This window comes from Cysteiniphilum sp. JM-1 (assembly GCF_008711525.1).
In the GTDB taxonomy this organism is placed as follows: Bacteria; Pseudomonadota; Gammaproteobacteria; order Francisellales; family Francisellaceae; genus Caedibacter.
The window spans coordinates 1-54,570 of sequence record NZ_VXKS01000004.1; the positions used below are offsets into that span (position 1 = coordinate 1).

Annotated in this window: 73 protein-coding genes and 3 tRNA genes (1 of these 76 only partly in view); 35 read left to right on the forward strand and 41 right to left on the reverse strand. The window is 39.8% G+C overall.

What is annotated here, in order from left to right; genetic code table 11:
* Positions 1-273, forward strand: a 273-nt coding sequence (locus F3D68_RS02190; protein WP_151192891.1) for an integrase core domain-containing protein, incomplete at its 5' end; no start/stop codon positions are given.
* Between the two features lies 1 nt (position 274).
* Positions 275-631 carry a helix-turn-helix domain-containing protein gene (locus F3D68_RS02195; protein ID WP_224728209.1) on the forward strand — a complete coding sequence of 119 codons (357 nt, stop codon included), beginning with the start codon at positions 275-277 and terminating at the stop codon, positions 629-631.
* On the opposite strand, the gene rlmKL is transcribed toward F3D68_RS02195, so the two are convergent.
* Together rlmKL and F3D68_RS02205 are read right to left on the reverse strand one after the other, a co-directional pair.
* Complete coding sequence (gene rlmKL, locus F3D68_RS02200) at positions 611-2,836, reverse strand: bifunctional 23S rRNA (guanine(2069)-N(7))-methyltransferase RlmK/23S rRNA (guanine(2445)-N(2))-methyltransferase RlmL (protein ID WP_151192892.1); 2,226 nt, start codon at positions 2,834-2,836, stop codon at positions 611-613. The genes F3D68_RS02195 and rlmKL overlap by 21 nt on opposite strands.
* Positions 2,837-2,925: 89 nt before the next feature.
* Positions 2,926-3,357: a nuclear transport factor 2 family protein gene (locus tag F3D68_RS02205; protein ID WP_151192893.1), complete on the reverse strand. Its 432-nt coding sequence runs from the start codon at positions 3,355-3,357 to the stop codon at positions 2,926-2,928.
* A gap of 216 nt (positions 3,358-3,573) precedes the next feature.
* Here F3D68_RS02205 and F3D68_RS02210 point away from each other — a divergent pair, with 216 nt between their 5' ends.
* Together F3D68_RS02210 and F3D68_RS02215 are read left to right on the forward strand one after the other, a co-directional pair.
* On the forward strand, positions 3,574-5,115 hold the full coding sequence (locus F3D68_RS02210; RefSeq protein ID WP_151192894.1) for an APC family permease: 1,542 nt from the start codon (positions 3,574-3,576) through the stop codon (positions 5,113-5,115).
* 73 nt (positions 5,116-5,188) lie between these two features.
* Positions 5,189-5,494 (forward strand): hypothetical protein, encoded by a 306-nt coding sequence (locus tag F3D68_RS02215; RefSeq protein ID WP_151192895.1) that lies wholly within the window; start codon positions 5,189-5,191, stop codon positions 5,492-5,494.
* A gap of 9 nt (positions 5,495-5,503) precedes the next feature.
* Here the strand turns inward: F3D68_RS02215 and F3D68_RS02220 are convergent, their stop codons facing one another.
* The gene (locus F3D68_RS02220; RefSeq protein ID WP_151192896.1) at positions 5,504-6,751 is read right to left on the reverse strand and encodes an MFS transporter; all 1,248 of its coding nucleotides are present in this window, start codon (positions 6,749-6,751) and stop codon (positions 5,504-5,506) included.
* A gap of 158 nt (positions 6,752-6,909) precedes the next feature.
* On the opposite strand from F3D68_RS02220, the gene F3D68_RS02225 reads away from it, so the two are divergent.
* Complete coding sequence (locus tag F3D68_RS02225) at positions 6,910-7,635, forward strand: outer membrane beta-barrel protein (RefSeq protein ID WP_191092669.1); 726 nt, start codon at positions 6,910-6,912, stop codon at positions 7,633-7,635.
* A 122-nt stretch (positions 7,636-7,757) separates the two neighbouring features.
* A complete protein-coding gene (locus tag F3D68_RS02230) occupies positions 7,758-8,933 on the forward strand; it encodes an MFS transporter (protein ID WP_151192898.1) in 1,176 nt (391 codons plus the stop codon).
* On the opposite strand, the gene F3D68_RS02235 is transcribed toward F3D68_RS02230, so the two are convergent.
* From F3D68_RS02235 to F3D68_RS02380, 30 genes are all read right to left on the reverse strand, one after another.
* Positions 8,934-9,009: transfer RNA gene (locus tag F3D68_RS02235), tRNA-Lys, on the reverse strand.
* Positions 9,010-9,124: 115 nt separating this feature from the next.
* A complete protein-coding gene (locus F3D68_RS02240) occupies positions 9,125-9,448 on the reverse strand; it encodes a putative quinol monooxygenase (RefSeq protein WP_151192899.1) in 324 nt (107 codons plus the stop codon).
* A gap of 71 nt (positions 9,449-9,519) precedes the next feature.
* Positions 9,520-9,963, reverse strand: coding sequence for a 50S ribosomal protein L17 (gene rplQ / locus F3D68_RS02245; RefSeq protein WP_117001389.1), 444 nt, complete (start codon positions 9,961-9,963; stop codon positions 9,520-9,522).
* 29 nt (positions 9,964-9,992) lie between these two features.
* Complete coding sequence (locus F3D68_RS02250; RefSeq protein WP_151192900.1) at positions 9,993-10,967, reverse strand: DNA-directed RNA polymerase subunit alpha; 975 nt, start codon at positions 10,965-10,967, stop codon at positions 9,993-9,995.
* A gap of 21 nt (positions 10,968-10,988) precedes the next feature.
* A complete protein-coding gene (rpsD, locus tag F3D68_RS02255) occupies positions 10,989-11,609 on the reverse strand; it encodes a 30S ribosomal protein S4 (RefSeq protein ID WP_117001391.1) in 621 nt (206 codons plus the stop codon).
* 18 nt (positions 11,610-11,627) lie between these two features.
* Positions 11,628-12,014 carry a 30S ribosomal protein S11 gene (rpsK, locus tag F3D68_RS02260; protein WP_117001392.1) on the reverse strand — a complete coding sequence of 129 codons (387 nt, stop codon included), beginning with the start codon at positions 12,012-12,014 and terminating at the stop codon, positions 11,628-11,630.
* 30 nt (positions 12,015-12,044) lie between these two features.
* The gene (rpsM, locus tag F3D68_RS02265) at positions 12,045-12,401 is read right to left on the reverse strand and encodes a 30S ribosomal protein S13 (protein ID WP_117001393.1); all 357 of its coding nucleotides are present in this window, start codon (positions 12,399-12,401) and stop codon (positions 12,045-12,047) included.
* A 109-nt stretch (positions 12,402-12,510) separates the two neighbouring features.
* Positions 12,511-12,624 (reverse strand): 50S ribosomal protein L36, encoded by a 114-nt coding sequence (rpmJ, locus tag F3D68_RS02270; RefSeq protein WP_003017816.1) that lies wholly within the window; start codon positions 12,622-12,624, stop codon positions 12,511-12,513.
* A gap of 24 nt (positions 12,625-12,648) precedes the next feature.
* Positions 12,649-13,980: a preprotein translocase subunit SecY gene (gene secY / locus F3D68_RS02275; protein WP_117001394.1), complete on the reverse strand. Its 1,332-nt coding sequence runs from the start codon at positions 13,978-13,980 to the stop codon at positions 12,649-12,651.
* Between the two features lie 7 nt (positions 13,981-13,987).
* Entirely contained in the window at positions 13,988-14,419 is a 432-nt protein-coding gene (gene rplO / locus F3D68_RS02280) for a 50S ribosomal protein L15 (protein WP_117001395.1), read from the reverse strand.
* 5 nt (positions 14,420-14,424) lie between these two features.
* Positions 14,425-14,610: a 50S ribosomal protein L30 gene (gene rpmD / locus F3D68_RS02285; RefSeq protein ID WP_151192901.1), complete on the reverse strand. Its 186-nt coding sequence runs from the start codon at positions 14,608-14,610 to the stop codon at positions 14,425-14,427.
* A gap of 5 nt (positions 14,611-14,615) precedes the next feature.
* Entirely contained in the window at positions 14,616-15,116 is a 501-nt protein-coding gene (gene rpsE / locus F3D68_RS02290) for a 30S ribosomal protein S5 (protein ID WP_151192902.1), read from the reverse strand.
* Between the two features lie 16 nt (positions 15,117-15,132).
* Positions 15,133-15,486: a 50S ribosomal protein L18 gene (gene rplR, locus F3D68_RS02295; protein WP_117001398.1), complete on the reverse strand. Its 354-nt coding sequence runs from the start codon at positions 15,484-15,486 to the stop codon at positions 15,133-15,135.
* Positions 15,487-15,499: 13 nt separating this feature from the next.
* On the reverse strand, positions 15,500-16,036 hold the full coding sequence (gene rplF, locus F3D68_RS02300) for a 50S ribosomal protein L6 (protein ID WP_117001399.1): 537 nt from the start codon (positions 16,034-16,036) through the stop codon (positions 15,500-15,502).
* 15 nt (positions 16,037-16,051) lie between these two features.
* Positions 16,052-16,444 (reverse strand): 30S ribosomal protein S8, encoded by a 393-nt coding sequence (rpsH, locus tag F3D68_RS02305; RefSeq protein ID WP_117001400.1) that lies wholly within the window; start codon positions 16,442-16,444, stop codon positions 16,052-16,054.
* Between the two features lie 17 nt (positions 16,445-16,461).
* Positions 16,462-16,767 carry a 30S ribosomal protein S14 gene (gene rpsN, locus F3D68_RS02310; protein WP_117001401.1) on the reverse strand — a complete coding sequence of 102 codons (306 nt, stop codon included), beginning with the start codon at positions 16,765-16,767 and terminating at the stop codon, positions 16,462-16,464.
* A 14-nt stretch (positions 16,768-16,781) separates the two neighbouring features.
* Positions 16,782-17,321 carry a 50S ribosomal protein L5 gene (gene rplE / locus F3D68_RS02315; RefSeq protein WP_117001402.1) on the reverse strand — a complete coding sequence of 180 codons (540 nt, stop codon included), beginning with the start codon at positions 17,319-17,321 and terminating at the stop codon, positions 16,782-16,784.
* A 10-nt stretch (positions 17,322-17,331) separates the two neighbouring features.
* Positions 17,332-17,655, reverse strand: coding sequence for a 50S ribosomal protein L24 (rplX, locus tag F3D68_RS02320; RefSeq protein ID WP_117001403.1), 324 nt, complete (start codon positions 17,653-17,655; stop codon positions 17,332-17,334).
* A gap of 18 nt (positions 17,656-17,673) precedes the next feature.
* A complete protein-coding gene (rplN, locus tag F3D68_RS02325) occupies positions 17,674-18,042 on the reverse strand; it encodes a 50S ribosomal protein L14 (RefSeq protein WP_117001404.1) in 369 nt (122 codons plus the stop codon).
* A gap of 142 nt (positions 18,043-18,184) precedes the next feature.
* The gene (gene rpsQ, locus F3D68_RS02330; RefSeq protein WP_117001405.1) at positions 18,185-18,436 is read right to left on the reverse strand and encodes a 30S ribosomal protein S17; all 252 of its coding nucleotides are present in this window, start codon (positions 18,434-18,436) and stop codon (positions 18,185-18,187) included.
* Positions 18,437-18,438: 2 nt separating this feature from the next.
* Positions 18,439-18,648 (reverse strand): 50S ribosomal protein L29, encoded by a 210-nt coding sequence (gene rpmC, locus F3D68_RS02335; protein ID WP_151192903.1) that lies wholly within the window; start codon positions 18,646-18,648, stop codon positions 18,439-18,441.
* Positions 18,648-19,061 (reverse strand): 50S ribosomal protein L16, encoded by a 414-nt coding sequence (rplP, locus tag F3D68_RS02340; protein ID WP_117001407.1) that lies wholly within the window; start codon positions 19,059-19,061, stop codon positions 18,648-18,650. The genes rpmC and rplP overlap by 1 nt, the downstream gene beginning before the upstream one ends.
* On the reverse strand, positions 19,061-19,762 hold the full coding sequence (gene rpsC, locus F3D68_RS02345) for a 30S ribosomal protein S3 (RefSeq protein ID WP_117001408.1): 702 nt from the start codon (positions 19,760-19,762) through the stop codon (positions 19,061-19,063). Before rpsC ends, rplP begins: the two co-directional genes overlap by 1 nt.
* A 10-nt stretch (positions 19,763-19,772) precedes the next feature.
* A complete protein-coding gene (gene rplV, locus F3D68_RS02350) occupies positions 19,773-20,108 on the reverse strand; it encodes a 50S ribosomal protein L22 (protein ID WP_117001409.1) in 336 nt (111 codons plus the stop codon).
* Positions 20,109-20,120: 12 nt separating this feature from the next.
* Positions 20,121-20,399 (reverse strand): 30S ribosomal protein S19, encoded by a 279-nt coding sequence (gene rpsS, locus F3D68_RS02355; protein WP_117001410.1) that lies wholly within the window; start codon positions 20,397-20,399, stop codon positions 20,121-20,123.
* 16 nt (positions 20,400-20,415) lie between these two features.
* Positions 20,416-21,240 (reverse strand): 50S ribosomal protein L2, encoded by an 825-nt coding sequence (gene rplB / locus F3D68_RS02360; RefSeq protein ID WP_117001411.1) that lies wholly within the window; start codon positions 21,238-21,240, stop codon positions 20,416-20,418.
* Positions 21,241-21,257: 17 nt separating this feature from the next.
* Positions 21,258-21,554: a 50S ribosomal protein L23 gene (gene rplW, locus F3D68_RS02365; protein WP_151192904.1), complete on the reverse strand. Its 297-nt coding sequence runs from the start codon at positions 21,552-21,554 to the stop codon at positions 21,258-21,260.
* Positions 21,551-22,162: a 50S ribosomal protein L4 gene (gene rplD, locus F3D68_RS02370; protein ID WP_224728215.1), complete on the reverse strand. Its 612-nt coding sequence runs from the start codon at positions 22,160-22,162 to the stop codon at positions 21,551-21,553. The genes rplW and rplD overlap by 4 nt, the downstream gene beginning before the upstream one ends.
* Before the next feature lie 26 nt (positions 22,163-22,188).
* Positions 22,189-22,833 carry a 50S ribosomal protein L3 gene (rplC, locus tag F3D68_RS02375; RefSeq protein WP_151192905.1) on the reverse strand — a complete coding sequence of 215 codons (645 nt, stop codon included), beginning with the start codon at positions 22,831-22,833 and terminating at the stop codon, positions 22,189-22,191.
* Positions 22,834-23,853: 1,020 nt separating this feature from the next.
* Complete coding sequence (locus F3D68_RS02380; protein WP_151192906.1) at positions 23,854-24,777, reverse strand: hypothetical protein; 924 nt, start codon at positions 24,775-24,777, stop codon at positions 23,854-23,856.
* Positions 24,778-25,067: 290 nt separating this feature from the next.
* Here F3D68_RS02380 and F3D68_RS02385 point away from each other — a divergent pair, with 290 nt between their 5' ends.
* The 3 genes from F3D68_RS02385 to zapE all read left to right on the forward strand — a co-directional run bounded on the left by F3D68_RS02385 (position 25,068) and on the right by zapE (position 29,018).
* On the forward strand, positions 25,068-26,384 hold the full coding sequence (locus F3D68_RS02385; protein WP_151192907.1) for an MFS transporter: 1,317 nt from the start codon (positions 25,068-25,070) through the stop codon (positions 26,382-26,384).
* 81 nt (positions 26,385-26,465) lie between these two features.
* Positions 26,466-27,959: a glycosyltransferase family 39 protein gene (locus F3D68_RS02390; protein ID WP_191092670.1), complete on the forward strand. Its 1,494-nt coding sequence runs from the start codon at positions 26,466-26,468 to the stop codon at positions 27,957-27,959.
* Between the two features lie 9 nt (positions 27,960-27,968).
* Positions 27,969-29,018, forward strand: a complete 1,050-nt coding sequence (gene zapE / locus F3D68_RS02395) for a cell division protein ZapE (protein WP_151192909.1) — start codon at positions 27,969-27,971, stop codon at positions 29,016-29,018.
* Between the two features lie 4 nt (positions 29,019-29,022).
* Here zapE and F3D68_RS02400 read toward each other — a convergent pair whose 3' ends face one another.
* The 3 genes from F3D68_RS02400 to F3D68_RS02410 all read right to left on the reverse strand — a co-directional run bounded on the left by F3D68_RS02400 (position 29,023) and on the right by F3D68_RS02410 (position 30,191).
* The gene (locus F3D68_RS02400; RefSeq protein ID WP_151192910.1) at positions 29,023-29,271 is read right to left on the reverse strand and encodes a YdcH family protein; all 249 of its coding nucleotides are present in this window, start codon (positions 29,269-29,271) and stop codon (positions 29,023-29,025) included.
* 129 nt (positions 29,272-29,400) lie between these two features.
* Positions 29,401-29,901: a GNAT family N-acetyltransferase gene (locus F3D68_RS02405; protein ID WP_151192911.1), complete on the reverse strand. Its 501-nt coding sequence runs from the start codon at positions 29,899-29,901 to the stop codon at positions 29,401-29,403.
* On the reverse strand, positions 29,901-30,191 hold the full coding sequence (locus F3D68_RS02410) for a DUF1778 domain-containing protein (RefSeq protein ID WP_151192912.1): 291 nt from the start codon (positions 30,189-30,191) through the stop codon (positions 29,901-29,903). The genes F3D68_RS02405 and F3D68_RS02410 overlap by 1 nt, the downstream gene beginning before the upstream one ends.
* A gap of 400 nt (positions 30,192-30,591) precedes the next feature.
* Here F3D68_RS02410 and F3D68_RS02415 point away from each other — a divergent pair, with 400 nt between their 5' ends.
* The 5 genes from F3D68_RS02415 to F3D68_RS02435 all read left to right on the forward strand — a co-directional run bounded on the left by F3D68_RS02415 (position 30,592) and on the right by F3D68_RS02435 (position 35,643).
* Positions 30,592-31,812: a trans-sulfuration enzyme family protein gene (locus F3D68_RS02415; RefSeq protein WP_151192913.1), complete on the forward strand. Its 1,221-nt coding sequence runs from the start codon at positions 30,592-30,594 to the stop codon at positions 31,810-31,812.
* 2 nt (positions 31,813-31,814) lie between these two features.
* Positions 31,815-32,618, forward strand: coding sequence for a hypothetical protein (locus F3D68_RS02420; RefSeq protein WP_151192914.1), 804 nt, complete (start codon positions 31,815-31,817; stop codon positions 32,616-32,618).
* A 1-nt stretch (position 32,619) separates the two neighbouring features.
* Positions 32,620-33,786: a trans-sulfuration enzyme family protein gene (locus F3D68_RS02425; RefSeq protein WP_151192915.1), complete on the forward strand. Its 1,167-nt coding sequence runs from the start codon at positions 32,620-32,622 to the stop codon at positions 33,784-33,786.
* A complete protein-coding gene (locus tag F3D68_RS02430) occupies positions 33,776-34,702 on the forward strand; it encodes a methylenetetrahydrofolate reductase (RefSeq protein ID WP_151192916.1) in 927 nt (308 codons plus the stop codon). The genes F3D68_RS02425 and F3D68_RS02430 overlap by 11 nt, the downstream gene beginning before the upstream one ends.
* Before the next feature lie 77 nt (positions 34,703-34,779).
* Entirely contained in the window at positions 34,780-35,643 is an 864-nt protein-coding gene (locus F3D68_RS02435) for a LysR family transcriptional regulator (protein ID WP_151192917.1), read from the forward strand.
* Position 35,644: 1 nt separating this feature from the next.
* Here the strand turns inward: F3D68_RS02435 and F3D68_RS02440 are convergent, their stop codons facing one another.
* Complete coding sequence (locus tag F3D68_RS02440) at positions 35,645-36,427, reverse strand: hypothetical protein (RefSeq protein ID WP_151192918.1); 783 nt, start codon at positions 36,425-36,427, stop codon at positions 35,645-35,647.
* Positions 36,428-36,596: 169 nt separating this feature from the next.
* On the opposite strand from F3D68_RS02440, the gene grxB reads away from it, so the two are divergent.
* The 7 genes from grxB (at position 36,597) to rpmG (ending at position 41,434) form a co-directional block, all read left to right on the forward strand.
* Entirely contained in the window at positions 36,597-37,253 is a 657-nt protein-coding gene (gene grxB / locus F3D68_RS02445) for a glutaredoxin 2 (protein ID WP_151192919.1), read from the forward strand.
* A 16-nt stretch (positions 37,254-37,269) separates the two neighbouring features.
* The gene (locus F3D68_RS02450; RefSeq protein ID WP_151192920.1) at positions 37,270-38,448 is read left to right on the forward strand and encodes a mandelate racemase/muconate lactonizing enzyme family protein; all 1,179 of its coding nucleotides are present in this window, start codon (positions 37,270-37,272) and stop codon (positions 38,446-38,448) included.
* A gap of 148 nt (positions 38,449-38,596) precedes the next feature.
* Positions 38,597-38,689, forward strand: a tRNA-Ser gene (locus F3D68_RS02455).
* A gap of 279 nt (positions 38,690-38,968) precedes the next feature.
* The gene (locus F3D68_RS02460; RefSeq protein ID WP_151192921.1) at positions 38,969-40,045 is read left to right on the forward strand and encodes an aminotransferase class I/II-fold pyridoxal phosphate-dependent enzyme; all 1,077 of its coding nucleotides are present in this window, start codon (positions 38,969-38,971) and stop codon (positions 40,043-40,045) included.
* Positions 40,033-40,818 carry an amidohydrolase gene (locus tag F3D68_RS02465; protein WP_151192922.1) on the forward strand — a complete coding sequence of 262 codons (786 nt, stop codon included), beginning with the start codon at positions 40,033-40,035 and terminating at the stop codon, positions 40,816-40,818. The genes F3D68_RS02460 and F3D68_RS02465 overlap by 13 nt, the downstream gene beginning before the upstream one ends.
* A gap of 194 nt (positions 40,819-41,012) precedes the next feature.
* A complete protein-coding gene (rpmB, locus tag F3D68_RS02470) occupies positions 41,013-41,249 on the forward strand; it encodes a 50S ribosomal protein L28 (protein ID WP_117001429.1) in 237 nt (78 codons plus the stop codon).
* A gap of 29 nt (positions 41,250-41,278) precedes the next feature.
* Complete coding sequence (gene rpmG, locus F3D68_RS02475) at positions 41,279-41,434, forward strand: 50S ribosomal protein L33 (RefSeq protein ID WP_117001430.1); 156 nt, start codon at positions 41,279-41,281, stop codon at positions 41,432-41,434.
* Between the two features lie 359 nt (positions 41,435-41,793).
* Here the strand turns inward: rpmG and F3D68_RS02480 are convergent.
* Positions 41,794-41,881 (reverse strand) — tRNA-Ser (locus F3D68_RS02480).
* A gap of 260 nt (positions 41,882-42,141) precedes the next feature.
* Here F3D68_RS02480 and rplM point away from each other — a divergent pair.
* The 9 genes from rplM to panD all read left to right on the forward strand — a co-directional run bounded on the left by rplM (position 42,142) and on the right by panD (position 47,638).
* Positions 42,142-42,570 carry a 50S ribosomal protein L13 gene (gene rplM, locus F3D68_RS02485; RefSeq protein WP_151192923.1) on the forward strand — a complete coding sequence of 143 codons (429 nt, stop codon included), beginning with the start codon at positions 42,142-42,144 and terminating at the stop codon, positions 42,568-42,570.
* 15 nt (positions 42,571-42,585) lie between these two features.
* On the forward strand, positions 42,586-42,978 hold the full coding sequence (gene rpsI, locus F3D68_RS02490) for a 30S ribosomal protein S9 (protein ID WP_117001432.1): 393 nt from the start codon (positions 42,586-42,588) through the stop codon (positions 42,976-42,978).
* A 163-nt stretch (positions 42,979-43,141) separates the two neighbouring features.
* Positions 43,142-43,750 (forward strand): glutathione S-transferase N-terminal domain-containing protein, encoded by a 609-nt coding sequence (locus F3D68_RS02495; RefSeq protein ID WP_117001433.1) that lies wholly within the window; start codon positions 43,142-43,144, stop codon positions 43,748-43,750.
* A gap of 11 nt (positions 43,751-43,761) precedes the next feature.
* Positions 43,762-44,166 carry a ClpXP protease specificity-enhancing factor SspB gene (locus F3D68_RS02500; protein ID WP_117001434.1) on the forward strand — a complete coding sequence of 135 codons (405 nt, stop codon included), beginning with the start codon at positions 43,762-43,764 and terminating at the stop codon, positions 44,164-44,166.
* A 2-nt stretch (positions 44,167-44,168) separates the two neighbouring features.
* Positions 44,169-44,552, forward strand: coding sequence for a hypothetical protein (locus tag F3D68_RS02505; RefSeq protein WP_117001435.1), 384 nt, complete (start codon positions 44,169-44,171; stop codon positions 44,550-44,552).
* 155 nt (positions 44,553-44,707) lie between these two features.
* The gene (locus F3D68_RS02510) at positions 44,708-45,463 is read left to right on the forward strand and encodes a Rossmann-like and DUF2520 domain-containing protein (protein ID WP_151192924.1); all 756 of its coding nucleotides are present in this window, start codon (positions 44,708-44,710) and stop codon (positions 45,461-45,463) included.
* On the forward strand, positions 45,450-46,274 hold the full coding sequence (panB, locus tag F3D68_RS02515; protein ID WP_151192925.1) for a 3-methyl-2-oxobutanoate hydroxymethyltransferase: 825 nt from the start codon (positions 45,450-45,452) through the stop codon (positions 46,272-46,274). The genes F3D68_RS02510 and panB overlap by 14 nt, the downstream gene beginning before the upstream one ends.
* A 198-nt stretch (positions 46,275-46,472) precedes the next feature.
* Entirely contained in the window at positions 46,473-47,264 is a 792-nt protein-coding gene (gene panC, locus F3D68_RS02520) for a pantoate--beta-alanine ligase (protein ID WP_151192926.1), read from the forward strand.
* Positions 47,261-47,638 carry an aspartate 1-decarboxylase gene (gene panD / locus F3D68_RS02525; RefSeq protein WP_151192927.1) on the forward strand — a complete coding sequence of 126 codons (378 nt, stop codon included), beginning with the start codon at positions 47,261-47,263 and terminating at the stop codon, positions 47,636-47,638. Before panC ends, panD begins: the two co-directional genes overlap by 4 nt.
* On the opposite strand, the gene phoR is transcribed toward panD, so the two are convergent.
* Entirely contained in the window at positions 47,635-48,648 is a 1,014-nt protein-coding gene (gene phoR / locus F3D68_RS02530) for a phosphate regulon sensor histidine kinase PhoR (RefSeq protein ID WP_224728216.1), read from the reverse strand. The two genes, panD and phoR, sit on opposite strands and share 4 nt — an antisense overlap.
* A 2-nt stretch (positions 48,649-48,650) precedes the next feature.
* A complete protein-coding gene (locus tag F3D68_RS02535) occupies positions 48,651-49,349 on the reverse strand; it encodes a response regulator (protein ID WP_151192929.1) in 699 nt (232 codons plus the stop codon).
* Positions 49,350-49,617: 268 nt separating this feature from the next.
* Here F3D68_RS02535 and crcB point away from each other — a divergent pair, with 268 nt between their 5' ends.
* The gene (gene crcB, locus F3D68_RS02540; protein ID WP_117001442.1) at positions 49,618-50,004 is read left to right on the forward strand and encodes a fluoride efflux transporter CrcB; all 387 of its coding nucleotides are present in this window, start codon (positions 49,618-49,620) and stop codon (positions 50,002-50,004) included.
* A gap of 7 nt (positions 50,005-50,011) precedes the next feature.
* Here the strand turns inward: crcB and F3D68_RS02545 are convergent, their stop codons facing one another.
* Positions 50,012-51,415 (reverse strand): sugar porter family MFS transporter, encoded by a 1,404-nt coding sequence (locus tag F3D68_RS02545; RefSeq protein ID WP_151192930.1) that lies wholly within the window; start codon positions 51,413-51,415, stop codon positions 50,012-50,014.
* A 386-nt stretch (positions 51,416-51,801) separates the two neighbouring features.
* On the opposite strand from F3D68_RS02545, the gene F3D68_RS02550 reads away from it, so the two are divergent.
* The 4 genes from F3D68_RS02550 to hslU all read left to right on the forward strand — a co-directional run.
* Entirely contained in the window at positions 51,802-52,728 is a 927-nt protein-coding gene (locus F3D68_RS02550; RefSeq protein ID WP_151192931.1) for an ROK family protein, read from the forward strand.
* Positions 52,729-52,771: 43 nt separating this feature from the next.
* A complete protein-coding gene (locus F3D68_RS02555) occupies positions 52,772-53,128 on the forward strand; it encodes a phosphomannose isomerase type II C-terminal cupin domain (protein WP_151192932.1) in 357 nt (118 codons plus the stop codon).
* Positions 53,129-53,346: 218 nt separating this feature from the next.
* Complete coding sequence (gene hslV, locus F3D68_RS02560) at positions 53,347-53,901, forward strand: ATP-dependent protease subunit HslV (protein WP_151192933.1); 555 nt, start codon at positions 53,347-53,349, stop codon at positions 53,899-53,901.
* 22 nt (positions 53,902-53,923) lie between these two features.
* Positions 53,924-54,570, forward strand: partial view of an ATP-dependent protease ATPase subunit HslU gene (gene hslU / locus F3D68_RS02565; protein ID WP_151192934.1) — the beginning only. The gene runs 703 nt beyond the window's last position; the window shows 647 of its 1,350 coding nt (coding positions 1-647); the start codon lies at positions 53,924-53,926; the stop codon falls past the right edge of the window.

A 54,570-nucleotide genomic window follows, 5' to 3' on the forward strand; every position in this document is an offset into this window, starting at 1 on the left:
AGTAGAGGTATTACTATCTCAATGGATGGCAAGGGTCGAGCTACTGATAACATTTGTATTGAGCGTTTTTGGCGCAGTGCAAAATGCGAGCGAATTTATCTTAATGAATATGGTTCTTTGCCTGAGCTTAGGTCTGATCTTGCTGATTATATTGATTTTTATAATCACCGTAGATTTCATGAGAGCTTGGGATACAAAAAACCAATAAATGTGTACAAAGAAGGTGCTATTGACTTTAAAAGTCAGATGCAAAAAACATTGCAGGTTGCATGACATGTATAGGAATAAGAATTTTCAAAAAACTGTATTGACACTTTGGGGTAGAATAGAAATGAAAAATAAACATATTGGATCAAGCATCCAATCAGCCATCAAAGAGCAAATGGAACATGACAAGCAATTCAGCATAGATTTTGAACAAGAACGCTATATTAACGAAGTTGCCCAACTTGCTTATCAGCTAAGAATTGAGTCAGGGCTTAGTCAAAAAGAACTCGCTGAGAAATCAAATACTACACAGCAAGTTATTTCTCGTCTTGAAAGCGGCTCTGATACAAGGCTACCCTCGTTTAACCTGCTCTCAAAAATAGCTCATGCGTTGGGGAAAAAGCTAACCATTCGATTTAGCTGAAATCTGCCAACAATGATGGATTGTTGGTCTTCTGAGAAAATCGCGTGACAAGCATTTATCATCAATGTTTTGGCAATCATATTTTGCCTGAAGCCCTTCATCAAATTTAAACTTGCGATAGTTATTAGAGAAATATAACACGCCTTTTCTTGTTAAAAGTCGCATAGCCAGCTCAATTAATTCCACGTGATCACGCTGTACATCCAAGACATTTTGCATACGCTTAGAGTTAGAAAATGTGGGAGGATCTAAGAAGATTACATCAAATTGTTTACGCGCTTTAACGGCTTCTTTAAGCCACGTAAAGCAATCCGCTTGAATAAATACATGCTGATCAATGTTTAGTTTATTCAAGTGAAAATTGCGTTTTCCCCAATCTAGATAGGTCTTTGACATATCAACGCTCACAACTTGAGCCCCCACCAATGCGGCATGCACACTTGCCGAGCATGTATAAGAAAACAGGTTTAATAACGTTTTGCCTTGAGCGGCTTTTGCCACAATTTGACGCATTTTACGGTGATCTAAAAAAAGACCAGTATCTAAATAATCGTCAAAATTCACATAAAACAAAGCATCATGTTCTTTAACCACATGGAACTTATCGGTTATTGCCTGCCTTTGATATTGACTATCACCCTTTTGTCGCTGGCGTGTTTTTAAATGAATATGTTCATATCTAACCTCTAACACTTCAGCAATGTGATAAACTGCTTGCAACAGACGCTTTTGTGCAAGTTTTTCATCAACTGTTTTACCCATTTGATACTCTTGTACATGCACATGGGTATTATAAAGATCAATTGCCACCGCGTATTCAGGCAAGTCCGCATCATAGATACGATAACACTCAAGCTCCTGCTGCTGCGCCCATTTTTGGATTTGTTGATAATTCTTTAATAAACGATTTTTAAATGCCAAATGTCCATCATCTTGCAAAACTGCATTCTTAGCTTGACGCGTTAATTTCTGTGTCGCAGATTCATGCTGCATCACCCACTGGTCAGACACTTCAAATTGATAAAGCATCGTCTCAAGCGCTCCGTTGAAGAACTTATTAACTTTCATCGCTCTTAAACCAAGTGCTCTCACCGGTTCACTTGCCGCACTGAATATCGACACCTTCCAGCCACTGAAATCACGTATTAATGCCTTGCCAAACCCGCTAAATAATCCACGCAGTTTTTCCGGTCGACCATGGTACAAACGCTCACCATAGGGGGGGTTGGTCAAGATAAAACCTGTTTTTTCGTGCGCATCATTAGCAAAATCTCTGACATCCTGCACAAACACTTCAATCGCACCAACAAGATCAGCTCTGTCTATATTTTGTCGTGCTTTGTCCAGTACGCGCATATCATCGTCATAGCCAATTAAGGTTATATTGCTTTTCTCTTTGCCCATATTTTTGCGCATTAACGCTTCTGACTTTAGTGCCTGCCATGCATTATGATCAAAATCACGCCAATGCATAAAACAAAACGTATCACGCGTAAGATTTGGCGCAATTTCATATGCCATCATCGCCGCCTCAATTAAGATCGTCCCTGAACCACACATTGGATCGATAAAGTTCACTTGATCTTTTTTAAGCTCATCTAACCAGCCACTTTTGACAAGTAGTGCGGCAGCTAAAGTCTCTTTCAATGGTGCCTCACCTTGTGCTAAGCGATAGCCTCGACGATGTAAGCTTTGCCCTGTCAATGACAAATAAATAAATGCCATGCCTTTTTGCAAATGGATATTGATGACAATATCTGGATGCTCTAAATCAACGTTTGGGCGCTCATCCGTCTGATCACGGAAATAATCAACCACCGCATCCTTTGCTTTTTGTGCGGCAAATTGAGTGTTATTAAACACTTGATGTTTACCAGAAAGCTCAATTTTAATTGACTGTGTAACATCAAAGAAACTCGCCCAAGGTAACGAGTAAAGCTCATTATAAAAAGCATCAGCACTGTCAAATTTAGCCACATGCAATTTGCGATGCACCTGATTGGCAAGACGTGACCATAAACACACCTTATATGCAGTGGCAAGATCGGCTTCAAACTCAACACCCGCAAGCTTCTCGCGCGCTTCATCAACGCCTAGTGCTAACAGCTCATCTTTTAGTAACAGTTCAATGCCCTTGGCACAGCTTGCAAAAAAGCTTAACAATTTGGTTTGCTCTACATTCTCAGTAGTAAGTGAAATATCCATTAGAAAAATAATCGCTAAAAATTCAATCTGGGGATTATACCACTTATAAATTATTTTGCGGTGTTTAATTGCGAGGCATTTTTACTAAATCAATGCCTAGAACCTAAGTCCTCATCTTCTTTATCTCCTTCTATTAAGTGTGTCAACTCATCACAGAGTATTAGTTGATCACCTTTAAACTCAAACATTGCAATAACTTTCGCTTTAATGATCATTCCATTAATTTTCTTAGCCTCAGGATAGTGCACACTACATACTTTATTACCCTCTTCGATTAAATGTTCAAAGTGAATCTTCACCTGACTTACCGTTGACTTGAGCGCTTTAATATGCGCGATAAGGTTATCAAATTTCAGTATTTTGCCATCAACATACTGCGTGTAATCAGGGTGAAAGTATTTATGAATATCTGCTTCATCAAAACCATCTTTTTCAAAAATGATCTTAAATATCCGTACTAATAGCTCTTTCTTATCTGGGCAATGTTCTTGTCTTGTTTCAGTAATTGTTTTTCTATTCATTACAGTCTCCTTTAATACTGGTTTATCTTGTCTTAACTGAAGCACATTATATCTTTATCATAATTCGTATTTTATGCGCATTAAGACCAATGGTTGCTTTTATCGGACACAGTCAACCCCGTATCAAAACAAAATTTAAGCCACATCATTTCTTGTTATAAAATTACTTTTCTAATATTATCTAAAAGGTTCTAACCAAATATCAGGGGAGAGGGTATGGAGAAGAAACTAAATCAGCCGGGGCTGTTCTCGGCAATTGCCATTAGTATTGGCACAATGATGGGTAGCGGTTGGTTGTTTGCCTCATACTATGCATCGAAAGCTGCAGGTGGTGCTTCAATTTTGTCATGGATCATCGGCGCACTTGCCGTGCTGATCATGGCATTATTACTAGCAGAAATCGCCATAAAATATCCAGTCAATGGCCTTTTTACACGATTAATCAGTATTTCACATAACCCACACTTTGGCTTTGTTACCGGCATCTCAAACTGGCTGTTAGGCTTGATTGTTATTCCGTCTGAAGCCATGGCAACTACGCAGTATATCGCATCTATCTATAAACCGATGACGCCATATATATTTGCCAATGGCTCATTAACCTTAGCGGGTGTTGCTGTGGTTGGCGTGTTTATGTTGATTTATACACTGATCAATTACTGGGGTATTCATTTTTTTGCGAAGATTAACAACTCCATTACGACAATCAAGATTATTATCCCTATCGTCACTGCTGTTCTTATGCTGCTTGCTGCATTTCATAGCAGTAATTTCACCGCACAAAATGCCAGTTTTATACCTTTTGGCAGTAGCAGTATATTTGGTGCGATTGTCAGCTGCGGTATCTTTTATTCATTCTTTGGATTCCAAACAGCGGTTAGTTTTACCGCAGAGCTTAAAAACCCTAAACGCAATGTGCCTATAGCGTTAATTAGCAGTGTACTCATTGTGCTTGGCATCTATTTGCTCTTACAAATTGCTTTTATTGGCGCGCTACCACCGCATATGCTTGATAATGGCTGGGCAGGACTTAATTTTGAATCACCATTAGCACAATTAACAGGTCTTATTGGCTTAAATGCCTTGGCCGTTGTTCTATACGCTGACGCTTTTATCAGCCCTTCAGGCACGGGGATCATTTATACTGGTGCGAGCACGCGCATGCTCAATGAGATGGGTAAGCACGGTCAAGTACCCAAAGTCTTTGGCAAGATCAATGAACAAATTGGCATGTCGCGCATTTGCTTGATTTTCACCTTTGTCTGCTCATTGATTTTGATTATTTTCTTTAGAAACTGGCAGCTTATTGCTTCGTTAACCACTACGTTTATTTTGATTTCATGTATTGCTTTGCCAATTGCTTACAGCAAGCTCAAAGCCAATAAAAGCAATCCCTTAACGATAAGCTATTTGCCATTTCCGCAAGTATTCTCATTTGTGATCTTTTTATTCTTAAGCTACTTATTAATGATCTCAGGTATTATCAATTTAGCTGTGGCACTTATTCTACACTTGGCATTTTTTGTACTATACGCTGGCATGAAAATAAAAACACACGACAATAAACTCGTCAAAGAAATGATTGTTGGCTCGTGGGGGATTTTTGTATTCTTGGCATTTGAATTAGTTGCCGGCATTATTTACAATCACTTTGCCAATTACACCGCGTTTTATATTGTATTTCTTATGTTAAGCGCACTGTTTTATTTCGTGCTTGTTGCACAGAAGTCAGAAGGAAAGCAAAGAAATCACCAGTAATTTCTCCAACGCATAGACAACTGAGCATCAAGTCACTAGACTTGAGCTTACTCTTAAGTGACAAGGTTTATTTATGCGTCGACACATTGTATCCATTATCACAGGACTCACCGTTATTATGACGGGGATAGGTTATGCTGATGCAAACTTTGATAAGGCGATGACCTATGCCACGGTTAACACCGTTGTGGCAACCAGCTCAGCGATCGCTTTACAAAAAGCCGGCTTTAAAACCCAAACCTATAATACGCAATACGGTTTAGTTACTACTATTGATAATGGTCAAAACAATATATCTCAAAAGAATCAAAATAAGCCTAGCATTTGGCAAACACAGCAAGAGATCTCTCAACAACGCCAAGATTTTATGAATCAATAAATGCGTTTTTTAGTGCTTACTCTCACGCACAAAACATAAGGTGAGTAATGCCAAAATAATGCTTCCAGGCAAAATACTAAAAGCCACTTCATAGCTTGATACACTATAATTAGCACCCAAGACATCCGGTTGCAAATGATCTAAAATCATGCCAACAAGTCCTTCAAAGGTGCCGCCAAAGATTGGCTCTCCGGTATTGATCAATGCTACAGCAGTCGCCATCACCCATAAAGGATTCACCTTACGTCCAACGACAAAGACCAACATAAATGAGCTCGTTACAATGCCATAAGCAAGACAAGCAATAACTAACAACGTTGTATTTAAATGCAAATACAAAATAGCCAGCAAAGATACAAAACCAATCAGTGTGCAGCAAAACATAATCGGCACACAGCGGATCTTAACCGATAATTTCCCCATGATCGGCGCACCTATCCCCATACCGATAAAAATACACGAAATAAAGTAACTGGCTTGTGTTGTTGTTAACGCATATTTTTGAACAAAAAAGCTATTTCCCCACAACCCACCAAAGGCATCAATCGTGGTGAAGATCAAACCAGAATATGCCATAAGTAACCAATTATTGCGTGAACTGATGACCTTTTTGATCATCTTTAAAATATTTTTTTGCTCATTTTGCGCTGCTTGCTCCTCCGCTAAATTAGCATGCCCCTCTTCAGGATCATCACGCACAATAAGCCAATAAACAATCGCAAAAACAACGCCAATAATGGCACAGTAATATAGACCCTCTTGCCAACCAACACTATTAAATAAAGCCGACAAGGGCGCTTGCCCAACGACAGCTCCAGCCATTGCCGCAGTTAATAATAAACTACTGGCAACAGAGAAACCTTTTTCATCAAACCATGTCGCTGCTGCTTTCATATAACTCACTGTGGCAAACGCAACACCTAGCCCCATCATCAAGCGCCCGATAAAGGCAAAAGCAATATGATTAGATGCTGCAAACAGCAAGACCCCAAACGCACTGATAAGCAATGACACCGTACTGACATTGCGACAGCCAAAACGATCAAGAAGCAATCCAGCAAACGGCTGGATAAACAGCACACAATACAAAAAAACCGCCGACAGAAACCCCATTTGTGCTGAGTTAATACCAAAATGCAGTTTGATATCACCGGCGATCAAACTTGGAAAGACCAATGCAATATACTTATAAAATAATAAAAATGAGCTAAGAACAATAACAATCCAAGCATAGCCTTTGATATTTTTGATCGACATGTGTTTTCTGTTTCTTCTTTTTTAGACATAAGGCGTTATATTAACAGCCATTTTTTCGCAAAAGAAGTATATTTTTATATTGAGATGTCTCTCTTTTTAGAAAGTTATAAGCTAAGCTTAAGCTAGGATGATGAAAAACTAAGGTAATGAAGATCCCTATGAAGAAAATAATCTCAATATTGAGTTTAGCTTTATGTGCAAGCTCAGTAAGTAGTTATGCTTATGAAACACTGTCTTATGGCTTTGTTGATGTCAACGGCGGCTATGCCAATAGCCCAAGCTCACTTGATTGGAATCAGTTCTCGCTACCCAATCATACAACAGCCAATAATGGTGAAAGCTCCAATGCCTTTAGCGCGAGTATGCTTGCAGGTCTTGGCGCTGATCTAGGTTATGATCTGTCACTAGAAGCTATGCTTGGCATTGGTTTTACTAGCTCCCTATACGATAGTAACGCCACCACTACTAGCACATTGACATCAGCAACCGCGCATGGCAGCTTTAAGATTGAGCGCTCACTGTATGTGCCGATATTACTGGGTTTAAAATACCAACCATTTAATCGTTTAAGCTTTTCAGCCGCAGGAGGCGCTACCTTTTTAAACCAAACGTACAAAGCTAATTTAAGTGGTTTTAGCACACCAATTGCCAGTGATGGAACACTATCAGGCTTTCAACCTGCCATGCGCTTAGCCATGGATGTTCAGTTAACGAGAAGCTTAAGCCTATCGGCAAGTTATTTACGCACATTTGGTAATGCGACAATTGATAATGACAACTCCAAACCATTACCTATTCAAATATTTAGCCTTGGCTTACGCTATCAATTCCCAATGGGTGAAGCACTTGCCAAGCAACGTATTTACGGCACACCATCAGATTAACTACATCCATCACAAACATATCTATTGTTTAAATCAACTTAACCTATGTCAATATTTCCAGATATTGTTAATTTACATCATCGCACATACAATTCTGAACACATTATATTCAGGATATCATTATGAAAACTTATAAAATCGCCATACTATTAAGCTATCTGTCCATTGCTTCGGTATCTGCAGTAATACTTACACCTGCATTGCCACAAATTGGCAAATTTTACTCACTTGACACTTCCAGCCTCTCATGGTTTGTCGGCATTTTTTTATTTGGCTATGTTTTTGGTCAGCTGATTTATGCCCCACTTGCCAATCGTTTTGGCAGACTCAAAGCCATTCGCTTTGGTTTTGTCATTAACTTAATCGGTTTGGTTATATGCTATATCGCGGCAACCAACATGCTCCATAGCTATAGCTTGTTACTTTTAGGTCGGGTTATTACCGCACTTGGTTCTTCTGCAGGCTTGGCGTGTACTTTCACGTTAGTCAATGAGCTCTTGAATGAAGCGCAAGCAAAGAAAGCAATCTCTTATTCCATGCTGTCTTTTATGCTCGGGATTGGTATTGCTGTCACTCTCGGTGGTGTTGTGACGCAATACTTACAGTGGCAAGATCTATTTTTTATCTTGTTTATTCATGGTGCACTCGCTTATTTATCAACGTTTTTGTTCCATGAAACACTACAAGAAAAACACTCATTACATCCAATAGCCATTGCCCAAAGATACGCACATGCATTAAAAAATCATCGTTTACGTCACTATGCTTTGATTATTGGCTTATGCTCAACGGTATCCTATGGCTACGCAGCAGCGGCACCAATGATCGCACAACACATGCTGCATTTGACACCTAGCGAATATGGCTATTGGAATTTAATCGCACTAGCCGGCACACTAATAAGTGGCTTAAGCGCACCCCGCATACTGCATCGATTTGATGCCAATAAGATTATTATGGTTGCCATTGCTATTATTTTTATTGGCGCAATATTGCTTTATCTTAGCGTTCAATTTAATGCTCGAGCATTAGTGTTCTTTCTTATTTGCGCAGTATTGTATTACTTCAGCGGATTATTATTCCCAAGTGCAACACTGTTTGCTTCATCAGCGATTAATGATAAAGCATCTGCTTCATCCATGATGAGCTTTATGAATATGGGCTCAGCAATGCTTGCGGTCATTATTATGGGTTATTTACCTGGAGATAGCGCACTACAATTTAGTCTGATACTTATTGCGTTTATCGCCATTAATATAATTTCGGGAATTTTTCTAAAAAGAGATAATCAATCTTGATGGTGGGTCGTGCAGGATTCGAACCTGCGACCAATTGGTTAAAAGCCAACTGCTCTACCGACTGAGCTAACGACCCGACGAAGAGCTATTATAACGGCTCAACCCCTTATTGCAAGGGCTTTTTTCAATTAATTCCAGTGAATTTTAAATCTGTACTTTTTACAGTCAAACAGAAGCTATATCCTGTAGATTTACTCAGCAACTAATGCAACCTCATGGTGCAGGCTATACTTAAAATCCTCCACTAAATTTGGCAATACTTCATCGACATAATGCTTGGTATACGTCTGCTCACAGTGAAAATCAAATGCTGCCATATCGCGATAATACTCAATAAAAGTAAACACCTCCGGATCATCAATATCTTGATGCAATTCATAGCGCAAACAATCAGGCTCTTGTGCGCTTGCTGACTTTAATGTCTGAAATATCGCTAATACTTGTGCTAGATTTTCTTTACGTACTCGCATACTAGCAATACAAATGACTTCGCTATTTGATACGATTTTCAACATCTTAACCTCCCTATTTTGGGCAAAAAAAACCTGCAATAGCAGGTTTTATAGTTAGCAATAAAAGTTTTAGATTAAGCTTCTACTGCTTCTTCAACTTCTACTTGTGGACGATCAACTAGCTCGATAAACGCCATAGGTGCTTTATCACCAAAGCGGAAACCACACTTAAGTACGCGTGTATAACCACCTGGACGAGCTTCATAACGTGGTCCGATTTCTTCAAATAGCTTCTTAACCGCTTCTTTATTACGTAGGTAATTAAAAGCTTGACGTCTTAAAGCAACTACTTGACCTTTGAACTCATTATTATCATGATCAGTTGTTGATTTGCGCAGCTCAACTTCACGCTTTGCAAGCGTAATTAAAGGCTCGATAAAGCCTCTTAACTCTTTTGCTTTAGGCAAAGTTGTTTTGATCAGCTCATGCTTTAACAATGAAGCTGACATGTTTCTAAACATCGCTTTGCGATGGCTGCTTGTTCTATTAAACTTACGACCACTCTTACGATGACGCATAGTAATTTCCTTCTAGTTAAAATTATATATTACTTACTAAGCTGCTCTGGCGGCCAGTTGTCAATTCTGACACCTAAAGAAAGGCCTCTTTCAGCTAACACAGCTTTTATTTCATTCAAAGACTTACGCCCCAAGTTTGGAATGCGCATTAAGTCTGACTCAGGGAATTGCACCAAATCGCCCAAATAACGAATATTTTGAGCTTTTAGACAGTTCGCTGATCTGACCGTTAATTCTAAGTCTTCAACAGGTCTAAGTAATAAAGGATCGATTTCAGGGGCATCTTGTGCAGATTTGCGACCTAGTGGTGCTTTCAAATCTACAAATACAGCGATCTGCTCATAGAAATAAGTCATCGCTAACTCAATTGCCACCTCAGGCTTAATCGTACCTTTAGTACGCATATAAATTTCTAATTTCTCGCTATTATCATTTAAAGCTGAAACGGTAAAAGAAACATCTAGAATCGGATTATAAGCGGCATCTAATGGAATATAGCCAACCAACAATTCTTCAACTGCTGCTTGTGTATAAACTGTAGATGGCACAAATCCACGACCCTTGGTCACTTTAAGCGACATATTAAGCTTGCCACCTTCGTTAAGATTAGCAATGACATAATTAGGATCTGATACTTTGACATTACCACTAACTTCAAGATCTTTCGCCAATAATTTTGAAGGACCTGCTTTAGTGATTGTCAAATACGCTTCTTCTGTTTCATCTTGTAAACTAATAGCCAGTTTTTTTAGATTAAGCAGAATTTCTACAACATCTTCTTGTACACCTTCGATGGTGCAGTATTCATGCAAAGCGCCTTCAAGCTGCGCTTCTGTTACTGCAGAACCCGGTATAGAAGATAATAAAATTCTTCTGAGAGCATTTCCCATTACATGACCAAAACCAACAGCTAACGGCTCAAGCACCACTTTAAAGTGGTTATTTTTAACCTCAGTAACACTGCCAATTTGTGGTTTGTAAGCTTCAGTTGGACAAGTATGCATTAACTGCTCTCCGTTTATCTATTATTTAGAGTACAATTCAACAATTAGCTGCTCATTGATATCAGCAGATAATTCAGCACGCTCTGGCTTAGACTTGAAAGCACCTTCAACTTTTGCTTCATCTACTTCAATCCAAGATAAAGTACCACGTTGCTTAGCAAGTTCTAATGCGCTTTGAATACGCAATTGCTTCTTCGATTTTTCACGAACTGCAACAATGTCACCCGCTTGTAAAGCATATGAAGGGATATTACATGCTTTGCCATTTACCAAGATGCCTTTGTGTGTTACTAACTGACGCGCTTCTGCACGTGTTGCACCAAAGCCCATGCGGAAAACAACATTGTCCAAACGACCTTCTAAAAGCTCAAGCAGGTTTGCACCTGTATTACCTTTGCGTCTTGCCGCTTCAACATAATAACGCTTAAATTGGTTCTCAAGTATGCCATAAATACGACGTACTTTTTGTTTTTCACGCAATTGCAAACCGTAGTCAGATAGGCGCGCTCTTTTTGCACCGTGTTGACCAGGCTGCGTGTTGATTTTACATTTTTCTTCGATCGATCTTACACCGCTTTTTAGCTGAAGATCAGTACCTTCTCTACGAGAAAGCTTACACTTAGGTCCTAAGTATCTAGCCATTTCACTTACCTTAAAATCTTATACACGACGTTTTTTCGGAGGACGGCAACCGTTATGCGGTAACGGTGTTACATCCGTAATGCTCGTCACTTTGAAGCCTTTTGCATTTAAAGCGCGTACCGCAGATTCGCGTCCAGGTCCAGGACCTTTCACAAGAACATCTACGTTTTTCACACCATACTCAAGCGCAACATCACCTGCTCTTTCAGCGGCAACCTGTGCTGCAAAAGGTGTACTCTTACGAGAACCTCTAAAACCACTACCACCAGAAGTCGCCCAAGACAACGCATTACCTTGACGATCCGTAATAGTGATAATCGTGTTGTTGAAAGAAGCGTGGATATGCGCAATCGCATCCGGTACGCTCTTCTTGATTTTCTTCTTAGGCTTTACAGCTTTTGCCATAAGTTTGATTCCTATTTGTTATAATTGTACTTATGCCCTAATTGGCTTTCTTGGTCCTTTACGCGTACGAGCATTCGTCTTAGTACGCTGACCTCTTACAGGCAGATTACGGCGATGTCTACGACCACGATATGTACCTAGATCCATTAAACGCTTAATGTTCATTGATACTTCACGACGAAGATCACCTTCCACTGTAAACTTGGCAACTTCACTTCTCAATAACTCGATCTGCTCTTCTGTCAAGTCTTTGATTTTGTTGCTTGGTTCAATGTTACACGCAGCACATATTTTAATTGCGCGTGGACGCCCAATACCATAAATCGCTGTTAAGGCAACATCAGCATGCTTATGATCAGGAACGTTAATCCCAGCTATACGAGCCATTTACAATACTCCATTTACTTTATTAATATCTTAAAATTATTAGTTAATTTGGCACGGCGGTCGAATATAACGCTTTTTTTATGAAAAAGCAAGCCACCATGTCTAATTATTAACCTTGACGCTGTTTGTGTCTTGGATCAGTACAGATCACACGCACCACACGATTACGCTTGATCACTTTACAGTTTCTACACATCTTCTTCACAGAAGCTCTGACTTTCATCTGATTACCTCATTCTTGTTAAAATTATAATTTACCGTAATTACTCAAATTTGCTTTCTTTAACAGTGAGTCATACTGAGTTGACATCATATGTGATTGCACTTGCGCCATGAAATCCATGATCACAACCACGACGATCAATAGCGATGTTCCGCCAAATGTAAACGACAACCCATGACCAAAAAAGTTCATAACAAAAATTGGTAATAAACAAATTGCGGTAATATAGATCGAACCAATAAGTGTTAACTTACTCATGACCGAGTCAATATATTTTGCTGTTTGTTCACCAGGTCTAACCCCAGTAATAAACGCCCCAGAACGCTTAAGATTATCTGCTGTTTCTTTCGGATTGAAAACAAGCGCCGTATAGAAGAAACAAAAGAAAATAATCGCTGCTGCAAAAATTAAGGTATACAGCAAGCTACCTGGTTGAAGCGCTTCACCAATTTCAGCCAACCATCCTAATGACGGTGAAGATGCAAACCAATTAGAAAGCATCCCTGGAACCATCAAAATAGATGATGCGAAAATAGGCGGAATCACACCCGCCATATTTAGTTTTAATGGTAAATGACTTGTTTGTGGCGCCATCATCTTACGACCTTGCTGACGTTTAGCATAGTTAACCGTAATACGACGTTGAGCACGTTCGACAAAAACAACAAAAGCAACAACCGCTAGTAAAATAACTAGCAACACCCAAACAGTTAGGTATGAAATTGCGCCTTGGTTAGCTTGTGAAATCGTTGTGCTAATTTCAAATGGCAGGTTGGCAACAATACCTGAGAAGATTAGTAATGAGATACCATTACCAATACCACGTTCAGTCATCTGCTCACCCAACCACATCAAAAACATACTGCCTGTTGTCATTGAGATAATTGCGGCAAAATAAAACAAAAATCTTGAGTCAATATCCACGAGTCCAGGCTGATTAAACGTATAAACTGCGATACCAAACGATTGCACTAACGCTAGCGCCAAAGTCGCATATCTTGTGTATTGCGTTATTTTCTTCTGCCCTGATTCCCCTTCTTTTTTGAGCTCCATCAGCTTTGGTGAAACCGCACTCATCATTTGGAAGATAATCGACGCTGAAATATAAGGCATAACACCTAATGCGAAGATACTTAGCTTCTCAAGTGCGCCACCTGAGAACATGTTAAACATGCTCAAAAGCCCGTTGCCACCAGCGTATTGCGCTGACATTAACTTGCTTAACTGATCGGCATCAATATATGGGATCGGGATATAGACACCTAGTCTAAAGACAATAATGCCTAATAAGACAAAAAGAAGGCGTTGTCTTAATTCCTTAAGTCCGCCACCTTTTTTAAGATTTTGTGTTGCCATAGCAATATTACTCTACCTTGCCACCAGCAGATTCAATAGCTGCTTTTGCACCTTTTGTGCAATGCAAACCATTAATAGTAACTGGTTTATTGATTTCACCACTTGCAATAATACGCGCTTCAAGCATATCTTTACGTATAATACCTGCTTGCTTTAATGCATCCAGAGTCACTACGTCAGCTTCGATTACATTTAATTCATGCAATCTGATTTCAGCAACATATTTTGCTTTTTGTGAAGTAAAACCAAATTTAGGTAGTCTTCTTTGTAAAGGCATCTGACCGCCTTCAAAACCAACTTTATGGTAACCGCCAGAGCGTGCTTTTTGCCCTTTGTGACCACGACCAGAAGTCTTACCAAGACCACTACCGATACCACGACCAAGGCGCTTTGCAGCAGGCTTTGAACCCGGCGCTGGAGAAATTGTATTTAATCTCATTGATATTACCCCTCTATCTTCACCATGTAGTTGATCTTGTTTGCCATACCGCGATTAGCAGGCGTATCAATCACTTCTACACTTTGGCGAATTTTACGTAAACCTAGACCGTTTGCACACGCTTTGTGTGACGCTTGGCGACCAATTAGGCTTTTCGTCAACGTTACTTTAAAAGTCTTATTATCAGTCATCGTACTTACCCTTGAATTGCTTCAACGCTTAAGCCACGCTTCTCTGCAATCTCCTCAGGAGATTTAAGGTTGCTTAAACCATTGATAGTTGCACGAACAACGTTGATTGGGTTAGTTGAACCATAAGTCTTAGCTAAGACGTTATGAACACCTACCACTTCAAATACTGCACGCATCGCACCACCGGCAATAATACCTGTACCCTGAGATGCTGGCTGCATGAATACTTTAGACGCGCCATGGCTAGCAGTTGTTGGATACCATAAAGTATCACCATTTAGGTTAACTGTTTCCATATTGCGACGTGCGTTTTCCATTGCTTTTTGGATTGCCACAGGTACTTCACGAGATTTACCTCTACCAATACCGACTCGGCCATTTCCATCACCAACAACAACTAAAGCAGCAAAGCTCATGATTCTGCCGCCTTTAACTGTTTTGGCATGTCTTTTAACGCTGACTAACTTTTCGATCAAGCCGTCAGTTTTTTGCATATTATCTGCCATTATCAGTCGCCTTTAATTAAAATTTCAAACCATTTTCTCTAGCTGAATCAGCTAGTGCTTTTACGCGGCCGTGATATTTAAAGCCTGAACGATCAAAAGCAACCTGTTCAATACCTTTCTCAACAGCACGCTGCGCAATTATCTTACCAACAACAACTGCAGCAGCAACGTTGCCAGTATAAGCGCAATCGCCTTTCACAGCTTGCTCAAGTGTTGAAGCTTGCACTAAAACCTGAGCACCATTGCCAGAAATAATTTGAGCATACATATGCTTAGGTGTTCTATGTATGCATAAACGAACTTGATTTAGCTCTTTAAGTTTAATGCGTGTACGTTTTGCACGACGTAAACGAGCAATTTTCTTATCCATAGTTCTAACTCACTTATTTTTTCTTAGCTTCTTTGGTGATTACTCTTTCATCCGCATAACGAACACCCTTGCCTTTATAGACTTCAGGTTGACGATAAGCACGGATATCTGCTGCAACTTTACCAAGTAGCTCTTTATTGGCACTCTTCAAAACGATTTCAGTTTGTGAAGGTGTCTCAGCTGTCACGCCTTGTGGTAACGCATGATCAACTGGATGAGAGAAACCAAGCGTTAAGTTAACGCTATTACCTTGAGCCTTAGCACGGTAACCAACACCAACCAATTGTAACTTCTTCTCAAAGCCTTGACTAACACCAATAACCATGTTGTTAATCACAGCACGCGCAGTACCTGATTGCATGTTAGCAGTTTTAGACTCATCGTTTGGCTTAACATTGATGATTTTATCTGCAACTTCAATTGTCACTGCATTATTAATTTTTTTAACTAGTTCGCCTTTGGCACCCTTAACGGTAACAAGGTTATCATTTGCTACTGCAACTGTGACACCGCTAGGAATAGCAACAGGCTTTTTACCAACTCTAGACATTAAAAATCTCCTGTTTTATGCTACGTAGCAAATTATTTCACCACCAACGCCTTCTGAACGCGCTTTTCTGTCGCTCATAAGACCTTTAGAAGTTGAAATCACAGCCACACCAAAGCCACCATGAACTTTAGGAAGTTCACTTGCCGTCTTGTAAATACGAAGACCAGGGCGACTTACACGCTTAAGCATTTCAATCACAGGTTGCCCTTGGTGATATTTAAGCTCAACACTAAGCGTACCGTTATTTTCTTCAGAAACATTAACACTCTTGATAAAACCTTCTGCAACAAGAAGATCAGCAATTGCTTTTTTCTTCTTAGATAAAGGCATAGAAACAGTTGTCTTATGTGCAGACAAACCATTTCTAATTCTTGTTAGCATATCTGCAATAGGATCTTGCATACTCATAAAATTTAATCCTTCTATTACCAGCTAGCTTTTTTCAAGCCAGGAACATCACCAACCATTGCGTGCTCACGCAACTTGTTACGGCATAAACCAAACTTCTTGTAAACAGCATGCGGTCTACCGGTAATACGGCAGCGCGTTTGTAAACGTGAAGGTGATGAATTCACTGGAAGCTTTTGCAATTTAATTTGCGCATCCCACTTTTGATCATCAGTGGCATCTGGACTTAGAATAATTGCTTTAAGCTCAGCTCTTTTTTGAGCATATTTAGCAACTAGTCTTTGTCTTTTTAATTCTCTTTGGATCATTCCAAGTTTTGCCATTGTAAGGTTACTCCTTAAGATTTCAGCGGGAAGTTAAACGCTGTCAATAGCGCTTTACCGTGTTCATTACTCTTAGCAGTTGTTGTAATTGTGATATCTAAACCACGAATACTATCAACTTTATCGTAATCAATTTCTGGAAAAGCGATTTGCTCGCGCATACCCATACTGTAATTACCACGCCCATCAAATGATTTAGGGTTTAAACCACGGAAATCGCGGACACGTGGGATTGCAATCGATACTAAACGATCTAAGAATTCATACATACGCTCGCCACGCAAAGTTACCTTCGCGCCAATTGGCCAACCATCACGAATCTTAAAGCCAGCGATAGATTTTTTAGTTTTAGTAATCACAGCCTTTTGACCTGCGATTGCTTCTAAGTCTCTTACCGCGTGCTCTAACGCTTTTTTATCTTTTGCAGCTTCACCAACACCCATATTAAGCGTGATTTTAGTAATGCGTGGAATTTCCATCACATTAGCTACACCTAGCTCATCTTTAAGCTGTGGAACTACTTTTTCTTGATAGAAAGCTTTTAGCCTTGCCATATTTTACTACCTATAGATCTACTAGTTCGCCATTTGACTTGAAATAGCGAACTTTTTTATTACCATCTTCTACAAATTTAACGCCAACACGGTCAGCTTTCTTTGTAGCAGGGTTATATAAAGCAACATTAGATGCGTGAATAGATGCTTCTTTCTCGATAATGCCACCCTCAACCCCTTTATTCGGGTTAGGCTTTACATGTTTCTTGACAAGATTAACACCTTCCACCACTACGCGATTCTCTTCAGAAAGCACAGTGACTATTGTTCCTCTACGACCTTTGTCTTTACCAGCGATAATTACAACATCATCGCCTTTCTTCAGTCTATTCATTCTCTGTTATACTCCAACTTATAACACTTCAGGGGCAAGTGAAACAATCTTCATAAATTGTTCACTACGTAGCTCACGTGTCACAGGACCGAATATACGCGTACCAATAGGTTGGTTGTTGTTATTCAAAAGAACAACAGCATTACCATCAAAGCGTAAAACAGAACCATCGCGACGACGAACACCTTTTGCTGTTCTAACCACAACCGCACTATATACGCTTCCTTTTTTTACCTTACCGCGTGGGTTCGCTTCTTTAACAGAAACTTTGATCACATCACCAACACTTGCGTATCTGCGATGAGAACCACCCAACACTTTGATACATTCTACCCTACGAGCGCCACTATTATCAGCAACTTGAAGTTCAGTTTGCATCTGAATCATTTTATATACCTCACTTACGTCAATTTCTAAATAGTGGCGTCAAAAGACGCACTATTATAACAACAAAAATTAAAATTGCAATTTGACAATTTGCATAGAGAATAACCTCCTCCACGCAAGCTGTTTTATGATTACATTTTTATTATTTTGCACGCTCTACGATTGAAACCAAACGCCACTTTTTAGTTTTTGAGTAAGGTCTTGTTTCAGTGATCTCAACCGTATCACCTTCGTTGCACTCGTTTGCTTCATCATGCGCATGGTACTTAGTCGATTTAGTTACGAACTTACCATATAACGGATGCTTAACCTTACGATCTACAACGACCGTGATCGTTTTATCCATCTTATCGCTGGTTACTTTGCCAAGTAACGTTCTTATTTTATCACTCATCTCTAGTTACCCACTTTTTGTTTTTCAGACAAAATCGTATTAATGCGAGCAATATCACGACGAATGTTTTTAAACATATGATTCTGTGTTAATTGCCCAGTTCCTTTTTGCATACGCAAGTTAAACTGCTCTTTCAACAAATCAATCTTATGCGCCTTCAACTCTTCAGCTGATTTTGCTTTTAGTTCTTTAATTTTTTCAATAGCTTTCATTACATCACCGTTTTTTCTGCGAATGTAGTTGCAAAAGGAAGCTTAGCTGCGGCACGCGCAAAAGCGGCTCTAGCCATTTCTTCCGTCACACCTTGGATTTCATAAAGCATCTTGCCTGGCTTGATCTGCGCTACCCAGTACTCAACGTTACCTTTACCTTTACCCATACGAACTTCTAATGGCTTCTCAGTAATTGGCTTGTCTGGGAATACGCGAATCCATACTTTACCACCACGACGAATGTGACGGTTAATCGCACGACGGCCTGCTTCGATTTGGCGCGCTGTCAAACGACCACGAGCAGTCGCTTGCAAACCAAACTCACCAAAACTCACCTTATTACCACGCAAAGCAAGACCACGGTTACGTAATTTTTGCTGTTTACGGAATTTAGTACGCTTAGGCTGTAACATTATTTAGCCCCTCTTCTTTTTGCTTTCTTTGGCGCTTTATCTTCAGTCGCTGCGTCAACTTTACGCTCTTGACCTGGAAGAACTTCACCTTTGAATATCCATACTTTAACACCTAGGATACCGTAAGTTGTTAAAGCTTCAGATGTTGCATAATCAATATCAGCACGGAATGTATGAAGTGGAATACGACCTTCTTTTGCCCATTCAGTACGCGCGATTTCCGCACCACCTAAACGACCAGCGATCGATACCTTAATACCTTCAGCGCCCATTTTCATAGCAGTTTGAATCGCACGCTTCATCGCACGGCGGAACATAACACGCTTTTCTAATTGTTGCGCAATCCCATCAGCAACCAATTGAGCATCTAACTCAGGCTTACGGATTTCTTCGATATTAACCTGAACAGGCACGCCCATTTTTTTGGTTAATTCATTGCGTAACACTTCAACGTCTTCACCTTTCTTACCAATCACAATACCAGGACGCGCAGTGAAAATAGTCACTTTAGCATTTTGCGCTGGACGCTCGATCTTGATCTTACTCACTGAAGCATTGGCTAGTTTTTTATGAAGATAGTTACGTACTTCGATATCGGAGTTTAACTTATCTGCATAATCTTTTGCATCTGCATACCATACTGAACGCCAGTCTTTAATAAAACCTAGGCGTATACCGGTAGGATGAACCTTCTGACCCATTTAGTGCCCCTTAATTTTTTTCTGCCACTTTCACAGTAACGTGAGAAGTGCGTTTTAAAATACGATTACCACGACCTTTAGCGCGAGCTTCAAAACGTTTCATGGTTGAACCTTCATCAACGTGCACTGTAGAAACATACAGCTCGTCAATATCCATACCATCGTTATGCTCAGCGTTAGCGATAGCCGACGTTAAGACACCTTTGATCAATTCAGCAGCTTTTTTATTGCTAAAAGAAAGAAGGTTTAACGCTCTTTCAACTGGCAAACCACGAATTTGGTCAGCGACCAAACGTGCTTTTTGAGCTGAAATTCGCGCATGTTTTAATTTAGCTTGAACTTCCATTGAAAACCTCAATTATTTTTTCTTAGCTTTTTTATCTGCTGCATGACCACGGTAATTACGTGTCACAGCAAACTCGCCTAACTTGTGCCCAATCATGTTTTCAGTTACAAGAACTGGAACATGTTGATGACCATTATGCACAGCGATTGTTAAACCAATCATATCTGGCACAATCATTGATCTTCTAGACCAAGTTTTGATTGGCTTTTTTGAATTAGACTCTTGCGCATCAAACACTTTCTTTAATAGGTGATGATCTACAAAAGGTCCTTTCTTTAATGAACGAGCCACAGTATTCTCCCTTTAATTATTTACGTCTTTGTACAATTAGCTTGTTAGAACGCTTATTTGTACGTGTCTTCTTACCTTTAGTCTTCACACCCCAAGGCGTTACAGGATGACGGCCACCAGAAGTACGACCTTCACCACCACCATGTGGGTGATCAACCGGGTTCATCGCAACACCACGTACAGTAGGACGAATACCACGCCAACGATTAGCACCTGCTTTACCGATTGATCTTAAGTTGTGCTCAGAATTAGAAACAGTTCCAATTACTGCGCGACAACCTAATAATACTTTGCGCATTTCACCTGAACGCAAGCGCACGATCGCATAAGCATTATCTTTACCAACGATTTGAACTGAAGTTCCAGCAGAACGCGCCATTTGCGCACCCTTGCCAGGCTTTAATTCAACGTTATGAACAACCGTACCAAGCGGAATGTTACGGATTGGCATACAGTTACCTGGCTTGATTGAGACGTGCTCACCAGAAACAACTTCCATACCAGCCGTTAAACCTTTTGGTGCAATCATGTATCTTCTTTCACCATCTTTATACAACAATAATGCGATATTTGCTGTACGATTTGGATCATACTCGATACGTTCAACTTTAGCTGGAATACCATCTTTAACACGCTTAAAGTCAATAACACGGTAGTTTTGCTTATGACCGCCACCTTGATGACGAACAGTAATACGACCTTGGTTGTTACGACCTGCGTTTTTAGATTTACTCTCAACTAATCCAGCAAAAGGTCTACCTTTGTGAAGCTCAGGGTTTTGGATCTGAACAACAAAGCGACGACCAGGAGAGGTTGGTTTTGCTTTAACTATTTTCATTATCTATCCTCACCGCTAACTTATTCAGCACCAATAAAATTGATGTCATGACCTTCTTGAAGTCTAATATAAGCTTTCTTCCAGTCTTTAGTTCTACCTTCAATACGACCAAAACGGCGCGCTTTACCTTTAACGTTGACAGTTTTCACATCTTCAACTTGTACTTCAAAAAGCATTTCTACTGCTTTTTTAATTTCTTTTTTGGTTGCATCCGTCGCGACTTTGAAAACAACATAAGAAGCACGTTCAGCAGCTTCATATGCTTTGTTTGTCACATGCGGGCTTAGCAACACTTTAAGCAATCTTTCTTGATTCATACTAAACGCTCCTCAACTTGCTTAACTGCTTCTTGAGTCATAATTACTTTGTCAAAGCACATTAACGCAACAGGATTGATTTCATGTGAATCAACAACAGCTACATTCTTAATGTTTCTTGAAGCAAGGTATAGCTCTTCAGTAAACTCTTCAGGGCTTACAACAATCAAAGCTTCTTTGACATCTAACTGCTTTAATAACTGGACGAATTCTTTTGTTTTTGGTGTTTCAAGCTTAAAGCCTTCAACCGCTAACAGACGATCGCTTCTTAACAACTCAGACAAGATAGACTGAATTGCCGCACGGTACATTTTGCGATTAACTTTTTGCTCATAGCTTCTAGGCTTAGCAGCAAATGTCACACCACCTTTGCGCCAGATTGGAGAACGAATAGTACCAGCACGCGCACGCCCTGTTCCTTTTTGTCTCCAAGGCTTAGCACCACCGCCTGATACTTCAGAACGTGTTTTTTGTGCTTTCGTACCTTGACGCGCACCAGCCATATAAGCCACAACGACTTGATGAACTAATGCTTCGTTATAGTCTTTAGAGAATACGCTATCTGCCACATTCAGTACGCCAGTGTTTTCACCAGCCAATGTTTTAATATTTAAATCCACGTGCACTCTCCCTCTTAAGCTTTAACTTTGATAGCAGGTGTTACGATAACATCACCGCCTGTTGCGCCAGGAATGCCGCCTTTTAATAACAACAGACCGTTTTCAACATCTACTTTAACAACTTCAAGAGTTTGCATAGTGGTTTGAACATTACCCATATGACCCGCCATTTTCTTATTCTTGAAAACACGACCTGGGGTTTGGTTTTGACCAGTTGAACCATGCACACGATGTGAAACAGAGTTACCATGAGACATGTCTTGCGTTCTGAAATTATGACGCTTAACACCACCTTGGAAACCTTTACCTTTAGAGGTACCTGTTACATCCACTTTTTGACCAGCTTCGAACATAGAAATATCAACTGTTTTACCAGCTTCATATTCTGCAACTTGTCCTGCACTTAGACGAAACTCCCACAAACCACGACCTGGTTCAACATTTGCCTTAGCAAAATGACCAGCTTCCGCTTTGTTTAGACGAGAGCGCTTTTTGAGACCTGTTGTTACTTGAATAGAGCTATATCCATCTGTATCAGCTGTTTTCACTTGTGTTACCGTGTTTGGCTCCACGTGAATAACCGTTACAGGGATAGATGTTCCATCTTCAGTAAAGACACGAGTCATGCCGCATTTGCGACCTACGATACCTAAAGACATCTTTTATCCTCATTTTATTATTATTTACTTCCGCGATTACAATTGACCGCGAAACACTCAATGTCACTGCTATTGCAGCTTTAACCAAAACGCCACCTTTATCTATTCAGGCGATACTGCTTTGGCAATTTTTCACAACCTAAGTCGCAAAACTTTCATCCACCCAAGGGCAAACTACTTTAATTTTTCTCCAAAAGCACTTTAAAGAAAACTTAAAACAACTCGCAAAAAAGACGCTAAAACCCGCCTAAAATAAGCATTTACCAACACACGAGCGCGCACCAAAGCCGCCTGAGCACAGTAAAATGGTAGCGCATTCTAACGCATACTGGTTTAAACTTCAACAGCGTGATTGCAATTAGTTTGTTGCGAATTGAATCAAATTAAAAGTTATTGAAATTAGACTATATGACTGCTTCAACATAATCCTTAGTTCGGTTTAGTGCATTAACTCGAACTATAAAAATTCTTAGTTCGGTTTAGCGCATTAACTCGAATTATAAAACTCCTTAGTCAAGTTTGAAGCGCTAACTCTGACTATAAAAATCCTTAGTTAAATTTGAACCACTAAATTTAACGACAGCCACCATTCATCACCTCAATAATTTCATCTAAAAGCATCGATGCTCACCGCCCCTCACCCGCGCAGCTTACGCTACGCGACCTCTCCCTCAAGGGGCGAGGTAAAAATAGCTCAACTTATTTTTCAGTTAGTTACATGCTACATCACCCATACCCAACTTAGGTATAAATCCCCTTAGTCAAGTTTAAGACGTTAACTCTGACTATAAAAACCCTTAGTCCAATTTAGGGCGCCAACTTGGACTATATAGTTCCTTTGCTCAATTTGGCATCTCAACTTGGATTATAAAATCTTTTAGTTAAACTTGAACTGCCAAATTTAACTACAAAAATCCTTAGTTAAATTTAGAACCTCAAGTTTCATCATAGATCATTAAATACTTATCAAAAACAAAAAGTTTATTACGCTCATATCCTGTAATTTCTTTGAGAATATCTTCATACTGAAAAAACCGTAATGTAATCAACAATCTTTGGATAATGTTGTTGGCAGAACGCTAATAAATCTTTCTTTGTTGGTTGTACTGCAATAATTGTTTCACGATATGCAGCATAGTGCATTTTAGGCAAAGTCTGATTGGCTTTAAGATTTTTCTTATCATTCTTTATATATTTAGTCGTGTATTCTTTTTCAAACACCGCCCTTTCATTATGCTTTTCAGCATAAACTAACGCCTTATGCGGAAACTCGCCCTGATCCAATGCTTCTTTAATATAATGTGCAATAACATCTTTAATCGCTGCCGTCTTTGGTGGATTTGCCAAATCATCACCTATTGAGTATTTAGAGTAAATACCATCTGTGGCTTTGATCTGATTATATTCATTGGTAAAACTACGGCGCATGTTGGAACCAAAATGAATACTATAAGTACTGAGAAATCCATCATAAATAACATGCTCTAAAAAAGGTAAAAGTATAAAGTTTGCCTGATACGGCAAGCCGTTCTTGGGGAAAAAATCTTCCAAGCTATGACTAATTCCTTTAATGCCATAAAGTCTAGTACCCCTACCGGTACCTTTATTTGCAGCTGGTGTTGCCATAACAACCGAGTGCTCACGTAAGTGCTTCATTAGAAAGCCATCAATCGCTAACTTACCTTGCCACTGACGAATAACATCTAGGTCTTCCACCTTGAAGTTATATGGGTTTTTATCACAGAAGTCTTTTATATTGGCTGCCACGTACATCTTATCTCGTATAGCAGGAATAGCGCCCTGCAATTCATCACGACTTAAATCCTGAAAGTCCTCGACAGATTTTAATCTAGAATTAATCGCATATTTCTTGTTGGTGAAATCCATTAAAGATCGGTGAAGTTTAAAAAAGTATTCTGCTTCATGTGGTAAAAGTTGACTCATTGCCGTTGTCCTTATTTTTTGCCTTTATTGTATTTGCTCAATTTAAATTTCCCCCTCACCCGCGCAGCTTACGCTACGCGACCTCTCCCTCAAGGGGCGAGGTGAAAAACAGTTCAACTCATATCGCCCACAAACCATTTTACGAGCGGTATATTCCTCAGTTAGTTACATACTATACCTCTCACTTTAAGGAATGCATATGAAAAACCTGACAAATCCAAACACTTTACTTTTAATTTTCAGTCAAATCGTTAATATGTTTTCACCCCTAGTCAACTCCCCTAACATATATGACAATTCATAAAATCAAAGGTTATGTTATTTTCGTTGTGGTGCTAAGCGCCTTTTTGCTATTTTATAAATACATTATGCAGGTTTTTCCAGGTCTTATTGCCAATGACATTATGTCGTCTTTTAGCATCTCTCCTGCCCAAGCAGGATCATTAGTCGCTATTACCTTTTGGACCATTGTTATCACCCAATTATTCTCAGGGTTGATTTTGGATAAATTTGGTTTTCGCATTATTAGCTCACTATCATTGGTAAGCTCAGCAATGGGGCTTCTGGTATTTATTTATGGCGCTAATCACAGTGATTTATGGCTTGGCTATCTTGGGCGGATTATGATTGGCATTGGCATTTCCTTTGCTACCGTTAGCTATATCAAAGCGGTCTCGGTATGGTTCTCCCCGCGCCGCTTTGCCTTTGTGTCAAGCTTCTTAGCCACTGCGGCAATGCTCGGTGCAATCATTGGACAAGCACCATTATCTTACTTGATCTCCCACACGGGCTCATGGCAAAAGGCACTGGCAATTTGCGCTTTTGTTGGACTTATTGGCGCACTTTTGTATTTTCTCATCGTTCGCGATCATAACCCCAAGCAAAAAGAAATCTCCACCAAGGACAGTAGTCTTGAATGGGCATCGATCAAAACAGTACTTTTCAATCGCAATAACTGGCTATTAACCTTTTATTCAGGCTTAAGCTTCACTGCAATTGACGCCTTTGCTGGTCTGTGGGGTAACAATTATTTTCGTGAGCAGTATGGTGTGTCAACTGAGCATGCTGCAGGCATGATCTCGATGATTTTCCTTGGTATGGCGATTGGCTCACCGATTATTGGCAAACTATCAGAATACTATAATACCAAACGTTTAATGCTAGGCTTTCATGTTATTGCCACGATTAGCCTTGCCATTGTGCTGACCATGAAAACCACACCACTAACGGCCTCTATCTGCTTATTTATCTTTGGTTTCTCACTCGGCATTTATATGCTGAGCTTTGCCATCGGTCGACGCATTAACCCTATCGTTGTAACTGCTACCGTTGCTGCTTTAATCAACACTGGCGAACCCATCTTTGGTGCAATTTTCGACCCCCTTATTGGTTATTTCCTTGAGCTTACATGGCAAGGTAATTACATCAATAGCGCTGGGCAAATTGTTCATTATGCACAAGGCCTAGCACCTGCTAATGCTGTCAAACACTTCGATGTTTCTTCTTACCATATGGCATTCTCTATTTTGACACTCAGCATGATTCTGTCTTTTGTCTTATTATGCTTTGTTAAAGATAACAACGAAGAACAAAGTGATGATGTCTAACATTAATAAAAATATTTTCTGATACGTTATTTCTGCTATGATGATGCGCATTGCCATGATAGACACTAAATGCAAGACGCAATGAAACAAATAATCAAAGCAAGCCATTTATTTTGGATCTTTTTCCTCACTTACGCATTTTTATGGACGCTCGCGCCATCAATTATGCGCTTTGTCACACCAATGGATGCCACCGAAGGGGCAATGTGGGCGCACACGCTGCAATGGGGCTATCCACGCGACCCTTGGTTAAATGCACTATTAACTAAGATTGCGCTCTTTATTAGCGGCAACCGTGATTGGAGTATTTATTTATTTTCGCAACTGATGGCACTTATTGCATTTTGGTCAGTGTGGCGCCTAGGGCGATTGATCTTTAAAAATGATTATTTAGCACTCTTTGCTGCAGTTATCCTTATTGCGATTCAATACTATAACTTAGCGATTATTGACTTTAACGACAATGCCTGTGAACTCGGACTTTGGCCGTTAATGGCTTTGTATTTTTATCGCAGCATCACCACAAACCGCCTAAAGCACTGGCTGTTACTTGGCATCATCGCCGGTCTTGCGATGATGGCGAAGTACTACACTGCTGTGCCCTTAGTTGCTATGCTACTTTTTATCGTTTTTGAAAAGTCACTCCATCGCCACTTAATCAACTGGAAGCTTTATCTAAGCCTGATCATCTTAGTGATTATTTGCATCCCTCACATCGTCTGGCTTGTTAATTATGGGTTTATCACCATCCATTACTCAATGGATAAAGTCGATAGCCATATTCATGAAAGTATATTGCAAAAGCATTTTGGCTATGCCCTGCATTTCTTTTTCGCGCAAATTGGGACTTTCATGGGCGCTGTCGCCTTATTTTTATTTGGATACATCGGCAAAACTAAAAATAAACCAACACTTAACAACAAGACAAATATTGGCGCCTTTAATGCCAAATTCTTGTTTTTAGTTGGTTTTGGTCCGACACTTATTACCGTGCTTATTTCAATCATTGGTGGCTGGAATATCCATACGATGTGGGGGATTCCGTTATTAAGCTTATGGAGCCTTATTCTCATCGCACTAGCCAAACCTATTTTAACCACGAGCAAACTCAAACGCCTTATCGCCATGGCTAGCTTTATTATTGTTTTACTATTAGTGGGTTATAGCGTTTCATTATCTCGCAGTAAATCCAGTAGTGCCAATTACCCTGCGCGCGAAATCGCGCAAATCGTTACCAATGAATGGCATCACCGTTACAACACTAAGCTTGAATATATCGCGGGCTTTAACAAACCGATTAGCTATATTACCCGCTACTCCAAAGATCATCCAATGGCGCTTATTGCTTTTGATCCTAAGCTTAACCCTGCACTTAATATGCATGACCTACGCCAGAAAGGTGCAGTGTTTATTTTGGTGCCACAAATGGAAGGCACTACTACATTCCCAAAAGAGGTATTAGCACAATACCCTGATTTAGTGATTATGCCTTATCAAGAAATCCCTTGGAAACGTGCCAAGCCCAATCAACAACCAATGCGCTTTCAAATCGCTTTTTTACCACCAAAGCCATAGTGTGACCATATGACTTTACGCGACAGTTATCTAAATTATCTCAATGCACATCACTACAATGAAGACCCATTGCAATTACAAGCGATTGACTATTTACAGCAAATTATTATTCAAGTTGAGAATCGAGACTCAATTAAATCCAAGACTTGGCGCTTATTTAAAAAGAAGCCTGATCCAATCAAAGGCTTATACATGTGGGGTGGCGTTGGTCGCGGTAAAACTTTTATCATGGATTTATTCTATGATGCGCTAACGATTGACAATAAAACGCGCCTGCACTTTAATCACTTCATGCAGCAGGTACATCAATCATTGCGTAGTTTTCAAGGTCAAAAAAATCCTTTACAAAAAGTCGCTCACAATATTGCAGATCAATATAGCGTAATTTGTTTTGATGAATTTTTTGTCGAAGACATTGCAGATGCGATGATTTTAGGTGGTCTTTTCACACAATTATTTGAACTTGGCATTACTCTTATTGCCACTTCAAACATCCCACCTGAGCGCCTTTACCAAAGTGGCTTACAACGTGAGCTTTTCTTGCCCGCAATCGACTGCCTTATCAAACATGTCACCGTCCTTAATCTTGATTCTGGCACTGATTACAGACAACTAACACAAGCGTATAATCAAAACTACTTTTACCCCTTACCAGAAGCCACACTTAATCTTGCCAATCGTTTTAAACAAAGCGCATCAACTCATGTAATGTATGACACTGAAATCATCCTTGAAGATCGTCTTGTTAAAGTCAAAGCCGTTGATGAAAATGCTATTTGGTTTGATTTCTTTAGTATTTGTGGTGATGGTCGCGGTGTGAGTGACTATATCGCGCTTGCCAAACGCTTTGATACGATCTATATCAGTGATATGCCCATTTTAACGATAAAATACGAAAGTGAAACCCGACGCTTTATCGCGATGATCGATGAGTTTTATGATGAAAATAAACACGTTATTATCGCAGCGGAGACTGACTTTAATGATATTTATCAAGGTGAAAAACTTAAATTTGAGTTTGAACGCACTAAAAGCAGATTACATGAGATGCAACAATAAGAGGCTAGACCACTTCTTTCGTTTGTAGCACTTGATTGTAAAGCATATCTTTGACACGACGACGCTGTTTTTTAAGATTTGTCAAATCGTGATCTGTTACGGCTTCTTGATTGGCTTCAATCCTAAATATTTCCTTATCAAGCGCTTCATATTCATTAAATAGTTTGTGAAAGTGATTATCCGTTTCTTTTAAATTATGGATTGTTTCAGCATGCTCTGGAAACTCTTTAACTAGCGGGTGATGTTCTAACATTATTAACTCCTACATTTATGATTAATATTACAAATTCCAGCTTGAGTCTAACAATCATAAAACTAGGCGTCATGCACGCTTACAGCAAAAACATCGATAGATACGAAAACAATGATCTATGTCATCTTTTTATATGTTTTTTAGAGGTAAAAATAAACGACGGGCTTCCGAGTGAAACTCCCTGAAACCAAACTGTTGGTAAAAAGAGGCTGCTTTTTCACTAATTGCATCAACAACCATGGCATAAATAGCAATTTCTTCACTCACGGCAAGTGTGCGCTTAATTGCATCCACTAAGAGCATTCTGCCAACACCTAAACCTTGTGCATCTTTACTGACTGCCAAACGCCCAATTAAAGCGCAAGGTATTGGATGACGCGGCAGCTTGCGCGCTACTGTATCAGGTAAAGAGCCTACATCTACTGATAGCGTTGAAAGGGTGTAATAGCCAAGAATAACCGTTATATCCTTTTCCGATGTTGCAACAAATGTACGCCCAACACTACGCCGAATGTCTTGTGTTGCTTGTTTTTGGATATAATGATCCAAGGCATCAACACCACAACAAAAATGTGTACGATTGTGAATTTCACTATCAAGAGCTGAAATAATGATATTTGAATAGCTCATTACTTACTACTAACACGCGCATTATGCTCATCAAACGCTTTTAACAGCTTATCATTAAACTGCACTGGCTGAGATAAGGCAGTCAAAAAAGCTGCTGCGTCATTCTGTCCTAGCTGCATCGTCTCATGCGCATGGATTGTTTTTTCAGCCTGCTTTAATGCGCAACTTAAAATAAAGTTGCTTACACTTTTACCCTCAAAGCTTGCAGCGCGTTCAAGGACTGTTTTCGCCATATTATTTAATCTTAAATTAATACGCTCTTGCTTAAGATTCATGCTTTCACTTCGCATTTTAGGCTCCATAAATTTCCAACACAACCTAAGTGTACGTCAAAAAGGCACCAAAATCAAAAATCAAAAATCAAAAATCAAAAATCAAAAATCAAAAATTAGATTACCCCATACAAATAAAAAATCACAAAAAAATGCAAATCATAATTGACAGCCTTTAAAAAACTCTGGTAGTGTAAGTTCAAATTACTAATTTTTTCGTGAAGACATTATGCTTGAATACGCTTGTTACAAACGAATGATGATGCCCAACCTAGGCGCTGTTGTCGAGGTTGGGTTTAAGTCGTTTGCTTAAGCGCGAACAAGCGATTTAAATGCCAATTCCAGTGCCTAGGATCCCAAAGGCACTGGCTCCTTGCCAGCGACCCCAAGCGCGAAAAATAGCTTAAAGAGGTTCAACATGGCAAATCAATTTACAAATGAGCAACACTTCACCACGCAATGTATCCATTCAGGCATCCAAGCAGATCCAAATAATGGCGCATTATTAACACCTATCTTCCAAACAACTACATACCAACAAGAAAGTGTTGGCAATCACAAAGGGCACACTTATAGCCGTTCATCTAATCCTACGGTGAGCGTATTAGAAGAGAAACTTGCCAAGCTTGAAAAAGCACCAAGTAGCGCATGTTTCGCCACAGGCATGGCAGCCATTAGCGCACTTGCTTGCACTTTACTCAAAGCGGGTGATCATGTCGTCTGTTCTGATGTTGTCTACGGCGGCACCGTGCGCTTATTCAATGAAGTGCTTCAAAAATTCGGCGTTAATATAAGCTATGTTGATAGTAGCAACCCACAAAATATTAAACATGCGATTACTGACAATACACAACTAATCTTAATTGAAACCCCCGCTAATCCAACGCTTAAATTAACTGACATCAAGGCGATCGCTGATATTGCTAAGGCACATGATATTCTACTGGCAGTGGATAATACTTTCTTGACGGCGGCACTGCAAAAGCCACTTGATCTAGGGGCAGATATTAGCATCTACTCAACCACCAAATACATTGATGGGCACAACGCGACTGTTGGTGGTGCGTTAATCGCTCAAGATGAAACGATTAACGAGCGCTTTCGCTATACTCGCAACTGCTTAGGATCAATTCAAAAGCCCTTTGAGGCATGGCTTATTTTACAAGGCATTAAGACATTGCCGCTACGCTTGAAACAACATTCTGACAATGCCTTGGCAGTCGCGCGTTTCTTGGCAACACACGAGGCAGTTAAAAGCGTTTACTACCCTGGCTTAAATAGCTTTCCACAGCACGCACTAGCTGAAAAGCAACACCTAGGCGCACACGGTGGCATGCTTGCCTTTGAGCTTAAAGGTGATATTCAAAATGGGATAAACTTTATTAATTCGGTTAAGCTATGCGCGTTAGCTGAGAATCTCGGTGCGATTGAAACCTTAATCACACATCCTGCGACAATGACACATGGTCCAATTGCCGCAGACGAGCGTAAACGCCTTGGTATTCATGATGGTTTAATTCGATTATCTGTTGGCTTAGAAGATCCATTTGATATCATTCAGGACTTGGATCAAGCATTAGCCGCTGCCACTGAACAACAAAGTAAGCAAAATAAGCAAAATAAGCAAAAGGTATCTTAATCATGACACAATATCGCTGTAGTAGTTTTCAAGCCGAAGTCGTTGTGCTTAAGTTTGGCAGCTCCATTTTGGAATCTCTTGATCACTTCCAAGACGCCGCTTTTGAAGTAAAGCGCTTTGTGGATAAAGGTTACAAAGTCATTGCGGTTGTCTCGGCTATTGGTAACACTACCGATGCTTTAGAAGGCAATCAAGATGCATTTAATCTAAGTAATAATCAGACAAGTGCCAAGGCTCGCGCTTTATTGCTAGCCACGGGTGAGCTGCAATCCGTCGCATATCTGACACAAACACTACTACAGCAAAATGTACAAAGCGATTTCATCACCAACCCAATCGTTGCTAACGGCGATTATGCCAACGCCACACCACTTCATATTAATCAATCATTATTTCATGAGCTATTAAATACACAACAAGCCATCGTTGTACCGGGTTTCATTGCCGAGAATAAAGACAATGAACCTTGCCTTTTAGGGCGAGGTGGTTCGGATTTAACAGCCCTTTTTATTGCGCATCAATTGCAAGCCAAGCGTTGTATTTTACTTAAAGATGTTGATGGTGTTTATCATTTAGACCCCAATAAATTTAAAGATGCTATTCGCTACGAGACACTCACTTATGACTGCGCGAAAGAAAAAGCAACGCAAGTCATTCAACCGCAAGCGATCACTTGGGCTAAAGCGCATTGTCTGACATTTCAAATTGGTAAACTCAATGGTAATAATTACACAACCGTTGGTACATTAGAAACAAGACAAGCCACTCAATTGTCACGTCAAGTTAATATTTACGAGGTTGCATAATATGGATCAGTGGACGCGCCTTATTCATCCAGAAATTGACAATAACGACCCGTATCACGCCAATAGCTTACCGATCTATCAAACGGCTACATTCGCCCAAGATGACGCTGAGCATCCTCATAACAACTATGATTACTCAAGAAGTGGCAATCCGACACGCGCGTACGTTGAAGCTTACATTGCTAAGCTTGAAAATGCGCAATATGGTCTAGCATTTAGTAGTGGCATGGCAGCCATTAGCTGTGTGCTGCAACTATTAAACGCAGGCGACCATATCATTATTGGCACGGATATTTATGGGGGTACACACCGAATTATTCACAAGGTGTTAACGCGTTTTAATATTCAATGCTCGCACGTTGACTTCAATGATAAGCAAGCACTAAAACAAGCATTAACGGCGAATACTAAGTTGGTATTGCTAGAAACACCGACCAATCCACTACAGCAAATAACTGATATTAATGCCTTAAGATCAAAGCTAGCGCAGGATATTATCCTTGTCGTAGACAATACTCTGCTATCACCTTGGTTACAGAAGCCGCTGGAGCTTGGTGCTGATATTGTGATTCACTCAGCGACTAAGCATCTAGCGGGGCACGGTGATGTTTCTGCAGGTGTTGTTGTCACTAATCATGAACATTTAGCTCAAGAGCTTAAATTCTTACAAAACGCTAATGGTAATGCACTTGACCCCATGCAAGCATGGCTTTTATTAAGAGGTGTTAAAACATTAGGTTTACGCATTGAGCGTCAACAGCAAAGCGCACTTAAAATTGCACAATTTCTAGAGAGTCATCCCAAAGTAACTAAAGTTTACTATGCAGGACTGCCAACACATCCAAACTATAATATTATGCAGGCTCAAGCCTCAGGATCTGGCTCGGTATTAAGCTTTACTACTGAATCATTTGAACTATCTAAACACATTGTAAATCAGACTCAGCTTTTTACCATTTCAGTAAGCTTTGGCAGTTTAATGAGTCTCATTAGTCTGCCTTGCCAGATGTCGCATGCCGCAATTGATAGTAATAAACGCAATATCCCAGAGAGCCTTATCCGCCTATCGATTGGCATCGAAGATCCTGATGATTTAATTGCCGATCTTGAGAAAGTCTTAAACCATGAAATAACAACATCTTTGACGAGTGAACACCATGCCAAATGACAGCCATATCAGTTTTGAATTATTTCCTTCTAAAGCCCATCTTGACAGTGGCAAGCTTTACCAAGCCATTGATGAGATAAAGCCTCATGCACCTAAATACGTATCCGTCACTTTTGGCGCTGGCGGCTCTGAGTCTTACGCTAATTCGTTGACACTTATTCGCTATTTACGTCAACAGCATATTGATGTTGTGCCACACATCACCTGCTTTCACCTTGATAAGCAGGCAATTTTTAATCTTTTGCAAGAGTATATTAAGCTTGGCATTGATCGCCTTGTTGTTGTTCGCGGCGATTTGCCGCAAGATATTCAAAAGCAAACCAAAGTAAGCTTTAATTATGCTTATCAATTAATTGATTACATTCGTCAAATCAGTGGTGAGCAATTTGATATTACGATTGCAGCCTATCCTGAGTTTTATCCTGGCTCTAAGACTTTACAAGAGGATATCGATAATCTAAAACAAAAGATTAACTCAGGGGCTAATCACGCCATTACGCAATATTTTTATAGTACTGATGCCTTTTATCACTTCTTACAAATGTGTCATGATCATCAAATCACTATTCCGATTACGGCAGGAGTGATGCCCATTGCCAATTACCAAGGATTAAAGCGCTTCTCACAAATTTGTCATGCTGATATCCCACAGTGGCTTGATAAACGTCTTGCTGCCTATCAACATGACCCTGTGGCATTACAAGACTTTGCCAGTGATGTTGTCGCTAAACTATGTGATGACTTAATTGACCTTGGCGTGCATGGGCTTCATTTCTACACTTTAAATCAAATGTCTGCAACCAATGCCGTGATTGCCAAAAGCTCGAAGCTGCAAAGCATTTTAGTACGGCAAAAAAGCCAAAGGAATCAACAAGCCCCCGAGCTAGTCAGCATTACCCAATTAGCATCTCGTTAATCACTTTAATCACTTAGCTTTACAGCTATAGGCTTTCGACGTACCATAATCACATATCAATAAAGTTATGATTCCTTATGCAATTGCCACCATTAAAGTCCTTGCCCTATTTTATTGCTGTTGCCAAGCACAAGCACTTTGCTCAGGCTGCTGCCGAGCTTAATCTTACTGCGGGTGCGATTAGCCAAAAGATTAAACAATTGGAACAGTATCTTGGGACAACGCTTTTTAACCGTGATACTAAACATGTTGAGTTAACACACGATGGCATGCGTTATTACAAAGAAATTGAAGCCGCATTGATTCACATTGAGCAAGCAACCAGTCAGATTAAACCACTCAATCAAGACACGGTACAGCTACGCATTTTTTCAACACTTGCGGTACAGTGGCTTATCCCACGATTAAGTGATCTTTATCTAAAACATCCAGATATCAATCTCAATATGATGACATCAACTGAGTTAAAAACACATGATGTCGATAGTGCTGATCTAAGCATTCAACTGGGATTAGCGGATCCAACCAGTAAAGCAGTTAAGCTATGGCAGAATCAACTGGTGCTTGTCTACAATCCGCAAATCATTAAAGCCAATGAGATAAAAAACAGCCCTGCGATTGTCGTGAATCACCCCTTGCGTGAACAAGATTGGCAGAGCTTCTGTGACTCTACTCATTTAACAATCCCTAGCAAAAAAATATCAGTTGCCACAACGATTCATGCGCTTCAAGCCGTTGAAAATGGACTGGGCAGCTTTGTTACGCACTTGCCCCTTGTTTATGCATTAATCCAAAACAAACGTCTTAGCATTTGGCAAGAGCCTTTGCCATTATCGCAATGTTATTACTTAGTTGATAACCAGCCACACAGGCATACTGCCAATAAAAAAATTGTGCATGATTGGTTAGTTCAACAAGCTTACGATTACCTTGATCACTAATTTATATAACTGGAAAACTATAATGCCTCAAGCCCACTCCACCAAAGTCATCATCTTGGGAAGAAATCCAATACGTAAATTTCAGTTGGTTAATTTCAGCATTTTGTTTTATCCTGAAAGTTGTTTCGCAAGAAGTGCACCCCTTCCCTAAGTGACAGCGTCTATTGTCAACACTAACAGCCTCTTCATTGGCAAATTCTGCATCTAGCAGGATGGGATAACTCAACCCCTTTTGTGTGTACTCATCTGGTAACAAATAGGCTATTTTATAGCTTTTTCCTTTTTGCATAGAGTCTGTTGTCGGGTTTAATGTGTTACCATCATCTGACTTAATAAATACCTGATTTAACTCAAACTGCATACCGTCCATATAATTTAGTTGCTCTATTACTTGTTTTTTCCCATCTTGTGTTTGCAACATGATAGTTTGACTACAATATTGACGCTTATCCAAATTAACCTCTAAAAACTTCTCACCCCCATCAAGAGCTAAGTCAATATCTTCCTTATCTAGCATTAAGATATCACAACTACCTTCTCCTTTAATCACCTTCACTGTTTTAGTATTATCAGCAATCTGTAGTGCTTTTGTAGAATGTAATGAAATATATATTTTGTCACTGCTAGGACCTGGGTAAATGCTATAATGTGCCGTTTTTATTTGATAATCACTAAAACCACTATCACCAGCCTCAGATTCGCCACCACCGCCGCCACAACCACTTAAAGCAAAGCTGCCCATGATTAAAAATTTGGAGCATATCTCTTTGGACAGACCTGTCATTGTTTTCCTTATCTGAGTTTACCGCACACGACAGACATTTCACCGCAAACAAGCAATCAGTTCCAGATACAAAAACATACAAAAAGTAAACTTACCTGCTGATCATAATTGTGATTTTAAGTGCTTTTGTGGACAATAGTTTACCCCATTACTTAAATATACTATTGATATGAAACTTTATATTTATGAACACTGCCCTTTTTGTATCCGTCCACGCATTATTTCTGGACTAAAGCAAATCCCTCTTGAGCTTATTTATCTTGCCAATGATGATGAGAAATCTCATATTGATCTCATTGGCAAAAAACAAGTGCCTTTTTTACAAAAAGATGATGGTAGCTTTTTGATTGAAAGCTTGGACATCTGTCAATATCTCAATAATTTTGACAACAAGCCAATATTAAGTGACGAAATCACGACAAGTTCCAAACTCATTGAACTCACAACACTGCTAAGTAATGCCAGTAAATCACTGGTCTATCCAAGTTTTCTGAACCATCCACTTAATCAACAAGATTTCCCAACGCAAAGCGCCAAAGACTATTTTGAGCGTAAGAAAGAAAAATACATTGGTTGCTTTAAGGCAAATTTACGCTTCCCCGATGCCGCCATTGAAAGCACACAAGCGATTTTGAATGAACTTGATAAGCTTATGACATACACCTATGCTAGCAGTAACCAGTTGTCTTGGGATGATATTATGATTTTCCCAATATTGCGTAACCTAGGTATTATTAGTCATCTTATTAATATTCCTGAGAATATTAAACGCTATGTCAAACACTTAGCGCATGAAACAGATATTGGGCTTTACAACACTTTTTAATCAAGGATAGTAACTTATGAAAATCACTCAAATTGAAATTTTTGATATTCACTGCCCCAAGCGCCCAGCATGGTCACCCGTGTTTGTACGCATTCATACCAACGAGGGGTTAACGGGAGTCGGTGAAGCAGGTCTTGCATATGATCTTGGGCATTCTGCTGCGGCACATATGATTAAAGAGTTTGCCAAGGAGATGTTATTAGGGATTGATCCATTTGCTACTGAGCATCTTTGGAACCGAATGCTACGAGAGAGCTTCTGGGGGCTAGGTGGCGGACCTGTAGTCTATTCGGCAATGAGCGCCATTGATACTGCACTTTGGGATATCAAAGGCAAAGCACTTGATTTACCGGTTTATCAACTTCTGGGTGGTAAAACCAATAAAAAACTACGCACTTACGCCAGTCAATTGCAGTTTGATTGGGATTGTTATGAACGCAAGACTTTATTCAAACCCGAAGACTATGCCAAAGCAACTGAAAAAGCAGTGGCTGAAGGCTATGATGCAGTTAAAGTTGATCCGATGATGTTTGATCACAAGGGGGACACGATCTATGACTGCACCCTGCCATTTCGTCGCGATCACTTAAATTTGATTCGTGCACGCATGCAGGCGATTCGTGATGTATTGGGTGAAAATGGCGATATTATTTTTGAATGCCATAGTTTGCCAGGTCTTACCTCTGCCTTGCAGCTTGGTGAAATTGCAGAGGAATTTAACTGCTTATACTTTGAAGAGCCCGTTAATTATTTAAATAGCAAATTACACGAACCGCTAAAGCAAAAACTCAATGTCCCTATTGCTGCAGGTGAGCGTTTATATCTACGCCATGGCGTACGTGAATATCTTGAGAAGCAAACTGTTGACGTGTTGCAACCTGATATCGGTTTATGTGGCGGCCTAACTGAAGCAAAAAAAATCTGCGATTATGCTGATATGTATGATGTCAAAATCCAAGCGCATGTGTGTGGCGGTCCTGTAGCAACCGCTGCTAGTTTACACTTGGAAACTGCAATCCCCAACTTCATTATTCATGAACACCATACTTATGCCTTAAAAGACTTTAATCGTGAGCTTTGCCTACAAGATCCACAACCTGTTAATGGGTTCTTTGAAGTGTCAGAAACACCAGGGCTTGGGATCGAATTAAATAATGAAGTGGTGATGAAATCTCCTAGGATGGTTATTAAATAAATCACTACCTTCATACCCATTTTTATTCTTCTTGATTTTAATTCCGGTTTATTTTGCTGTTTTTTAATCTGATTTAATTCGATTTCAAAATATCGGCATTAACCACTTGACATAGCAAGGTCAAGTCGATAAATTGTCGCAGTACCGCGGAGAGATGGCCGAGAGGCTGAAGGCGCTCCCCTGCTAAGGGAGTATGGGGACAAAAACTCCATCGGGGGTTCGAATCCCCCTCTCTCCGCCACACTCAAACAATTCAACTTTTTCCATACCAAAAATATTCAAAACATTTAATTGCTAAAGAAGAAATTCTGCAAAATGCTTTGCCGTAAGCGTATATACTGTTTTACCATAACTTTACAACCTATTGTGAACGTTGAACATCATGGTACTTCATTATCCATTTGTATTCATGAAAGAAAAGCGCATTCACACAGCTAACCACACCTAAGAGAACATCTAAGTTATGTCATTTAAACCCTACATAAGCACCGAGCCATCTATTTTTGGCAAAATGTCCGTAATGGCAAAAAATCATAATGCCATCAACTTCACACAAGGCGCGCCTGATTTCAAAACACCTGATTGGTTGATTGAGCGTTTAAATTATTATGTGCAAAATGGCTTTAATCAATATGCACCGATTCCTGGCGCACCCAGTTTAAAGCAAGCGATCGCACATAAAGTAAAGATGTGTTACGGCGTAGATATTAACCCCGAGGACAATGTATCTATTAGCTCTGGTGCCGTTGAAGCAATTTTTGCACTAATTAGCGCATGTATTGGCAAGGGTGATGAGGTGATCTACTTTGACCCTGCTTTTGATGCCTACCCTTCGATTATTAACTTCAACCAAGGCATTAGTCGACGCATTCCCTTATTAGCCGATGGCAATATTGATCTGGAGACGTTAGCACAAACGATTAATGCTAAGACAAAGCTGATCATTCTTAACTCGCCTCATAATCCTATGGGCAGTGTGATTACAAAATCTCAATATGCAGAAATCGCAAAATTGATCAAAGGTCGAGATATTTTATTGCTTAGTGATGAGGTATATGAGCATATTTACGCAGGAGATTCTTATACCAGCGCTTTGCAAATCCCAGAGCTTAAAGATCAACTTGTCGTTGCGCAATCCCTTGGCAAGACCTATAACCTCACTGGTTGGCGTCTAGGTGTTTGTATTGCGCCACTTGCAATTATCCAAATGATAAATGCGATGAAACAATTCACAAGCTTCAGCGCGCCACACCCGATGCAATTAGCACTAGCCGATGGCATTAATGCACATCCTGAGTACTGGCAGGACTTACCTAAACTTTATCAAGCACAGCATAAAAAGTTAGTCAATGGCTTAGCCCACAGCCGCTTTAAAGTACTACCATGGGCAGGATCACCTTTTCAGATACTTGATTACACAGCGATTTCTGATGAGGATGACTTTAGTTTCTGTCAACGTTTGATTCATGAGCATGGTGTTGGACTGGTACCAATTTCATCATTACATGAAACGCCAAAGCAGGGACTAGTACGTTTATGCTTTGCCAAATATGACGATGTCTTATTAGAAGGAGTCAAACGCCTATGTCAAGTCTAAAAGTCGCCGTCATTCAATCTGATATCGCGTGGGAAGACAAACATCAAAACTATACTCACTTTGAAAAGACCATTGCTGGGCTTGAGCCTTGTGATCTGATTGTGCTGCCAGAGATGTTTAATGTCGGCTTCACCCCAAATATGGATAAAGCCATCACGCCAGAGGATGAGATCATCAGCTGGCTAAAGCACCAAGCACAATACAAGAATGCCGCGATCATCGGCAGCGTTGTGGTGTTAAATAATATGCAAAAAGCAGTTAATCGTTTGTTTTTTGTCACACCCGAGGGCTTAGTTTCTCATTATGATAAACGTCATTTATTTGTGCTATCCGATGAATACAAACTATTATCTGCCGGTCAATCGCGTGAAATTGTTCATTATAAGGGTTTTAATATTCTCTTAAGCATTTGCTTTGATTTGAGATTCCCTGTTTTTAACTGCAATAACAATGACTATGATCTGTTGATCAATATCGCCAGCTGGCCTGCTAAGCGTCGAGAACATTGGCGCACGTTATTACAAGCTCGCGCGATTGAAAATCAAGCTTATGTTATCGGCTGCAATCGCATTGGTCGTGATGGTTTAGGTTTTGATTACAGTGGCGATAGTCTATGCATTCACTTTGATGGTGAGATTAAACAAGATATTGCTACGTATACATCAGGCGCTTTATATCATACATTTGATAAAGGCAGTTTGGATGACTATCGAAATAATTTTAAAGTCCTCGCATCGCAAGATAAATTTAGCTTAAATTTGACCACAAATTAAAAATCCACAACTTGGTAATTGTAAGGCGCTAATGACAATGATAGAATGCGCGTCGAATTGTCATGATCTGGCAGCTTATTGAAAGTATGTTATAAATTCTGATTGCCTTTGCGTCATTTTTTTGCTATAAAGTTGCCCCTTGAGAATTTAATAATTATAACTATTTAATTTACAGCAATTGACTGGAGGATAACATGTCTAGAGTTTGTATGGTTACAGGCAAGCGCCCAATGACTGGCAACAACGTATCACACGCGCAGAACAAAACTAAGCGTCGTTTTTTACCTAACTTGCACTCACACCGTTTTTGGGTTGAGAGTGAGAACCGCTATGTTCGCTTACGCGTGAGCTCAAAAGGTATGCGCATTATCGATAAAAAAGGTATCGATTCTGTGTTAGCTGATTTACGTGCACGTAACGTAAAATTCTAATTCACCAGATACTTCAGGAGTAATTTAATATGCGTGATAAAATCAAATTAGTTTCAAGCGCTGGCACTGGTCATTTTTATACAACGACTAAAAACAAGCGCACTATGCCAAACAAGATGGAAATCAAAAAGTTTGATCCAGTTGTTCGTCAACACGTTCTTTATAAAGAAGCCAAAATCAAATAATTTCTCTTTGCCCAGCTCGGGCATTTTTAATATTCCTAAATTCAATAATGTCGAAAACTTCCAGTTTTGCAGTGTATATTTTCAGATGCGACTCAGATAGTTCATGCTTGCATATTAACTCTATATACAATAACAAACATCCCTGCTTCTAGAACAAAGCCACCAATAAAGTGCCTTTTATCAGAACCTAACAGGTGATGTTTAATTCTTGTCAGGTTGGATAATGGCAGCAAAACATCACATTGGAACTTAACTTGAATATCTATGATTGTTTAAGCAATTATCCAGCGCGAAAATACTTTCAATCAATATGTTTCTAGCACAGGATATTTAAAACTTGGAAAAATAAAAGAAATTTGTGGCGGAGAGAGAGGGATTCGAACCCCCGGACCTGTTACAGTCAACGGTTTTCAAGACCGCCGCTTTCGACCGCTCAGCCATCTCTCCGAACGATGGCTAATTATAACGGCATTTTTGCAAATAGAAAGAGGTGTTTTTGTTTTTTTAGGAAAAATTTAACTTAAAACATTTGAACGCCTATTTCTCAATCACCAAGACACCAAAAACAGCTAAAACACAAACTTAGCACTTCTTTTTAATCCATCACTATGATAGAATCGCCACGCTTAAATTTTTAGGGATTGGTAACAACCCACACAGAAATTAGCAAAACTGAGTAGTTAATAATAAATATTAAGGTAACAAAGATGAAAACGTTTAGCGCTAAGAGTGATGAAGTCAAAAGAGAATGGCTTTTGATCGATGCAAATGGTAAAACTTTAGGTCGCCTTGCAACTGAAATTGCAAGACGTCTTCGTGGTAAGCATAAAGCTGAATACACACCTCACGTAGACACAGGTGACTATATTGTTGTAATCAACGCTGGAAAAGTTGCCGTAACTGGTAACAAGCAAAAAGATAAAATTTACTACCACCACACGGGTTATATCGGTGGTCTTAAATCTGTTTCTTTCGAGAAACTAATCGCGCAACACCCAGAGCGTGCGATCGAATCTGCTGTTAAAGGCATGCTTCCTAAAAATCCTTTAGGTCGTGCGATGTACAAAAAGTTAAAAGTTTATGCAGGTGAATCTCATCCGCATACAGCGCAACAACCACTTGTTTTAGAAATATAAGAATAGGATAGGAAAATGACTCAAGCATACAATTACGGTACTGGTCGTCGCAAGAGCTCAGTTGCTCGTGTATTTATGAAAAAAGGCACTGGCAGCATTATTGTTAACGGTTTGCCACTAGATGATTACTTCGGTCGCAAGACTGCAAGCATGGTTGTACGTCAGCCACTTGATTTAACGAACAACCTAGAAAGCTTTGACTTCAAAATCAACGTTCATGGCGGTGGTGAAACAGGTCAATCTGGCGCAATCCGTTTAGGTATTGCTCGCGCTTTAGTTGACTTTGATGAGAGCTTAAAACCTGAACTACGTCATGCTGGATTTATCACACGTGACCCACGTAAAGTTGAACGTAAGAAAGTTGGCTTTAGAAAAGCACGTAGAAAACGTCAATTCTCTAAGCGTTAATCAACACGTTTACCTTCTACTTTTTATACATTTTATTTTATTAAAAGCCCAACTGAAGCTTCAGCGGGGCTTTTTTGTTATTACTACGACTTCTATGATGCAAAATGGCTGATCAGTAGTATATAATGTTGAAGCTAATATTGAATAAGGAAAATTGGGATAAATGTCTGCTCAAAACAAACGATCATCAATGACTTTATACACCAACGGTAATGACCCTTTTTGTCATCGCATTAAAATGATTCTTGCGGAAAAAGACATTAGTGCAGATATTATTGATGTTGTTGCTGAAGATAAATTAGAAGAGCTTTATGAGCTTAACCCTTATGGCGGCGTGCCGACATTAATGACAAAGGATCTAATTGTATATGAGCCGAATATCATATTTGAGTATCTTGAAGAGCGTTTTCCCTACCCTCCTTTATTGTCTGTTTTCCCACTTGAGCGTGCTCAAGCGCGTATGTTATGCAAGAAAATTGACAGTGAATGGATGCCTTATCTTGTCAATGCATTAAACGCTGATAATGAAGACATTAGACAAGCGAATAAGATTGCGCTACTTAAGGCACTTTTTTCATTGATTCCGACACTTAGCAGACAATCGTACTTACTTGGTGATGACTTCACCATTGCGGATTGCTCACTTGCCGTGATCCTATATAACTTACCTAAGTTAGATATCCGCTTGCCTGAAAAAGCAATGCCGCTCATCAAATATGCGAAACGTTTATTTGCACGTAATTCATTTAGAAAAAGCATTAGAACTCAATAAGGAATACCACCATGGCAATGTTACGCGCTTACTTAGTTGAAGCAACCTATGACTGGATGATCGATCATGATTTAACACCCTATTTACTTGTTGATACCGAATATGAAGGTGTGATCTTACCCGAAAGCCATATCGATGAAGACGGTAAGATGCTACTTAATATCGCGCCTGAAGCAATTGAACGCTTTGACTGTGATGATCAGTTTATTCGTTTTGACGCCACATTTGATGGCGAAGTGATGTCACTGCAAATCCCTGTTGAAGCAGTACTTGAGCTTTACGCCGGTGAAACCGCGCAAGGTCTTTATGCTCGTGAGTTTGGTTATGGCATTGATGTTAATGAGGGTGATGATAATGACGTTAACCCTTCAAAAAATAGCGCACAAAAAGGCAGTGGCGGGCTGCATTTGGTTTAGCCATGTTAGATTATAGCTTTCTTATCGGACTTGGCATTGGCAGTATTATCTGCTTTTATACAATATTCCGCTTACGCAAACAGTTTAAAATCATCCTAATGCAACGTGAACAACGTTTATTTGCTCTAACCTCAGTCACTGAAAAACTCGTTGCCAGCGCCAACCTACAACGCAGCGGCTTATTAAATAAAGAAATCGAAGACTCTCTACTTGAAGGGCTTAATATGTCGGCGATTGAAAAAGCGGGCATTACGATCCGTGGACTCGCAAATCGCAACTTATCACGCCCAGAAAGCATGCAATTTTGTCTTGATCGTTTGCAAAAAAATATCGATCAACTGGAAAAAGATTATAACGACCCATTTCGTTGGAAAAAACCTAGTTAACTTACTAGCTCCATTGCTTCAAGCATGATGTTATCCTAGAATAACACCCAAGTTGTAAACGTGCGATTTTACTCTTTATTGAGAAAATACAACAACACAGCAGCAACTTAAACTGATACAACCTAGTAAACATACACAACAAGGAACTTGATCCAATGCGACAGGTATCTCATTCATTAGGCGCCAATCCTAGCTATGGCATTATTGGCAATGGTCGACTTGCGCGACATATACAATTTTATTTTAAGCTCAAAAATATCCCGCATACTCTATGGCACCGCCAGCAACCGGAGTCTCCTGAAGATACATTAAATCAAAGTGACATTATTCTTCTAGCAATTAGTGACAATGCGATAGACGCATTTTTGGATGAGCACCCCCGATTAAATAATAAGTTATGCGTGCATTTTTCAGGTGCTTTAGTTAGCCAACATGCCCTGTCATATCATCCATTGATGACATTCTCACCAGAGTTACAAGACCTTGATTTTTACCAAAACCTGTTCTTTGTAGGCGAGGATAATGCGACAATATTTAGCACTATTTTCCCACAATTAACCAATCCCTTTATTCAAATCCCTCAAGCAAAGAAAGCCTATTATCACGCGCTTTGTGTGATGGCAAATAACTTTACCACACTCTTATGGCAAAAGTTTTTTGATGAAATGACAACGACATTTGATGCATCATTAAACGATCTTAAACCCTATCTTAAGCAAACACTACTAAACATTGATCACAATTATAACACTGCTCTAACAGGTCCTTTAAAGCGCCAAGATTTACAGACAATTAAGCACAACTTAGATGCACTTGAAGAGGATAGTTTTGTCAAAATTTACCAAGCATTTGTCGAGGTTTATCAAACAAATTTGGATAATAAAACGGGAGAAGAACATGAGTACGCATAACTTAATTAACAAGCCGAGCATTAATAATCTGCAAAGCAAAAAGCTCAAGCAACAAAAGTTATCGATGCTGACTTGTTATGATTTCACTTTCGCGCAAATCATGAATGAAACTGCCATTGACATGTTACTTGTGGGTGATAGTGGCGTTATGACGCAATTAGGGTACCCCGACACAACCCATGCGACAATTGATATGATGTGCTTTATGACACAAGCCGTTGTTAAAGGTGCGCCTGATAAATTCATCATTGCTGATATGCCATTTCTTGCACAACGCCAAGGCATAGCGCATGCCATACGCTGTGCTGACAGATTAATCAAATGTGGCGCCAATGCCATTAAGATTGAAGGTGTTAATGGTCATCAAGAAGTTATTGCGCATATTATTGAATCCGGCATCCCCGTGATGGGACATATTGGATTAACACCGCAATCAGTACATAGCTTAGGTTATAAAGTGCAAGGCAAAGATCAAGAAGCTGCTAAGAATTTAAAAGAACAAGCGCTGCAACTTCAAGAAATCGGCTGCTTTAGTCTAGTCATGGAATGTGTACCTAGTGAGCTTGCCAAGGAAATCAGCCAAATGCTTAGCATTCCAGTGATCGGTATTGGAGCAGGTAACGATGCCGATGGGCAGGTGCTTGTTCTTCAGGATATGCTTGGTTTAAACAGTCATCTCCAACCAAAATTTGTGCGTCACTTCCTCAACGGCTTTAACGATATCAAAGCAGCATTTGACGCTTATCATCATGCGGTACAAAGCGGTGACTATCCTAATAAGCAAGAAAGTTACGATATTAAAATTGCATAACTTACTGAAGTTCCGAACTTTAGAAAAACTATGACTTTATAAACACCCCGTCAGCCTACGGCTGCCACCCCTCTTGAAAAGAGGGGAATTAGGCAATGGTTATTTTTTATTCCCCTCTTTGCAAGAGGGGTGCCGAGTTTACGAGGCGGGGTGTTGAAATAGAAAAAGACCGTAACGCCAGTAACTTAAGGAAACTCAATGAAGATTTTTAATGATATCGCCTCTTGGCAAACAACACGCCAACAAATCGCAACGGATAAAACCCTAGGTGTTGTAATGACCATGGGCGCACTGCATAAAGGCCATTTGAGCTTAATCAAGCAAAGCCAACAAGACAATGACTACACATTGGTAACAATTTTTGTCAATCCGACCCAATTTAATAATCAAGGCGACTTTGACAATTACCCAAACACATGGCAACAAGATGTTGATTTACTGACGATGGAAGGCGTTGATTTTCTACTATCGCCACACAAAGAGATGCTCTACCCTGATAATTATAACTATCAGATCAATGAGAAAAGTTTAAGCCAAACACTCTGTGGTGCTTCACGCCCTGGACATTTTGAGGGGATGCTGACCATTGTTATGAAGCTGTTAAATATTGCCCGAGCGAATAATGCCTACTTTGGCGAAAAAGATTACCAACAATTTCAGCTAATCAAAGGCATGGCTGACGCATTTTTTATCCCAACCAACATCGTTAGCTGCCCAATTATTCGTGAAGAAGATGAACTCGCTTTTAGCTCAAGAAATTTACGCCTAGATGAGAGCGCTCGCAAAAAGGCAGGCTATTTTGCCCAAATGATTCGTCAAACTCATGATATTGAGCAAGTGAAAAATGCACTCATCGCTAACCATATCACAATTGATTATCTAGAGGATATTGATAATCGACGCTTTGCAGCAGTAATTATTGACGATGTTCGCCTAATTGATAATTTCCCACTTACTGAAATCACCAAACTTACTAAGGAAAATGCATGAAACGCACACTATTAAAGTCTAAAATCCATATGGCAACCGTCACAGAAGCAAACCTTAATTATTACGGCTCAATCAGCATTGATCACGCGCTTTGTAAAGAGGCAAATCTCATTCCTTTTGAGCGCGTTGAAATCTATAACTGCAATAATGGTGCGCGCTTTGCCACCTATGTCATCTTGGGTGATAAAGGTGAAATTTGCTTAAATGGTGCCGCAGCACGCCATGTCGCGACGGGTGACACCGTCATTATTGCATCTTATGCTGAATATGAGGCGCATGAGTTAACAGATCACAATCCTCATCTTGTCTTTGTTGATAAGCAAAATGACGTGATTGAAATTAAGCGCTATTTGGATTCCTCCATTAATCATTAATTAGGGAAATCACAACGAAACATACTACCCTTACCAAGGTCACTTTGAATGCTTAATGAGGCTTTATGACGAATAAGCACGTGTTTGACAATTGCCAACCCAAGACCAGCGCCGCCTGTTTCGGGTGAGCGACCTTTGTCAACGCGGTAAAAACGCTCAGTTAGACGCGGGATATGCTTTTGCTCAATACCTAAGCCTTCATCTTTGACATAAAAGTGCTTGCCATGTTTATCCTGATACCAAGCAATCGTGATTCTTCCGCCATTTGGCGAATAACGCACCGCATTGATAATCAAATTACTAAAGCAGCTATTGATCTCTTTTTCATTGCCTTGAAGCGCCAATCCTTCATCAATATCTATAACAAACTCATGCTTATCCGTACCTAATGTTTTTGCTGACTCGATAATTTCAATGAGCATGGGTGCCACATGCAGAGTTTCTAGTTCACCTTTTTGCACCTGATGACTTTGAACCTTAGACAACAGCAACAAATCCTCAATAAGCCACTCAATACGCATCATTTGTTGCTGCATTTGCTCGAAATAAGGTAACCATTCACTTAAATGCTCAGCAACATCTGGCTGCATCAATTCCAAATAACCACGAATAACCGTCAACGGTGTACGCATTTCATGTGATACATTGGCAACAAAATCTTGACGCATACGCTCAATATGATGACGAAAACCGGCATCTTGCGTAATAAGCAAGAAATGCTGATCATAGGGAATAAGTACCACAGACAATATCTGATCCGGTGTTTTGGGTAACGGCAACTCAAAGGTGCTCATGTTTTTTTGTCGCAAGTAAGTCAATAAAGCAGGAAATTCAAAAACTTCAGTAATATTTTGCGTCAATTGCGCGCTTGATAGTTGAAAAAAGTTTTTAGCCGGTTGATTAAACCATTGCATTATTCCTTCTTGATCAATGATGACAACGGCATCAGTAATACCTTGCGCGAAGGTCTTTGCCCACAGCAAGCCAATTTTATTATGCTCATCTACCATTTTCACACCAACTCTTGATTAATTAGTTGATAACCTTCGCCACGAATCGCACGCAAATAAATATCATAATGAAAAGGCGCTAAGAGCTTCCTAATGCGAGCAATATGCACATCAACCGTGCGCTCGGTAATCTCTTTGTCGGCATTCCAAACATGATCTAGAATGCGCGCACGCGACAATGTTTTACCAGCATGTTTCATTAAATAGGTGATTAACTTAAATTCAAGTCGCCCACATTTAATGACTTCACCCTTAAATACCAGTGAATGACTTTCTAAATCAGCATTAAGCTCTCGAAAAGTAAGTTTTGACTTATCGTCATTCCCCCCTTTTGTCCGCTTCAACAAAGCCTGAATACGCATAACAAGCTCTTTAGGCGAGAATGGCTTGGTGACATAATCATCAACCCCCATGCCAAATCCTCTTAACACATCACCTTCCTCGGCTTTGGCTGTCAGCATAATTACTGGCAAACTCTCAAGTGGTTTCGTTTGCCTGATTTGCGTTAATAGTTTGATGCCACTGGTATCTGGCAACATCCAATCCAATAAAATCAGATCAATACTTGAATCACTCATTAGTAATTTCAATGCTTGCATGCCATTTTCAGCCATTACCACCTCATATTGTTGGCGAGTTAATGTCAGTTGCAATAACTGCCGTATAGGTGGCTCATCATCCACAATTAGTATTTTTGCCATATGATCATCAAACCTTACTTAGATTCACCATAAAATGCTAACTTATCTACGCTAAAGATTCTAGTAGTATCACGGTAAGCCATATTGAGCAAGTGCACCAGATAGCATTTTGACGCATATTGATTTCGCTATTTATTGTGTTATAGTTTGCCGCCAAGGAAATGACGTTCTTCCCAAGTGTACAAATGATTATATCGATCAAACACTTAAACCATCCTTTAAGATTGATGACGTCTATGTAATACAAACTTAAAGGAGAATTACAACGATGTTAACATTATTATTAGTTGGTTTAGGTGGTGGCTTAGGTTCTATCAGTCGCTTTGGCTTATCTGAGTTTATTTACAAAGTGTTTGGTAAATCTTTCCCTCATGGCATTTTGATTGTCAACATTTTAGGATGTCTGTTGATTGGTGCATTGGCAGCATTTTTTCAGAAAGAGCGCTTGCTTGAGCATTTTCTCACACCACACTTTAGAGCCTTATTAATCACCGGCTTCTTAGGTGGATTTACAACCTTCTCAAGTTTTAGTCTAGATGCCTTAACGCTCCTACAAAAAGGTGAATGGTCAAAGGCAATTATTTACATTATGCTTAGCGTTCTTATTTCGATGATTGCCGTTTTTGTCGGCTTTTATTTAGTTGAGAAATATTAGGATCTATTTATTCACCAAGATTTTTAAGCGGAACACCGTTTTCTAAATTCTTTTCAATATGCTCAAGGCTGACACCTTTTGTCTCAGGCACGAAGAACTTCAAGAAGATCATTGCCAAGATACAAAAGCCACCAAACACAAAGAATATCGAGGCATTACCATAAAACTTCATAAAGCTTAATGCATTTGCCATCACAACGCCTGCAAATGTCCAGTTAACCATTGTCGTTACGGTCATGCCAATTTCACGTCCCTTTAATGGGAAGATTTCTGCACAAATCACCCAAGCAACAGGCCCCCAAGAGCAGGCAAAACCAAAAATATAGACAACTGCTGACAATAATAAAACAGTTTTTGATAACCCACTAGGTGACGCATTGCCTGCCATTGATAGGAAAGCGAAGCCTGCTGCAAACATTGACACCATCATCACCACAGCACCAACATACAGCAGTTTCTTGCGACCCCACTTTTCAATCCATTTAATTGCTGGAAAAGTAAAAAGCATATTAACCGTTGGAATAGCTAAAAGCGCTATGATTCCCGTCATACCTGCATAACCAAAAATCGTTGGCGCGTAGTAAATCATCATGTTAATACCAACGAGCTGTTGGAACATCTGCAATACCACACCAACAATCAATACTTTCCAGAAGAAACCTTTAGAAAGCATATTAAAGCCAACACCTTTGTTGACTGAAATGCTTTCTTTGATTTCATTAACCTCGTCATCAATTTCCTTCTGTGATGCACGCACACGCTTTAGCACTGAAATAGCTTGCGCTTCTTTGCCTTTTAACAGCAACCAACGCGGACTTTCTGGCAGGAATACACTCCCTAAAAACATGACAAATGCAAACACGACAATCACGCCAAACATCAAAGATAGTGAAATTTCAACATGTCCTAATGCCTTGGCAATAAAAACATTTGTGATCGCAATCAAGAATATACCAATGGTAATCATTAGCTGAAACAATGTCGCCATACCACCGCGAATAGCTTTTGGCGCAGTTTCAGATAAATATAGTGGCACAGTAAATGAAGCGATACCGACCGCGAATCCTAAACCAAAGCGGCACGCTGTAAGCACGAACAATGGCGGCAAAAAAGCCGAGATTAATGAAAAAGCAGTGAATAGAAACCCTGCTAGCACAAGTACTTTCTTGCGCCCTAGAGAGCGCGCAAATAACCCACTAAGCAAAGCACCCAGAATACCACCCCACGCCAAAACAGCCGAATAATGCTCGCCTTGCTGTGTGGTCAAGCCATAGACATGGTCAATCGTTGATAATGAGTTGGCAATAAAGCCTTGGTCTAAACCAAATAGTAAACCGCCTAATGCACCGATTAAGCAGATCATATAGACCAGTTTTTGATACTCTTTTTTTGCATTGACATTAGCTGTCATTGGATTCTCCCCGTTTTTTTTAACATTTGTTGAGATAAATAATAAATGATAAAAATATGTTAACGCAGTATTGCAGCAATAATTGCATACCTTGTCAATAAATTACTTATTTATTGCTTAAAATAATTGGGCGTCACTTTTGCCAAGTTTCAAATGACCGTATCCATACAAAGTCAACCATAGAAAAGTCATACGCTTTTTTGTCAAAAAATCAATCATATTGCTTAAGCTAATAATCACAATGATCACTTTACGCTTTTCATCTTCAAGTTATTTATCCTGTCATTTGGCTGCTATTTGCTTGTTAACTGCACTTAAAATGCGATATATTTGCCATGAACAAATTTCTGCAAATACAAAATAAAAAAGAATAAGGTAACCGAATTATGCATAATTTTTTAGGCGCTATTGAAGCTGGAGGCACTAAGTTTGTCTGTGCAATCGGCACTGATGACGGAAAAATTCTACAACGCATTCGCATTAAAACAAGTACACCTGAAGTCACTATGCCCGAAGTTATTGGTTTTTTCCGTGAGCACATGCACAATTACCCCCTTAAGGCAATTGGCTGTGGGTCTTTTGGTCCTATTGACCCTGATATCAATTCCAAAACATATGGTCATATCACCCACACGCCCAAACTACCATGGCGCGATTATAATATTGTTAAAACATTAGAAGATGCATTACAAATACCTGTTGCATTTGATACGGATGTCAATGCCGCGGCACTAGGCGAGCATCGCTGGGGTGCTGGCAAAGGGATCAGTGATTTGATTTATCTAACCGTAGGCACAGGCGTTGGCGGCGGTGCTATCGTCAATAATCAGTTAGTGCACGGCAGTGCTCATCCTGAGATGGGGCACATTTATATACCTGTTGATTTAACACAGGATGATTTCACAGGCATTTGTCCATATCACGAGCGTTGCTTAGAGGGTCTAGCCTCAGGTCCTGCTTTGAAAGCGCGTTGGCAGGTTGATTCAGCACTAGATCTTGCTGATAATCACATTGCTTGGGAGCTAGAAGCTGAATATCTATCATATGCACTTGTAAACTATATGATGTGTTTTGTCCCTAAGCGCATTATCTTAGGAGGTGGGGTTATGAAACAGACGCACTTATTTGAGAAGATTCATACTAAAGTAAAAGCAAAAATCAATGGCTATCTGAATCAAGACTATTGTGATAGTATCCCATCGATTATTGTGCCGCCGGCTTTAGCAGATAATGCTGGTATTATGGGTGCTTTGGCTTTAGCTAGTACCGCCGCAGGCGCCACGCTAGCAAAAAACCCACTTGAGGTCGAATAATCACAAACACATACAAAATAAATTAATTGTTAAGGCACTAAACATGGATATAAATGAAGTAGGTAAAGTATATGAACGCCCTTGGGGAACATATCGCACGATTGAATTAGCAACCGGTTATCAGGTAAAAGTAATTACTGTTAATCCTGGCGGGCAATTATCTTTGCAAAAACATTTCAAACGCGCCGAGCATTGGGTAGTTGTTAAAGGTTCGCCAACTTTCACCATTGGTGAGAGCAAAAAAATGTATCACGCCAATGATCATGTTTATATTGAGAAAGAGGAAATCCACCGCATGGAAAACACAACGGATTCGCCATGTGAAATCGTTGAAGTACAGATCGGCAATTACCTTGGCGAAGATGATATTGTTAGATTGGAAGATATTTATAACCGTTAATTAGTGCCAGTTGATACCAAGCCAAAACCTTTAATCAGCTAAGATAAAAGTATATTTTTTAGGCTGCATGCCATACACCCCTACAGTAAAACCAAATACAAATGCCCAACCTCTCAAATACAGTTAAATCTTTTTAAATAAAAACTTGTAATTTTTTTCTTAAGCGCAATCTATAGCGATCATGATTTTATAAACCCAATCATTTAAGCGGGGAAACTATGTTAGAAATGAAAGGTACTACGATTTTATGTGTACGTCGTGGCGATGAAGTTGTCATTGGTGGCGACGGTCAAGCAACACTAGGCAATACGGTTGCAAAAGATAATATCATCAAAGTACGCAAATTAAGTAACGGTAAAGTATTAACAGGGTTTGCTGGATCAACAGCCGATGCTTTTACCTTGTTTGAAAAGTTTGAGCAAAAGCTTGATTTTTACCAAGGAAACCTTGAACGCGCCTCCGTTGAGATGGTGCGTGAATGGCGCCTAGATCGCATGATGAGCAAGCTTGAAGCGATGATTATTGTTGCTGATGAAAACAAATCCCTTCTTATCTCAGGTGTTGGTGATGTCATGGCAGCGGATGAAAAAGGCATTTTATCAATTGGTTCAGGTTCGGCTTTTGCAAAAGCTGCGGCACATGCCTTGGTCGATAATACAGAGCTTTCAGCCTATGATATCGTTAAGAAAAGTCTCAATATTGCCGCAGATATCTGCATTTACACCAATCATAACTTAACCATTGAAAAGCTTGCTAACAAAGCAGCCGTATAATTGACACAAGGGGATAGAAATTATGTCACAAATGACACCTAAAGAAATTGTCAGTGAATTAGACCGCTTTATTATCGGTCAAAAAGATGCAAAAAAAGCAGTTGCCATAGCGCTTAGAAACCGCTGGCGTAGAATGCAGCTTGAAGATGGTATGCGCCAAGAAGTAACACCTAAAAATATTTTAATGATTGGACCAACTGGCGTTGGTAAAACAGAGATCGCACGACGCTTAGCAAAGCTTGCCAATGCGCCATTTATCAAAATTGAAGCGACAAAGTTTACCGAAGTAGGTTATGTTGGTAAAGATGTCGACTCTATCATTCGCGATTTAGCAGACATCTCAATCAAGATGTATCGTGAGCAAGAGAAAACCAAAGTCGCCGTTCGTGCTGAAGAGCTCGCAAAAGAACGGATACTAGATGCCTTATTGCCTGCAGCGCGTGAGAGCAAAGTGGGCTTTGCTAATGAACCCGTTGAAGTCGAGCAAAAAACTGAAAATACAACACGCCAACTTTTCAGAAAAAAACTTGCCGCAGGCGAGCTTAACGATAAAGAAATTGAGATTGATATCGCCATGGCAGCACCGCAGATGAATATCATGGGACCTCCAGGCATGGAGGACATGACAAATCAATTGCAAAGCTTATTCTCATCGATGGGTGATGAACG

Excerpts from the sequence above, each read along its gene's own strand:
- F3D68_RS02195 (WP_224728209.1), top strand. The coding sequence starts at position 275 with ATGTATAGGAATAAGAATTTTCAAAAAACTGTATTGACACTTTGGGGT.
- rlmKL (WP_151192892.1), bottom strand. The coding sequence starts at position 2,836 with ATGGATATTTCACTTACTACTGAGAATGTAGAGCAAACCAAATTGTTA.
- F3D68_RS02205 (WP_151192893.1), bottom strand. The coding sequence starts at position 3,357 with ATGAATAGAAAAACAATTACTGAAACAAGACAAGAACATTGCCCAGAT.
- F3D68_RS02210 (WP_151192894.1), top strand. The coding sequence starts at position 3,574 with ATGGAGAAGAAACTAAATCAGCCGGGGCTGTTCTCGGCAATTGCCATT.
- F3D68_RS02215 (WP_151192895.1), top strand. The coding sequence starts at position 5,189 with ATGCGTCGACACATTGTATCCATTATCACAGGACTCACCGTTATTATG.
- F3D68_RS02220 (WP_151192896.1), bottom strand. The coding sequence starts at position 6,751 with ATGTCGATCAAAAATATCAAAGGCTATGCTTGGATTGTTATTGTTCTT.
- F3D68_RS02225 (WP_191092669.1), top strand. The coding sequence starts at position 6,910 with ATGAAGAAAATAATCTCAATATTGAGTTTAGCTTTATGTGCAAGCTCA.
- F3D68_RS02230 (WP_151192898.1), top strand. The coding sequence starts at position 7,758 with ATGAAAACTTATAAAATCGCCATACTATTAAGCTATCTGTCCATTGCT.
- F3D68_RS02240 (WP_151192899.1), bottom strand. The coding sequence starts at position 9,448 with ATGTTGAAAATCGTATCAAATAGCGAAGTCATTTGTATTGCTAGTATG.
- rplQ (WP_117001389.1), bottom strand. The coding sequence starts at position 9,963 with ATGCGTCATCGTAAGAGTGGTCGTAAGTTTAATAGAACAAGCAGCCAT.
- F3D68_RS02250 (WP_151192900.1), bottom strand. The coding sequence starts at position 10,967 with ATGCATACTTGTCCAACTGAAGCTTACAAACCACAAATTGGCAGTGTT.
- rpsD (WP_117001391.1), bottom strand. The coding sequence starts at position 11,609 with ATGGCTAGATACTTAGGACCTAAGTGTAAGCTTTCTCGTAGAGAAGGT.
- rpsK (WP_117001392.1), bottom strand. The coding sequence starts at position 12,014 with ATGGCAAAAGCTGTAAAGCCTAAGAAGAAAATCAAGAAGAGCGTACCG.
- rpsM (WP_117001393.1), bottom strand. The coding sequence starts at position 12,401 with ATGGCTCGTATAGCTGGGATTAACGTTCCTGATCATAAGCATGCTGAT.
- rpmJ (WP_003017816.1), bottom strand. The coding sequence starts at position 12,624 with ATGAAAGTCAGAGCTTCTGTGAAGAAGATGTGTAGAAACTGTAAAGTG.
- secY (WP_117001394.1), bottom strand. The coding sequence starts at position 13,980 with ATGGCAACACAAAATCTTAAAAAAGGTGGCGGACTTAAGGAATTAAGA.
- rplO (WP_117001395.1), bottom strand. The coding sequence starts at position 14,419 with ATGAGATTAAATACAATTTCTCCAGCGCCGGGTTCAAAGCCTGCTGCA.
- rpmD (WP_151192901.1), bottom strand. The coding sequence starts at position 14,610 with ATGACTGATAATAAGACTTTTAAAGTAACGTTGACGAAAAGCCTAATT.
- rpsE (WP_151192902.1), bottom strand. The coding sequence starts at position 15,116 with ATGGCAGATAATATGCAAAAAACTGACGGCTTGATCGAAAAGTTAGTC.
- rplR (WP_117001398.1), bottom strand. The coding sequence starts at position 15,486 with ATGGATAAGAAAATTGCTCGTTTACGTCGTGCAAAACGTACACGCATT.
- rplF (WP_117001399.1), bottom strand. The coding sequence starts at position 16,036 with ATGTCTAGAGTTGGTAAAAAGCCTGTTGCTATTCCTAGCGGTGTCACA.
- rpsH (WP_117001400.1), bottom strand. The coding sequence starts at position 16,444 with ATGAGTATGCAAGATCCTATTGCAGATATGCTAACAAGAATTAGAAAT.
- rpsN (WP_117001401.1), bottom strand. The coding sequence starts at position 16,767 with ATGGCAAAACTTGGAATGATCCAAAGAGAATTAAAAAGACAAAGACTA.
- rplE (WP_117001402.1), bottom strand. The coding sequence starts at position 17,321 with ATGGCAAGGCTAAAAGCTTTCTATCAAGAAAAAGTAGTTCCACAGCTT.
- rplX (WP_117001403.1), bottom strand. The coding sequence starts at position 17,655 with ATGAATAGACTGAAGAAAGGCGATGATGTTGTAATTATCGCTGGTAAA.
- rplN (WP_117001404.1), bottom strand. The coding sequence starts at position 18,042 with ATGATTCAGATGCAAACTGAACTTCAAGTTGCTGATAATAGTGGCGCT.
- rpsQ (WP_117001405.1), bottom strand. The coding sequence starts at position 18,436 with ATGAGTGATAAAATAAGAACGTTACTTGGCAAAGTAACCAGCGATAAG.
- rpmC (WP_151192903.1), bottom strand. The coding sequence starts at position 18,648 with ATGAAAGCTATTGAAAAAATTAAAGAACTAAAAGCAAAATCAGCTGAA.
- rplP (WP_117001407.1), bottom strand. The coding sequence starts at position 19,061 with ATGTTACAGCCTAAGCGTACTAAATTCCGTAAACAGCAAAAATTACGT.
- rpsC (WP_117001408.1), bottom strand. The coding sequence starts at position 19,762 with ATGGGTCAGAAGGTTCATCCTACCGGTATACGCCTAGGTTTTATTAAA.
- rplV (WP_117001409.1), bottom strand. The coding sequence starts at position 20,108 with ATGGAAGTTCAAGCTAAATTAAAACATGCGCGAATTTCAGCTCAAAAA.
- rplW (WP_151192904.1), bottom strand. The coding sequence starts at position 21,554 with ATGAATCAAGAAAGATTGCTTAAAGTGTTGCTAAGCCCGCATGTGACA.
- rplC (WP_151192905.1), bottom strand. The coding sequence starts at position 22,833 with ATGTCTTTAGGTATCGTAGGTCGCAAATGCGGCATGACTCGTGTCTTT.
- F3D68_RS02380 (WP_151192906.1), bottom strand. The coding sequence starts at position 24,777 with ATGAGTCAACTTTTACCACATGAAGCAGAATACTTTTTTAAACTTCAC.
- F3D68_RS02385 (WP_151192907.1), top strand. The coding sequence starts at position 25,068 with ATGACAATTCATAAAATCAAAGGTTATGTTATTTTCGTTGTGGTGCTA.
- F3D68_RS02390 (WP_191092670.1), top strand. The coding sequence starts at position 26,466 with ATGAAACAAATAATCAAAGCAAGCCATTTATTTTGGATCTTTTTCCTC.
- zapE (WP_151192909.1), top strand. The coding sequence starts at position 27,969 with ATGACTTTACGCGACAGTTATCTAAATTATCTCAATGCACATCACTAC.
- F3D68_RS02400 (WP_151192910.1), bottom strand. The coding sequence starts at position 29,271 with ATGTTAGAACATCACCCGCTAGTTAAAGAGTTTCCAGAGCATGCTGAA.
- F3D68_RS02405 (WP_151192911.1), bottom strand. The coding sequence starts at position 29,901 with ATGAGCTATTCAAATATCATTATTTCAGCTCTTGATAGTGAAATTCAC.
- F3D68_RS02410 (WP_151192912.1), bottom strand. The coding sequence starts at position 30,191 with ATGCGAAGTGAAAGCATGAATCTTAAGCAAGAGCGTATTAATTTAAGA.
- F3D68_RS02415 (WP_151192913.1), top strand. The coding sequence starts at position 30,592 with ATGGCAAATCAATTTACAAATGAGCAACACTTCACCACGCAATGTATC.
- F3D68_RS02420 (WP_151192914.1), top strand. The coding sequence starts at position 31,815 with ATGACACAATATCGCTGTAGTAGTTTTCAAGCCGAAGTCGTTGTGCTT.
- F3D68_RS02425 (WP_151192915.1), top strand. The coding sequence starts at position 32,620 with ATGGATCAGTGGACGCGCCTTATTCATCCAGAAATTGACAATAACGAC.
- F3D68_RS02430 (WP_151192916.1), top strand. The coding sequence starts at position 33,776 with ATGCCAAATGACAGCCATATCAGTTTTGAATTATTTCCTTCTAAAGCC.
- F3D68_RS02435 (WP_151192917.1), top strand. The coding sequence starts at position 34,780 with ATGCAATTGCCACCATTAAAGTCCTTGCCCTATTTTATTGCTGTTGCC.
- F3D68_RS02440 (WP_151192918.1), bottom strand. The coding sequence starts at position 36,427 with ATGACAGGTCTGTCCAAAGAGATATGCTCCAAATTTTTAATCATGGGC.
- grxB (WP_151192919.1), top strand. The coding sequence starts at position 36,597 with ATGAAACTTTATATTTATGAACACTGCCCTTTTTGTATCCGTCCACGC.
- F3D68_RS02450 (WP_151192920.1), top strand. The coding sequence starts at position 37,270 with ATGAAAATCACTCAAATTGAAATTTTTGATATTCACTGCCCCAAGCGC.
- F3D68_RS02460 (WP_151192921.1), top strand. The coding sequence starts at position 38,969 with ATGGCAAAAAATCATAATGCCATCAACTTCACACAAGGCGCGCCTGAT.
- F3D68_RS02465 (WP_151192922.1), top strand. The coding sequence starts at position 40,033 with ATGTCAAGTCTAAAAGTCGCCGTCATTCAATCTGATATCGCGTGGGAA.
- rpmB (WP_117001429.1), top strand. The coding sequence starts at position 41,013 with ATGTCTAGAGTTTGTATGGTTACAGGCAAGCGCCCAATGACTGGCAAC.
- rpmG (WP_117001430.1), top strand. The coding sequence starts at position 41,279 with ATGCGTGATAAAATCAAATTAGTTTCAAGCGCTGGCACTGGTCATTTT.
- rplM (WP_151192923.1), top strand. The coding sequence starts at position 42,142 with ATGAAAACGTTTAGCGCTAAGAGTGATGAAGTCAAAAGAGAATGGCTT.
- rpsI (WP_117001432.1), top strand. The coding sequence starts at position 42,586 with ATGACTCAAGCATACAATTACGGTACTGGTCGTCGCAAGAGCTCAGTT.
- F3D68_RS02495 (WP_117001433.1), top strand. The coding sequence starts at position 43,142 with ATGTCTGCTCAAAACAAACGATCATCAATGACTTTATACACCAACGGT.
- F3D68_RS02500 (WP_117001434.1), top strand. The coding sequence starts at position 43,762 with ATGGCAATGTTACGCGCTTACTTAGTTGAAGCAACCTATGACTGGATG.
- F3D68_RS02505 (WP_117001435.1), top strand. The coding sequence starts at position 44,169 with ATGTTAGATTATAGCTTTCTTATCGGACTTGGCATTGGCAGTATTATC.
- F3D68_RS02510 (WP_151192924.1), top strand. The coding sequence starts at position 44,708 with ATGCGACAGGTATCTCATTCATTAGGCGCCAATCCTAGCTATGGCATT.
- panB (WP_151192925.1), top strand. The coding sequence starts at position 45,450 with ATGAGTACGCATAACTTAATTAACAAGCCGAGCATTAATAATCTGCAA.
- panC (WP_151192926.1), top strand. The coding sequence starts at position 46,473 with ATGAAGATTTTTAATGATATCGCCTCTTGGCAAACAACACGCCAACAA.
- panD (WP_151192927.1), top strand. The coding sequence starts at position 47,261 with ATGAAACGCACACTATTAAAGTCTAAAATCCATATGGCAACCGTCACA.
- phoR (WP_224728216.1), bottom strand. The coding sequence starts at position 48,648 with ATGGTAGATGAGCATAATAAAATTGGCTTGCTGTGGGCAAAGACCTTC.
- F3D68_RS02535 (WP_151192929.1), bottom strand. The coding sequence starts at position 49,349 with ATGGCAAAAATACTAATTGTGGATGATGAGCCACCTATACGGCAGTTA.
- crcB (WP_117001442.1), top strand. The coding sequence starts at position 49,618 with ATGTTAACATTATTATTAGTTGGTTTAGGTGGTGGCTTAGGTTCTATC.
- F3D68_RS02545 (WP_151192930.1), bottom strand. The coding sequence starts at position 51,415 with ATGACAGCTAATGTCAATGCAAAAAAAGAGTATCAAAAACTGGTCTAT.
- F3D68_RS02550 (WP_151192931.1), top strand. The coding sequence starts at position 51,802 with ATGCATAATTTTTTAGGCGCTATTGAAGCTGGAGGCACTAAGTTTGTC.
- F3D68_RS02555 (WP_151192932.1), top strand. The coding sequence starts at position 52,772 with ATGGATATAAATGAAGTAGGTAAAGTATATGAACGCCCTTGGGGAACA.
- hslV (WP_151192933.1), top strand. The coding sequence starts at position 53,347 with ATGTTAGAAATGAAAGGTACTACGATTTTATGTGTACGTCGTGGCGAT.